This is a genomic window from Candidatus Binatus sp., from assembly GCF_036567905.1.
GTDB lineage: Bacteria > Desulfobacterota > Binatia > Binatales > Binataceae > Binatus.
Map to the genome: position 1 here is coordinate 57,451 of NZ_DATCTO010000063.1, position 57,671 is coordinate 115,121.

The window sequence follows — 57,671 nt, forward strand, 5'->3', positions numbered from 1 at the left end:
GCTCTTCGATGAGCGCGATTGGGGGACCCTGAAGCGCCTTCAGGTCAGTGGCGCTCCGGTTACCGGCCTTCTGCTCGGAAAATTATTCGCGCGTTTCATTGTCGGGATCGTGCAAATGGTGTTGCTGTTCGCAGTCGGATGGGCGCTGTTCGGAATCACGCTTGGACGCAATCCTCTCGCGTTGCTCATACCGACGGTCGGAATCTCTTTCGCGGCCGCTGCGCTGGGACTGGTGGTCGCGTCGATTTCGCGCGCTCACGATTCCGTGATGCCGCTGGGCGTGACGGTCAGCATGGCGATGGCGGCGATCGGCGGATGCTGGTGGCCGCTGGACTTTGAGCCGGGATGGATGCGCGAACTGGCCCGCTGGATGCCGACGACATGGACCATGCAGGCGTTCAACGATTTGATGATTCGCAACCAACCGCCGTCCGCGGCGTTGTGGCCATTAGCGGCAACCGTGGGCATAGGGACGATTTTCCTCGGCGCCGGAATCATCCGTTTCGTGAGTCTCAACGACTAGAAGGCATTTTCGATGCGGCTCGATTCGATCGCTTCAAGGTGCAGGCACGGCGGGTTGCGAAGCCCATCTCAGGAGCGCCTGTTTCTCATCATCGGTCAGGCGTGCCGAGTGATCGAGCATCGTGTAATCCCCGGGCGGCATCGAACCAGCGCTAACGGAGTGATTGATGCTCTTCAGCTCTGCGGATCTCTTCTCCGCATCGTAAGTCTGCCAGTCGGAAAAATTCAGCACGCCGCGCGCGGAGTTGGCGGCGAGATGGGTCGGCGAAATAGCCGCATACCACGGAGCGCTTCCCCCGGTCGAATGGCATTGATAACAGGAGCTCTCGAGGATCGCGTTCACTTGCCGGTCGGTGCTGACCGCGTTCGCAGAACTCGAGGCAGTCGCCGCTGGAGTGGCTGTCTCCTGCGAGCTTGAACAGCCCACGATCAGCACAGCGAGACCAACAAGGGATGCTATCGGGAATAAAGTCTTAAACATCATCGTTCATGCATTATAACACGATACGAAACAAATCTTCGAAGTGAGAAGGTGACCACCCTCATGGCAGATGCGAAAACTTCTTCGGTACAGCAGCCACTGTACGCAAAATATGTAAATCCGCAGTGGGTCCGGCTGCTCGACGTCTTGGGAATGAACGTTCGCTACGCGAGCTGTCTCGGTTCCGAGCTTTTCACTGAGGATGGCCGGCGGATTCTGGATTTTAATTCCGGCTACTGCGTTCATAACGTGGGACACAACCATCCTGGGGTAGTACGCGCCGTTAAGGCGGAACTCGACCGCAACGGACCCGCGATGCTGCAAGGTCACGTGCCGGAATTGGCCGGCGAGCTGGCTCAGCGTCTGTGTGGGCAGGCGGGCGGGAGGTTATCCAAGGTCTTCTTTTGCAGTTCCGGAAGCGAAGGCGTCGAAGCGGTCATCAAGTTTGCCCGCGCTCACACCAGGCGCCCCGGGATCCTGTATGCAAGTGGCGGCTTTCATGGACTCACCTGCGGCGCGCTGTCCCTGATGGACAATCCATTCTGGACCGCCGAGTTCGGGCCGCTGCTTCCGGAAACGCAGCCGGTGCCATTCGGCGATATAGGGCAGTTGGAAAAGCACTTGTCGTCCAGGAAATTTGCGGCGTTCGTTGTCGAACCGATTCAGGCCGAAGCCGGAGTTTTGATTCCACCGCCAAATTATCTGGAACAAGCGCAGTCGCTATGTCGGTGCCATGGCACGCTGTTCGTGCTCGACGAGGTGCAGACCGGCATGTATCGCACGGGCCCGTTTCTCGCGGCGCACCACTTCAGGGTTGAGCCCGACATGGTGGTCCTCGCCAAGGCGATTAGCGGCGGCCTGGTTCCGTCAGGGGCGGTGCTGATGTCGGATGCGGTCTATAATTCCGTCTATAGCTCGTTCAAGCGTTCGATCATTCACACATCGACCTATAGCGAGAACAGCCTTTCGATGCGCGCCGGCCTTGCCACGATGGATGTACTCGCGGACGGCAACTTGGGCGAACGCGGCGAGCGATTGGGACGACAGCTTCGCGAGAAGTTGACCTCGCGGCTGTCGCGCTACGATATGATAAAAGAGATCCGGGGACTTGGAATGATGTCCGGCATCGAGTTCCGTCCTCCAAAAAAGTTTCGCCTCAGAATTCTGTTCGAAGCATTCTCGAGAATTCATCCAGCGATGTTCGGACAGGTGCTGGTGATGCGTCTTTTCCGCGACAAGGCGATATACAGTCAAATCTGTGGGAACAACTTTATGGTGCTCAAAGTCGCTCCTGCGCTGGTGATAAACGAATCGCAGTTGGATGAGTTCGTCGACGCGATGGAGGCAATCGTCGATTTGATGCATGCCTCGACCGGCTTCTGGACTGAAGCTTTGGGCATGGCACGCCGCGTCATAAATGTCATTTAGTATTCGCGCGTTCGTATTCGCGCTCGCGATGGCGGCCTTTGTGCATCAGGCTGCGGCGGCGCAATTGCGTTCCGGAACGCTGGAGCTCGACCCGTCAAAAACACTGATTGAGTTTCACTTGCCGGGCGCGCTCCATACTACGCACGGAACATTTAAGCTTGAGCATGGAATCATCAAAGCCGATCCAGCCACCGGCGAAGCCGGCGGCTCGATCATTGTCGATGCCAAAAGCGGCGACAGTGGCTTGAGTTCGCGTGATAACCGGATGAAGGACAGCGTTCTCGAAGTTCAGAAGTATCCGCAAATCACTTTCGCCCCTGGGCACGTCACCGGGCAGCTGGGGACAGACGGTCAGTTTCAGGCAAAGCTGCAAGGAGTTCTGACACTTCACGGGGCAGGACACCAAATCGTTATGGAGGTTAGGGGTCGGCTAGTCGGAAACAGCTTGATTGCCAAGTCCCATTTTTCAGTGCCGTACGTCGATTGGGGTCTGAAAGACCCGAGCATTCTATTGCTCACCGTCGCGAAGCAAGTCGATATCGACATCGCCACCGCAGGACATGTCGTCTGGACCAGAGACCAGGCCCGAGGTTCTAACAAGTAAGGCAGCATGGCCTGCACTGCAGCCCGAAAACTCTGCCAATTTGCGGCAGAGTCCCGCGATCCGCTGACCCGCCCCGGAACAGTGTGCGAACAAGGGAGGGCCGCTTTCACGGTTCTCCCATGGCGGCTCTACACTCCTTGGGCGCCGGGGCGGGAGCATCGTGTCCCGTTTTCTCCCGGCTCAAGAGACAGGGAGGAGGAGTGGTGCGGGCGGAGGGAGTCGAACCCTCACGAGCCGTTAAGCTCAACGGATTTTCATACCATCTACGGCTTTCGCCGCCCGGACGCTGCGTTCTGAAGCGCACGCGTCAGGTTTGCGGTCTGGACTATCCCTTCACCGTCTCCCGGAAGATCCGGGGCTTAGGTGCTGCCCGTCTAGTCTCTACACCTTCCCGGCTGAAATGTTCCTGCCGGGCTTGGCTCGGGATTGCCATTTCAGGTTTCCCCGAATTTGGGCAGTTCTGCATCGCCGGTTTCCCAGGCGAGCACTCAAGTTTCCTTAAGTCCGTAGCGTCTGCCATTCCGCCACGCCCGCATGGCTGGTCATTTGGAGCTATCTATCACACGGGGCAGCGGGATGTAACGTCAGTTTGGTGGTAACCGTACGAGACTTTTAAGTCATCTGCGTATGCCATTTCGCCACCCCGGCGAATAAGCGAGCAAGATCGTTAAATCATAAAGACGCCCGCGCGCGAAGATGGCGCATTGGACTGCCCGCGCGCGCCTTTGCGCCAATTCGAAGCGGCCCCGCAATTGTTCTTTCGATCTGGTGCGCGATGGATATATGCTCGATGCTGCGGCGCGCCGTGGATGCTGACGGTCGCCGACTGCATCGACGAGAAGGCGGACTCCTTGCCGCAAAGGCTGTTCATTGTCGCGGTTCTATTGGCGCTGATCGTACCGGGTTGCTCCATATACCGTCACTACGAAGCCTCGCGGCCTGAGGCCGTCCAAAAAACCGAAGCGACGCTCTCCGACGCGGGCTTCACCACAATCAAAATCGACACTGACGACAAAGTCGGGCTCGTGGAAGATCTCCCGCCGTACGAGATTCGCAGCTATGCGGCCCAATCCGGCACGGTCTACTGGTACTACGACCCTGACGTCTGCTCATGCGTGTATGAAGGACACCAGAACGAATTCGACCGCTACCAGATGGCGCTGAGGCAGCAAAATGACACTGCGCAGTATGCCGAGGAATCGGAGGACCAGGAAGTTGCCTCATTGAACGCTTTGAACGGTACGTTTTTCCCTCCTCCGCTTATCTGGATTGGCGGATTCAACCCCGGACCTTTTATTGGCGGACGTGGCGGGGGCTTTTTTCACGGAGGCCGTGGCGGAGGTCGTGGCGGAGGCCGTGGCGGCGGTCGTGGCGGCGGAGGTGGCGGCGGCCGACACTAGTTGGCCGCATAATTGCTCCACCTGAGACGGGCGCGGAGGTTTGCAGCATGCAAGCGACTAAGCCCGTCGATGATCACTTATGCCATCACGATCTTCACCGGCGCGTTATAGTTCTTGCGCGCAGTGTAATGCGAGCAGTTCGAGCGCCGTTGAAACCTCCGCCCATGCGCTGCGTCTATAGATGCGAGGCGGGTATGGACTTGCGGCGCACCACAGATTGAAATGAGACTCTGAAATATCATTCGCGATGTTTATGAAGAATAGAACCGCGCCCGGGATGAATCGAAGCCTTGCCATCGGACTCCGAGTCGGCGCAATCGCGGCGGCAATCGCAATTTCCGGATGCGCCGTCGCGCCGCCGCCAATTGCGCATACCCCCAACGTCGTGGCGACTCCGCAACCCGGCCAGTTGGCGGTGAGTGTCGCGGCCGCGCCTACCGTCGGCGAGGTAACCCCTGTTTACGTGTCGGTTGCCAACGGCACCGACGCGGCGCGCGCGGTCGTGCCAAGCCAGGTGTTCGCGCTCAACGGCGCCGGCGAACGAGTCGCTCCTCTCCCACCGGGTGAGGCGGCCCGACAGGCCGGCAGTGCCAAGGAGCTGCAAGGAGCGATACAAAGCGCCGCCGTCAGCGGTGTCGGGGGCGCCGCCGTGGGCGCAGCCGCGGGAGCCGTCGCCGGCGCTGCCGGTAGAGCTGGCGGCTGGGGCTTCGGAACTCCGGGCGCGGGCGCGCTAATCGGCAGCGCGTTCGGCGGTGGAATGGGCATTGTCCGCGGCGCCGAAAAAGGCCAATCGAAAGCCGACCGGCAGGCCAATCAGCAGATCGAGGCGGTCTCACTCAAACCCGGGGAAGTGCGCAAGAACTTCACGGTGAGCGGCTACGTTTTCTTTCCCAAGGGGCAATACAACCAGGTCGAGATGCTACTGGTCGATCGCGAGACCGGCGACACTGAAGTCGTCCGCGAACCCTGGCACTGATAGGATAGTCCGCGCCCCTACAGCAGCGACGAGATGATCACGATTGCGCCCTGTCCTCGGCCCTTCTCGGCAGGATCGCAAATCACCGCCTTGTGACCGATGAACTTCATGTCGGTCGGATCCACCAGACCCGCGGCGAACGGCCGAGCGATCCCTTTCTCCACTCGATAGACGCTGCCGTCGCGCTCGTTGTTGTTCTCGGAAGCAAATTTGCCGGTGTCCGCGATCATCAACTCGTCACCGTATGACCCGAAGCTTGACGGCGCCCACGCGAAGCCCGACGGACGGATGAATCCGACCAGGTAAACTTCATCTTTCATCTTGCCGTCGGCGCCGACCATGCTGATACGGCCGACCTTCGACACTCCAGCCCCCTTCGCGCGCATCCCGACCAGCATCGTGTTGGCCGCCTTGGAATCCGAAGCGGGTGGAAAGGTTATCGTGGTCAGCTCGAATACGACCGGTTTGTTGTAGGTGCCGAATGCGCTCGCCTTGCCCGACGAGTCGATCGAATAAATTGTCGCGTTGCCGCTGGTCGCCGCGTAGAGCTTGCCTGCGAATGGTGTCCCGGCCGCGCCAAATTCCAGATCGCGGCATTCGGTCGCAGCCGCGCCCGCGTCGGGCAGTTTGGCGAACGTGCTGAGCGCGCCCGACTTGTCGATTCGTTCGACCTCGCACGGCGCCTTGATATCGCCGGCCGTGGCGAGCACGAAAACATTGCCCTCGTACGAGCCGAATCCCGCCGGACCGACCGCGACTCCGGCCGGGTTCTTGATCTTCGACCTGCTCGCGAGTTGCGTCGCCTTGCCGCCGAACGTGACCGAGAAGACTCCCCCCGCCTGGTCCGACACCACCAGGACGCCGTGGTTATCCTGCAGGAAGTAGGGTGCGACCAGGCCGGGCGCCTTCAGCGCATTGATCTCGAACGGTACTTCCACGTCCAGGCCCTTGCCCGCCGCGCTCGCGATCGAGTTGGTCATGCTCGGCAGCGCGGCGATCGTCAGGGCGGCGACACTGAACGCGGTAGCGAACACCGAAAAAACTGAAAAACTACTTTTTCTTTTCAAGAAGTTCATCAAGTGCCTCGTTGACAACGTATTTTTCGTTCAGATCCCGGTCATCCAGCTCGGCCTTGCGGCGCGAGACCCACTCCGCCATCCCGATCGTCGCGGCCTCCTCGGGATTCGAAATCCCCATCGCCTGCGCGACCCGCATGAGTTGCCCAAAGAGCTCGTCGGGCAGGTCGATCTGAATTCTCTTGCTCAAGCCGCTTGCCCGATCCGTTTTCCGGCGATTGCCTGCTCTTCCATATAGTCTTACGTCGCGGGGGTCGTCAAAATGAATTTTGACGTGTCATCGCCAATCAAATACGCCGGCACTATCGTCGAGTACCTCGATCAGGGCCGGCTCAAAGCCGCCCTCGTCATTCGGGAACAGGAACGCCATCTCGCCGTGATCGATTCGGCGGGACACGAGCGGCTGGTTCCGCGCGATCTGGTCCTGATGCGCCATCCGGATCGACGCGCCGATCGCGAAGACGTCGCCGACGCCCTCGCCGACCTGGAGCACGAGCGCGCCGAACTGGCCGTCGAACTCGATCTCCAGCTGCTGTGGGAAGTCACCCAGGAGCAGGGCCGCAGCTTTTCCGCCGCAGAACTTGCCGAGTTGTTCTTCGGCCGGCGATCGAATGCCGCCGCCTCCGTGATGCTCGAGGCGCTGCTGGGCGATCGCACCTACTTCGTCCGCCGCCACATGGATTTTGTGCCGCGCACGCCCGATCAGGTCGAACGGCTGCGGATGCAGAACGATCGGATTCGGGCGCGCAGCGACGACTATCGTAAAATCCAGAAGCATCTGCGCGATATTCTCAACGGCGCCGAGATGCCGCCCGCCGGCGAAGCAGCCGCGCTCATCGAAGAGCTGTCGCGCTATCTCAAGAACCCGTTCACGCGCAGCCGCGATATGACCCAGATGCTCGCGCAGGCGGCGCCCGACGTCGATCCCGCCGAAGCGGCTTTCGAAATCTTGGAGCGGCTCGGGGCGCGGCCGCGCGTGCCGCGCTTCGCGTTTATCGCCGGGCTCAAGGACGAATTCAGCGACGCCGTCATGAAGGAGGCGGCCGAGGCGGTGCCTGGCCCACGCGCGATTTCCGACGGCGGATACGCCGTCACCGTGGATGACGACGACACCGTCGAGGTTGACGATGCTCTCAGTTGCGAGCCGCTCGCCGGCGGCGGCATGCGTGTGCGCGTGCATATAGCGCTGGTTGCCGATTTCGTCATCAAGGGCGGCGCGATGGACCAGGAGGCGGCCGCACGCGCAACCACGGTTTATCTGCCTGAAACAACCATCAGGATGCTTCCCGATCCGATTTCATGCCGCGCCGCGAGTTTGATCGCCGGCGAAGATCGCCCCGTGCTGACCACCGACGTGCGGTTGTCGGCCGACGGCGCGCTGGTCGAAGCCTCGATCTATCCCGCGCGAATTCCAATCATGCGCCGACTCGACTACGACCAGGTCGATCGCATTCTCGAGTCAGGGATCTGCGCCGACGACGCCGGCGCTACCGTCTCCCGCCTGCATGCCGCCGCTATCCACCTTCGTCAGCGGCGCCGCACCGCCGGCGCAGTCCTCGTGCAGCGGCGCGAGGCGAAGGTCCGCGTGCGCGGCGACGAGGTGGAAATCAGCGTGCTCGATAACGCGTCGCCGGGTCGCACGCTGGTGGCGGAGTTCATGGTGCTGAGCAATTTCGTCGCCGCTCGCTACGCCGCCGAGAACCGGATTCCGATCATTTACCGGGTGCAGCCGCAACTTGGCGGCGATCTGGCGTCGCAGCGCCCGCGTCTGTCGCTGCACCCGGAATACCACGCCGGAATCGGGCTGGACTTTTACGCGCAGTTGAGCTCACCGATCCGCCGCTACGCCGATTTGGTGCTGCAGCGGCAACTGTTGGGCGCGCTTAAGAATCGCGACAACCAACCCCCGATTTACACCGTCGATGAATTGCTTACCGTGCTCGCCGGCGCCGAGAATGCGGAGGCTTCCGGTCGCGAGCTAGAACGGCGCGCCAAGCGTTACTGGATTCTCCGCTACCTCGAACGTCACGCCCTTGACGGGCCAATCCTTGCCTACGTCGCCCGCGAAGGCCAAAGCGCGGAACTAGCTGATTTCGCCGTGCGCGGAACCTTGCACAGCGCGCCCACCTTGCCCAATCAGATGCCGATAATGGTGCAGGTGAGCCGCGTGGATCCGCTGCGCGGATGGCTCGCGTTCGATTTCGTCGGTCCCGCCGATGAGGCTTCGACCGGCGCGATCAGAACCGTCTGATCAGTTGCCGCCCTCAGCCCCGCGTGAGTGCCGCGCGGACCGGCGCTGTGCCCAGCGCTGTGCCCATCATTCATCGCGACGTACCAAGGCGCGCGTTCGTGGACGCGACCAGCGGTCGCTGGATGTGCGACTTTGGCCCTGGCGTGAGCGCCGAGCGCCGACTGGATCGCCAACGCCACGCCCATGATCACTCCGGCTACAATAGTCAAACGCATATTTGTTCCTGTCGAACTTGTCTCTGGTCGGTTGGCCTTCGCGGCGACGGCCGTAATTAGCCACGCCGGGCGTCCTTTCGGACGCCCCTATGCGTGACTCCCCTCTTTCCCCCTGACTCCCGCCTTTGCCCGCTACGCGCGCCGGCAGGCCTACACCCCTTTGAACGTATCCTGCTCCAGACGCCAGCGATCGATCGATTCGATATTGAAGCGCCAGTCGCTGCCGACCTTGAACGCCGGAAGCCGTCCGCGCTTGAGCTGCCGATATATCGTCGACGGATGAACCTTCAGATACTCCGAGAGTTCCTTAACCGTCAGTACGTGACTGCTGTCGTTTTTCAACATTCTGTTAACTCCCCTTTTCAGATCCGCTTGATTGATTCGTGCGATTACCCATGCCCCTCTGGAAGAGGGTTAACGCAACATGCGTGCCGCAGTGATACAGACGGAAATGTCAGCCAAATAAAGCGACCTGCGGCCAAGATTAACCGCCGCAGGCGATAGGATTTTGGCGCTTCGGCAGAAAAATGCCGGTCCCGCAGTGAACCCGACCTATCAATGCCCGCCGTCGCGCTCTTGAGACACCCGTCGTCCTATTTTGACCACGTCGAATCTCTGCTAACTGCGAGTCGATGCCACAGCTCTTACCGATCTAGACCGTGCCGATCAGGTCGCGCTCCGCCCCGCGAACGCCTTCGAGTAGCGCCGCTTCGTTCGCGCCGCGCTGCAGCAGGATCAGCCGGCTCACGCCCAGGTCGGCGTAGCGCTTGGCGGTGTCGCGATCGACCTTCACTCGCGCATTCGGCGTAATGCTTATCTCGAGCTCTTCGAACCGACGGCCCGCCGCCTTGCATGCCGCCCGGATTCCCTCGACGCACTTCGCCGTCGCCTCCAGGTCCAGCGCAAACCCGTACCATCCCTTGGCCAGCCGCGCCGCCCGGCTGAACGCCTCCTTGGTATGCCCTCCGAAGACAATCTCGGGATGCGGCTTCTGCACCGGCCGTGGCATCGCATTGACGCCCTTGAACTTGATCCACTTGCCGCTGAACTGGGGCTTGGGCATCGACCACAGCGCGATCATCGCCGCAAGGAATTCCTCCGCACGCGCACCCTTGTGATCGAACGGCGCGCCAATCGCCTCGAATTCGGGCTGCAGATAGCCAACGCCGATCCCGAAGATCAGCCGGCCGTTTGACAGCACGTCCGTCGAGGCAAGCTCTTTGGCGAGCACCACGGGATTTCGCTGCGGCAATATGATGATGCCGGTTCCCAAGCGAAGCTTCGTCGTATGTGCCGCGATGAAGGCCAGCGCGACCGCAGGGTCGAGCATCGGGTAATCCGGCGCCACCGGCGAGGGCGGCGCCTGCGGGTCGGGCAGGATTACATGCTCGCCCGTCCACACGCTTTCAAAACCCGCGTCCTCGGCCGCGCGCGCGACGGCGGCGGCACACTTGGGCGTCGCACAAGCTCCGTTGTTGATTCCGAACAGTCCAAATTTCATGAATTTAACCCCCGGAGATTGCCGGCTGGCGATAGTTGAGCGGCAGTGTACGAGCGGTCCAATGCGAAGGCAAACAACACTGCGCCGGCGGGAGGCGAGTGTGGCCTATTTTGTGGCAGGGGGCTGCATGAGCGTTGGCGGGAGAACCAGTTGGCCGGTCGCCAGCTCATGTTCGACTTGACGCGCGCGCTTCAGTGCGGCCGCGGAAATGCGCGATTCGAGCTTCGGGTTGAACACGACGCGCACCATCCCATCGTGCATTCCAAATTCCAGCATCCCCGGATGAAAGCGCTTGTCTTTGACCTCGGTTGCGATTTTCAGGAAAGCCAGCGGAGTCGAAGTCACCGCGCTGGCCAGGACGACGTCGGGGGCGACGCCGTTTTGGTTGTTAAATACGCCGAAGGCGAAGACGTGCGCTCGTGCGGCCGCAAGGAAGACGCCGAGGCCGGCTGCGTCAGCGTTGTGAATCAGCACGTCCGCACCCTGGCTGATTTGCGCCAGCGCCGCTTCCTTGGCCGCACCGACGTCGTCGAAATTGCCGGTATAGCTGATCAGAATGCGACCTTTGGGCTGTACTGAAAGAAAGCCCCGCTTGAAGCCCTCGAAGAACAATCGTATCGATGGCAGTTCTATACCGCCGACGGCGCCTACAACTCCGGTTTTCGAGACACCGGCTGCCAGCACGCCTTCCACGTAGGTTGCCTGATCGACATTGAAGGTTATCGACGCGACATTTGCGGACGACTCACTTCCCGAGCTGACCACAAAGCAGGTATTTGGAAAGCTTCGCGCTACCTCGATGGCGGAATCGGTGTACTCGAAACCGTGAGCGAAGATGAGGTCGAATCCGCGCGAGGCAAAATCGCGGAAAGCGTCCTCGAAGTCGGCGGGCGACTTGGTCTGCACCAGGGCGGTGTCGGCGCCGAGCCTGGTCTTGATGAGCTCGAGTCCTTCATACGCAGCCGCATTCCAGCCCGCGTCGCTAACCGGTCCGGGCGTGAGTAGCGCGACTCGAAATGCGGAATCGGAGGGATGCTTTGTACCAAGCGCGGGATGAGAGGTGCAGGCTCCAAGGACACCTATCTGTAGGAGTGCGAGAGCTATCGCCGGAAATTTCCGTTTCAGATAAGTGCGAGGGTCTGCTGAATCCATCCCTAAGACACCATTAGCCGAGGTAAACTGTGCGATCCGCTACGCCTGCGCTGCGAAAGGCAAGCTGACGCTCGCGGCATTTGTTGCATTGCCCGCAGTGCTGAGCGCCCTTTCTTGGCGCCATGCAGGTCAAGGTCAACTCGAGCGGCAGGTCCTTGAACATCCTGATCAGGTCGTCCTTATGCAGACCTCTCATCGGCGCCTCGACGATCACATTGTGCCCCAGTCCCATGCTTAGGGCGTGGGCGAAGCTATCGAAGAACTCAGGGGTGGCATCGGGAAAAGGGTTGCCGCCCAGCGATCCGATCGCGATGCGTGAGACGCCGTGCGTGCTGCCCCAAACCGCCGCCAACGCAATCAGTATGATGTTCCGCCCCGGCAGGTATGTGTTCTCGTCGGGCTCGTCGGCGCCGGGAACGCTCGCCCCCGACACGCTCCAGTGGTCGCCGTACAAGACGTCGGTGGGGGCGGAGAGCACCGTTATCGGCATCACGTTCGGGTTGTCGAGCGCGTCGAGGAAGGATTGAAGGCCGTTGAGCTCCATCTCTTCCCACGCAAAACCGCATCGCACGTAGATCGGGTAAACTTCGGCGGCGGTTGCCAATTTCGCGATCAAAACCGAGCTGTCCAGGCCACCGCTCGCCAGTACTGAAACCTTGTCCAAGCTGACCCTCTCTCTTCTCGTACTCTCTGGCACCCCAAGGATGCTCAGAGATATTCGCCAATCCGGCAAGCCCCTGTCCAGCCATACGACAGCAGCGCCGTTTCGACCGCCTCTCATCTTCACGTCATGTCACCCGGCCAAACTCTTGCAGACGCGTTTTCGAACGTATGCACTTTTTCTCCAAATTTTGAGTAATCGGTTGTATTCTGCGGAATTTCTAGGTATTCTTCCGCACGTGTCAAACATTGTCCGTAGGACGACGGAAGGCTCCCGCGAACCGGCAGCAGATAGGTTGATGACTGTTCGCCAACTCGCCGCCTACCTGAACCTCAACGAGCGAACGGTGCTCAAGTTGGTCTCAGAGGGGGAGTTGCCCGGAGTCAAAATCGGAAATCAATGGCGCTTCCGCAAGGCGATGCTCGACGCTTGGCTCGACGATCAAATGCTGGGAGTCACGCCACGGAGCGTTGACGTTTCCAGAGCCGCGCCCGCGGCGCGCAGAATGCTGGACCTCGCGAGTTGCTTTCAGCCAAGCCATATAATTCCCGACCTGGAGGCCAACACCAAGACCGGAGTCATCGAGGAGCTGGCGAATCTGGCCAGCCGGCTGAACTTGGTGAGAGACAAGACCTGGTTCGTCGGCGCTCTTATCGAGCGCGAGAATATCATGCCGAGCGCGACCGGTAACGGACTCGCTTTCCTGCACACGCTCAATCGCCATCCCGACCACATAGTCAAACCGTTCATGATCTTGGGCCGATCGCGCGGCGGCGTCGATTTCGACGCTCTCGACGGCAAGCCCACTCATCTGTTCTTCGTCCTCGGCCTTAAGTATCACGAACTGCACCTGCCATGGCTGGCAAAGCTGCCGCAGATGTGTTCGCGGCCCGAAACGCTGCGAACTTTGATGGCCGCCGTCACCGCCGACTCAATCTTCGCGGCCCTCGCTGACGCCGAGCGTGATTTGGTCACCTCGGCGGCAATTGAGGCCCCGGGGAAACTGCCGTGACCAACCGCAGTCAGCTTGCTGCGTCCTCCACCAGAAACCGCGGACTTCTTCGGCTGGGTTTGCGGGGAGCCCTCAGGGCCGGATTGGAGCAGAACCGGCCAGCCGGGTGCCCCTCATACGATTCGTATTTCAGAAATTTCCGCGCTTGGCTGAAAATCATTGATGATTGATGTAAGAACTGAGGTGGAGGGAAGGCTACCAAATGGAAGTTCATAGGATCTGCGAACTTAGTCCAGGTACTCCTGTCTGGGTCTGGATCGTCCGCGTAGGCAAAGGCAGGTGGTGGCCCGGTTCCGTGCTCTCCATCGCTGCCCGAAAGCCCTTTCCGGTAATCAATACCCGCTTCGAGTGTCGCTCGGTCGGAAAAAACGGAATCGACGGACCTGTCTTCGTTGGCATCAGCACCACCCGAATGCGTTATCTTGAACTCCGCGACACCCAGCTCAAAGGTGACGATCGGCCCAATTTTGCTCCGAGCGCGGTCTTCGCCAAACCTGAGCCAACAGACGCCGGACCCAACGACACACAGCCTGCGAACATAATGGCTTCAGATGCTCAAGTGTCAGTGGCAACCGGCGTTAAGAAGTCTCGATCGAGAAAAAAGACCTAAGCCGCAAATCCAACCAAGGATCAGGCTGCCGTCGCGATTGAATCATGAAGCGAACGGCAAGCAACAAGCTTGCTTGATATTGTTGCGCTGAGCACAAAGATTGCGCGACAAGCCGAATGAACGCGCGTCCCGCAGCATCAATCGGAATCATCCCAATCCCGGAGTGACGCGGTCGGATACACAATGAGACGCGGCGGCTGATCGCATGATCCGCCGCCGGCGAATCGGACTTACTCCGGAAAATCCTGTCGGCGCTGCTAATTCCGTCATCGCCAGACTCTCATCGAAGCGGTGGCACGCAATTGGCTATGACCGTGAACACGGCGGCGCGCCCGATCACGAAGGAGTCATCGCCGGGAACGGCTGAACGAGGATGTGCAAGAGAATCCGGTGAGACACTATCAACCCCCAATCCGCGCGCCGCGCTTCGGTTGTTTATCCAGGCGAAGCACCGGAACGCAAAGTGCGCAATGGTCACATACTCCACCCTTGACAATGACCGACGCATCAGTCATTATAATCCAATGCCGCTGATTTCAGCCTTGAATCGGGAAAGCCACTCGGAGAGTCGGCGTGAGCAACTGGCCCACGCGGCGCTCGAGGTCTTCGCCCGAAAGGGTATTGACGAAGCCACCGTCAGCGATATTACGTCTGAGGCCGGGCTGGGAAAGGGTACCTTTTATCTCTACTTCGAGAACAAGGACGCCATCATCGACGAATTAGTGCAGCGGTTCACCCTGCTGCCCGACGAGAGGAGGCTCTTGGAACAGTTCGCCGGAGCCCCGCTGCGCGACATTCTCGCTCGGGCGGTGTCGGGGATGTTGGACGCATTCAGGGTGAAGGCCGCACGGACGCCGAACATTCTATGGCAGTTGGCTCTCCGTAGCTCGAATGGCCGCACTTTGATGGAGCACGTCTTGATCGAGGGTAACGAGCTTCTCGCGGGCCAATTGCGTGACAGGGTCAAGGCCGGTGAATTGCGCCCGATCGACGAGTTCGTCGCGGCGCGTTGCCTAATCGGGATGGTTTTGATCTTCATCCTGACCGAGGAGGTGATGGGCGGCAGTCAGGCGCATCCGCTCGCGGAAGAAACGATCATTTCCGGAATTGCGGATCTGTTTCTGCGCGGCGTGCTTGCGCCTCAGCCGAGCCCCGGGCGGTCGGGCACAACGGGCGGATCCTTTCCGCGCGGCGCCGATTAGGCGACCGGTAGTATGGGTAGTGCTTGTGACTCGCTGTGCTGCATGATCGGGTGCCGCCCCTACCCCTTCGGAAACGTCAGCAAGCGGGCGAATTCAAATGGCACGCAAGGTGCGTTTACGTATGCGGCCACAGCGGGGCAGATTGCCGTGAATCGATTGGGAGGGGATCGCTATGCCTGATGCAACTTACGACGCCATCATAATCGGTGCGGGTCACAACGGGATGGCGCTCGCCGGCTACCTGGCGAAAGCCGGATGGAGCGTTGGCGTTTTCGAGAAGCGCACTGAGGAAGGCGGCGCCCTCTGCACCGAGGAACTGACGCAGCCGGGCTTCCTGCACAACGTTCACGCGAATTATCACACCCTGGTCGGCATCTGCCCCGTTTACGACGACCTCGAGCTGGTCAGCCGCCATGGGCTTCGTTACGTGCAGCCACCGGTGCAAATGGCAAGCGTGTTTCAGGACGGTACGGCGCTGGTGGTGCATACCGATCTGGACAAGACCTGCGAATCGGTCGCGCGTTTTTCGCGCAAGGACGCTGACACTTTTCGCGCGGTCTACGAGGAAGCGCGCGGCTACCGCGACCTGATTTTGCGCACGCTGATGTATTCGCCGCCGACTTCGATGAAGGAGATCACCAAGGCGCTGGTGGCCTGGGGCGTCGAGGAAAAGAGCAAGTATCTGAGCGTTCATTTGCGCCATCAGACGATCAACGAATTCCTCGACCACCATTTCGAGAACGATCGAGTCAAGGCTCATCTCTCATTTCACGCGTCGCTGGCGGGCTACGCGACCGATCGCCGGGGGCTGGCAGTTTCGTTCCCGCTGCTGCTGAGCAAGATCGACAACTGGCACATCTGCATTGGCGGTTCGCACGCGCTGGCCCATTCACTGTGGGAAGCGCTCGCGCAAGCCGGTGGGCGCGTTTTCCTGAATCATGGCGTCGAGAAGATTATCGTCGAGAACGGAAAAGCAGTCGGCGTCCGCCTCGAAGATGGCAGCGAAGTGCGCGCGAGGCGTCTGGTGGCGAGTTCCATCAGCCTCGAGCAGACTTTCTTCCAGATGATCGGGCGCGAGAACCTGCCCGCTCCGCTGGCCGCCGAAATCGAGCACTTCCCGCATATGGATTCGACCTTCTTCAGCGTCCATCTTGCGATGTCGAAGCTTCCCGAGTATCGCGCGGCGTCATTTGATCCCGATGTCAACCGGGCCTGGGTGGTCAACCTCGGCTACGAAAATCAGAAGCAGTTCAATGACGATTGGCGCGACGTGCGCGCCGGCAAACTTCTCAATCCGCGGCCCAACGCCGCGGTCAACTCGCTCTACGATCCGACCGACGCGCCCCCCGGATGCTACACCGGCCTGCTGCGCCAGATGGCGGCCTACAACCTCGCCAAGGGTGGTCCGCAGGAATGGGACAAGGTGGCGCGCGAGTACGGCCAGCGCTGCATCGAGGTCTGGAAGGCCGCCGCGCCCAACCTGACCGATGATTCCTTCATCGAGTGGGCGACCTATACGCCGCTGGACATCACGCGGCGGATGCCGAATATGGTTCAGGCCGACTGGATCGGCGGGCTGATCGATCTCGACAACATGCTGGACCATCGCCCCGGCCCGATTCTTTCAGAGTATCGGACTCCGATCGGGAATCTGTACATGTGCGGCGCCACGCAGCATCCCCACGGGTTCGTGACCTTCGCGCCGGCCTACAACGCACTGGAGATTATCGCGCAGGATCAGCACGTCGAACGCTGGTGGAAATGACCGCTATCGCAGATATCCCGGTGCGACTCGATGACGACGCGACCAGCGGGCTCGCCTCGATCGTGCAGCAGTTCCTCGAGCAGCAACTCGCCGATTCGACGCGGCGGCGAGTACGCGCGTCGCGATTGCATGGCCGCCTCGGACTGACCGCGACTGATTACGATGCTTCGGTGACGGTGGATTTTCGGGGCGATGAGATCGCGATTAGCGACGGCCGCGCGGGGCCGTTCGACGCCACCATCGCGGGTTCGTACCAGTCGCTGACCAAGCTGCTGCAGGGCCGCAGCAATCCGCTGATCGAGCATCTTCGAGGCCGCCTGAAAGTCACCTCGCGAATCGGCAATCTTTTTTTTCCACTGCGGGTTCATCGGCTGATGAAGCTCGCCCCTGAGGGCAACCATTAGGAGGGCCGCATGCCAGACGCATCTTATGACGCGGTAATTATCGGAGCGGGCCACAACGGTCTGTGCCTCGGCGCCTATCTAGCGCGCGCAGGCTTGAAAGTCGGGATATTCGAGCGGCGCCACGACGAAGGCGGCGGCGCACACACCGATGAGGCGACCGTTCCCGGCTTCTGGCACAACCTCCATGCCCAGTACATGGAGTTCATCGAGATGATGCCCTTCTATCGCGACTTCGACCTGCCCAGCTTCGGGGCCCGGGTGATCAAGCCGGATGCGCAGGTCGGAATTACCTTTGCCGATGGCAGGCCGCCGCTAGTCATCTACCGGCCCGAACTCGCGGAAAAGACTCATGCGAGTATCGCCCATTACTCGCGCCGCGACGCCGATACTTTCGCTGCGATCCGCGGCAAGGTGCTGGCGGCCAACGATTACATCTCGGCGATGCTCTACAGCCCGCCCTCGTCCGAGCTGCAGCTCGAGGGGGGGCGCGGCGAAGCGATCATGGGCCGGCTGCTGCAGCTTTGGGTTGACCTCGGGTTCCAGCCGCAAGAGATGAACAAGTGCCCGAAAGTGCTGATCGATGAGGTTTTCGAGTCGACCGAGCTGCGCGCGACCCTGTATCGCCAGTGCGTGGAATGGGGCGCGAACCTGCACACCGCCGACGGCTTTGGATTCGTGATGTGCGTGATCTGGCTGTGCGCGAATCACTACATGTCGATCGGCGGGACGCATACGCTGGCGCATGCGATGGCGAGCGCGGCGCTTGCGGCGGGCGCGGACCTTCGGTACAACAGCCCGGTCGTCGAGATTCTGAATTCAGGCGGACGCGCAACCGGCGTGCGGCTCAAGGACGGGCGCACCGTCGAGGCGCGCAAACTGGTCGCCTCCAACGCCGATCCGAAAACCACCTTCGTCGACCTCATCGGCTGGGACAAGCTCAGCGATTTCCGAAAAGAGCGGATGGCGAACTGGCGGTTTGGACCTGAGCACGTGCTCGGCACGCCGTCGTTCGCGTTGCGCACGGCGCCCGACTACAAATCCGCGCGCCATAATCCCGACATCAACAAGTGCTTCTACACCATCGTCGGATTCGAAAATGCCCAACAGGTTTCCGACTATATCCTGCAGGCCTACGGCGGCCAGATTCCCGACCGGCCCGGCGCCGGCACCTGGGTCAATTCGCTGTGGGACCCCAGCCAGGCGCCGGCGGGGATGCAGACGATGAACGGCTGGTTCTTTTTCCCGAAAGCTTCGTGCCTCAGCGCGCAGGAATGGGACAATGTCCGGCGCGACTACAACGGAAAATTCCTGGAGCTCTGGAGCACTTACGCTCCCAACATGACGCGCGCCAATGTAATCGCCGACAAGCTTTACGTGTCGCTCGACATGGAGCGCCGGATGGCGATGCCCGAGGGCGATTTCTCGCACGGCCGGCTCAGCATTATGAATCCCGGGATGCCGCGGGCGCACATCTATCGCAGCGAGATTGAAGGACTCTACATGTGCGGCGCGTCCGCGGGCGGCGGCGGAATCAGCGCGGCCGGCGGCTACAACGCATACAAGGTCATTGCAAACGACTATGGCCTGCCCAAGCAGTGGCAGCGGGAAAATCGGCTCTATTAAGAGAACCGGACCGGCCGGAGAGGATTATCATGCCTGCGATTTACACAACCGAATGGTACGAGGCGATCAAAAAACTCCTCAACGAAAATCCGAAAGTCGATAAAAATTCCCCGCGTGGCACCTTCCACGTGCTGGCGAAGATTGTCGGCGACGCGCGCTCGCTCTATCTCCCGGCCGGCGAGCTGCGCAACTTCGTGGTGTTGTTCACCGACGGCAAATGTCTCGAGTATCGGCAAGCCGACGCGCCACCGCCGCGCAAGGATTTCGAGTTCATCTTCGAACTCCCCGCATCGGTATTCGAAGAGGTCGCGGCTGGACAGATCGATCTCATCGACGCGGGGCTGAAGGGCAGGATCAAAATCACCGGGGACATGCGAATCCTGATCAGGCATGCCGAGTTGGTAAACGAGATCTACGGCGCGTTCGCGCGCGAAGTCGAAACGCTTTGGCCCAAGGGCAAACCCGGCTCCGCAGGCGCGGTTCCTGGGCCGGCCGGCCGCTAGATTCAGGCATCTGCGACTGGAAACCGCGGCATACCTCTGCCGCGGTTTTCGCAATCGCGCCAGAGAACGACCGCGAGCCTTCAAAGTACGCGGATTGATTTCCCGGCGCGCGGCGCTGCGCCGATGACGTCAGGCACTCGGCTTTATCTCCCGCGCTTGATTGGCAGGCGATTTGGCGCCGCCCGCGGCGTAGCCTAACGTTTGTTAGGTTCATGGCGCACGCCGGTTGTTATCGGTCGCACGTTTGACACCCGAGTTGCACCTTTGACACCCAACCCGTCTCTGCTCTCCTAGCCTAACGAGTGTTAGGGACCGATGAGAGCGGCTCCGAACCCCGACTCGCATTCGCCGGGTTCCGCTCCGACGTGTGCGCTGCGCCCGCCGCACGAACCGGTGCTTCAGAAAAAAAATGGCGCGGATGGCACCATAGCGGCTGTAGCCATACGCGCCACAAGCAACCAAGAAATTGAATTCGGCAGCCACCCGCGCCGACGCCGTATGGCACGAGCAGTGCATACGTAAAACACGTCCGGATTCTTGGGATTCCTAATGACCGGTGAGGTGAAATGCTCAAGCCGAATACCAGCTGAGACGCCTGCTTGAGGGGCGTCACGCTCGGGCGCGCTCACGCGCCTTGGCGCGACGGGATGCGTTCGAATTGAAGGCCAGCGCCTTCAAACGAGGGACCGGGGCTTCATTTACGTCAGCATGAAAAATTAGAGAGGCAGTGCCATGAGCAAAAGACAACTCGCGATGGTGATCAACCTCGATAAATGTATCGGGTGTCAGACTTGCACCGTCGCCTGCAGCACTCACCGTCTTAACCATCCCGGCACCGAGATGCTCCGCTACATATGGTGCGAAACCAAGCCCGGCGAGGGGTGGCCCAAGGGATGGATGGAACTGGGCCGCAAGGTTCCGGACCGGGTGCGGGACTACGGCGGAACGTGGAACTTCAACTGGGAGGAGGTCTATACGAATCCGGTCGGCGCCAAGTACCTGCATCCGGTGACCAAGGAAACCGGAGAGCCGCCGAAGTGGGGACCTATCTGGGAAGAAGACCAGGGCGCCGGCCAGTGGCCAAACGGGTACTTTTTCTATATGCCCCGGCTTTGCAATCACTGCACCGATGCTCCTTGCATCGCCGTCTGCCAGGATCACTTCGCCAAAGGCGGCGGCATGCCGTCGAGCCAGGGGAACGGGCACAGGAACTCGTTGCACAAGCGCGAGGAGGACGGGATCGTGTTGATCGATCCGAGTTCGTGCGACGAATGCGGCCTGTGTGCAGCGGAATGTCCCTACAAGATTCCGATGGAAAACATCGTGGCAGGCACCTACGAGATGTGCGACTTCTGCGCCGGCCGGGTGGACAACCAGTACGCTCCGGTATGCGCGAAGAGCTGCCCCGCGCGCGGGATGTACTTCGGTTACCTCGACGACAAGGATGGCTTCGTCGCCAAGCTCGTCAACGAATACAAAGTCGCCCTGCCACTGCGTCCCGACTTCAACACCGGTCCCAATGTTTACTACGTACCGCCGTTCATCCGGCCAACCACTTTCGCTGCCGGGAACAAGCCGACCGGTCAAGCCGATATTCCGGCCGATCTTCTTCGCAAGTACTTCGGACCCGGTCTTGACCAGGCGATGACTACGCTCAAGGAGCATCGCGCACGCGCCGAGCGCGGTGAAAAATCCGAATTGATGGATCTGCTCATCATCTACAAATGGTCGGAGGCCTTCACCCCGTTCAAGGTCGAAGCTCCGGTCGAACCGATCGAGCAGGGCTCGCAGACCGGGAAGGGGCGTTAGTCATGGCCAAGCGCAAGGGCGAAGAAAATTCCGCGGCCAACCAAACGGCCGCCGAAGCCACTCGGGACTACTGGCAATGGGATCGGTGCCGATGGGGAACCCATCGCGTCAACTGCTATCCCGGCAGTTGCCCGTTCCGCGTCTATGCCAAGGACGGCAAGGTGATTCGCGAGGAAATCTCGTGCACCTATCCCGAGTTCGACGACCCCGACTACAAGGTGCCCGACTACAATCCGCGTGGATGTCAGAAAGGCTACCAGCACTCGCAAGCGATGTACGGCCCCGACCGGCTGTTATACCCGATGAAGCGTGCGGGCGAGCGCGGCAGCGGCAAGTGGGAACGGATTAGCTGGGAGCAGGCCTACGATGAAATCGCCAGCAAGCTCGTCGACATTATCCAGAAATACGGGCCGCAGGCGATCTCCGACGACCATGGAACCAATGGCGCCGGCGTGTTGCGCGGCGGCGGCGAGGGTGCCTCGACCGGCTTCGTGTCGCGCCTGGGCGGGGTCAGCTACGATCTCAACTTTCTCATCGGTGATTTCAACCCCGGCCAATACCTGACCTTCGGGCAATTCCAGCACGCTCCGGGAATCGAGACTTGGTTCCTCGCCGATACGGTCATCGCTCTTTCGAATCCGGCATACGGTAACATTCCCGACATCCATTATATTCTCGAGGCGCGCTATCGCGGCGCCAAAGTGGTCGCGATCGCGCCCGACAAGAATGCCACTTCCCAGTTCGCTGACATGTGGCTGCCGGTCAACTGGTCGGCCGACCCGGCGCTGTGGCTCGGCGTCTGCAAAATCCTGATCGATAATGGATGGGTCGACCTCGAGTTCATGAAGGAGCAGACCGATCTCCCGGTGCTGGTCCGCATGGACGACCAACGGTTCCTGCGCGCCTCCGACCTAACCGAGGGCGCAGACATGGAGCAGTTCTTCGCCATCGACACCGCCACCGGCAAACCCGAACCGGTGCCCAAAGGCACGCTGGCGATGCCGTTCGACTACGCGCTCGAGGGCAAATGGAAAGTTACCCTCAAGGACAAGAAGCAGATCGAGGTCACAACCGTCTACGAGCTGCTCAAGCGGCGAATCGCTGAATACACGCCGGAAAAGGTGCACGAGATATCGGGTATCCATCCCGATCAGCTCGCCCAGTTGGCCGAACTCGTCAAGCCGCCGCGCAAGGTGTTCGTCTTCGTCAACTGGAACGCCGGCAAGCTCTACCATGGCGATCTGCTCGAGCGCTCCTACTGCTACATGCTCGCGCTCACCGGAAACGTCGGCAAGGCCGGCACGGGCTCGCGGGGATGGTCGGCCGGAGCCGAGTATATCGGCGGCGCCGCCGTCGTCGGCGGGATGCCCAACGAGGTGCTCGAGACCGGCGATCCTTTGCTTCACGCGATGAATATGTCGCAGAAGATACAGGAGGACTATCGGACATATTTCAAAATGGACCCGACGATACCTCCGGCCGAGGCTGCTTTGGGTGCGCTCCGTGAAGGCCTAAGGATGGGCAACACACTCTCGCCGCCGGTTTGGCTCTGGTACCACCACGCCGGGTACAAGGAGGTTTGGGACAAGTTCCTCGACGACCCGAACGCGCCCAAGAAAATCAGCCAGTACGCCGAGGAATCGCTCGCCAACGGCTGGTGGAAGGGGTTCGTACACCCCGACAAGGAAATCACTCCAAAGGGAATGCTGGTATCCGGATCGAATCCGCTCCGCCGGCACCGCGGCGGTATGAACACCTACCTGAATACCTTGTGGCCGAAGCTCGAGCTAATCGTGGTCTTGGATCCGCGCTGGAGCACCACGGGACTCTACGCTGACTACGTGCTGCCGGCCGCATCGTTCTATGAGTACGCCGACGCCAAGTACTCGACGCCGGCGACCCGCTTCAGCACCTTCACCGACCAGACCGTGCCGATGCTCGGCGAGTCCAGGTCCGACCGCCAGATCACGCTCGCCCTGCTCAAACGCATTCAGGAGCATCTATTGAAGCGAGGCGTGGAAAAGTACAAGTCCGGTGACCGGGAGATCGTCGTCAAGGAGCTCTACTGGCGGGGCACCTTCGGAGGACGCTACGGCGAAACCAACGAAGACGAGGAACGTCTGGTAAACGACACCTATAACGCGCTCGGAAAGATGGGATGGTTCGAAAGTCTCGACGGTGAAGAGCTCACGCTCGCCAACCTGCGCAAGAACGGCAAAGCGTGGCTGAGCGGCCGCCCCGCCTGGCACGCGACCGTGGTCCAGAACGCGGACATGGTTTCGGGCCAGATATTCTGGCCCTTCCGCGATCAGATCGAACAAAAGGTGCCGTACGCGACCACTACCCGGCGAATGGAGCTGTACCTCGACCATCCGTGGTTCATCGAGGCCGACGAGCACCTCGTCCGTTACAAGCAGCCACCCAACATCGGCGGCGCACAACCCCTGCGGCTTACCAGCGGGCACCTCAGATGGAGTGTTCACTCGAACTGGGTAGTCTCGTACGAGATGCTGAAGCTGCATCGCGGTGAGCCCTTTGCTTTCATCAACGAAACCGTCGCGAAGGAAAAGGGCATCGCGGATCATGATTATATCCGCGTATACAATGACTACGGCTCTTTCATAACCCGGGCGAAGCTCAGTTCCTGTACGCGGCCCGATCAGCTCGTGATCTACCACGCATGGGAGCCTTATCAGTATCCAAACTGGATGCCGTACGATGGCTTGCTGCCGGGCCCGCCCAAGGGCCTGCACTTCGCAGGCGGCTACCGCCACTACGAATACACCCTGTGGAACTGGGCTCCTTCGCAATCGGACCGGCAGACCAACATTGACTTCGAAAAAGCGAAACTCCCGGCGTAGTCGCAGAGGCTAAAAAAATGGCAAACGAATCGGATAAGCCCCAGGGCTCCGGGTCGAGACGGGATTCCGTGCAGGAGCAGCGCCAATATTTTGAATGGGATAGCTGCAAGTGGGGTACCCATCGCGTCAACTGCTACCCCGGCAGTTGCCCGTTCCGCGTCTATGCCAAGGACGGCAAGGTGATTCGCGAGGAAATCTCCTGCACCTATCCGGAGTTCGACGACCCCGAATCGAGGGTGCCCGACTACAATCCGCGCGGATGCCAGAAGGGTTACCAACATTCGCGCGCGATGTACGGACCCGACCGAGTGTTGCACCCGATGAAGCGGGCGGGCGAGCGCGGCAGCGGAAAATGGGAAAAGATTTCCTGGGATCAGGCCTTCGAGGAAATCGGCGACAAGATCGCTGGTGTCATCCAGAAGTACGGCCCCAAGGCGCTGATCGACGATCACGCCGCCAACGGCATCGGAGTGTTTCGCGGTGCTGCCGAGGGCTCGACCACCGGCATGACTTCGTTACTCGGTGGAGTGAGCTTCGATCTCGACTTCGTGACCGGCGACTTCAAGGTCGGCCAGTGGCTGACCTTTGGCGAGATGCATCACGCACCCGGGATCGAGAATTGGTTCCTGCCCGACACCATCATCCTGATGTCCAACCCGGTGTACGCGAACATTCCCGACATGCACTACATCCTGGAAGCCCGCTATCGCGGCGCCAAGATAATCGCCGTCGCACCGGACAAGAATCCTTCATGCCAGTTCGCCGACATCTGGGTGCCTATCGACTGGTCGGCGGATCCCGCGCTGTGGCTCGGGGTGGCAAAGATTCTGATCGACAAGGGATGGATCGACGAGCACTTCGTCAAGGAACAGACCGATCTGCCAATCCTGGTTCGATCAGATGATGGCCGGTTCCTGACAGAATCCCACCTGCGCGAGGGCGGAGACCCTGAACAGTTCTATGCAATCGACTCCGCGACCGGACAGCCCGTGCAGATGCCCAAGGGTACGCTTGAAATGGCCGCCGACTATGCCCTCGACACGCGCACCAGCGTGCGCCTGAAAGACGGCACCAAGCTCGACGTCAGATCGGTTTTCAGCCTGCTCAAGGAACGCCTTAACGACTATACGCCGGAGAAGGTCCACGAGATGTCGGGTGTTCACCCAGACATGCTCCAGCAGATCGCCGAGCTCTGCCGGCCGCCCCGCAAGATTTTCGGCTATATCAACTTCATTACCGGCAAGCTCTATCATGGCGATCTGCTCGAGCGCTCGTATTGCTACATCCTTGCGCTGACCGGCAGCATCGGCAAACCGGGCACCGGCACCCAGGGATGGTCGCCGGGAACGGAGATCTCGGCCTCGATGGCGGCTGTCTCCGGAATGCCGAAGCAGGTGATCGAATCGGAGAACCCGATCGCCGCGGCCGCGACCGTGACCCAGATGATGATGGAGGATTACAAGACGCGCCTTAAGATGGACCCCACGATGCCGCCGGTCGAGGCCGCCAACGGCACGGCGCATGAGGGTCTGAAAATGTCAGGCACGCTCACGCCCGGGGTTTTTCTCTGGTATCGCCACGCCGGATACAAGGAAGTCTGGGACAAGCATCTGCACGATCCTTATACCGACAAGAAGATCAGTGACTACGCCGAAGACGCAGTCGCCAAGGGCTGGTGGGACGGATTCGACCAGAAAGTCACACCGCGCGCCATGTTCGTATCAGGATCGAATCCGCTCCGCCGTCATCGCGGCGGCATGAATACCTATATAAAGACCCTATGGCCGAAGCTCGAAACGATCGTCGTTTTCGATCCGCGCTGGAGCACGACCGGTCTTTATGCAGACTATGTATTGCCATCCGCCTCTTACTATGAGTACGCGGATGTAAAGTACTCGACGCCCGACACGCGACTGCTGTGCTTCACCGATCAGTCGGTGCCGATGCAGGGAGAGTCCCGATCGGACCGTCAGATTGCGCTTGGCGTGTTGCGCAGCATCGCGAAGCACCTCAAGGCCCGCGGCATCGAAAAGTACAAGGCCGGCGAAAACCGTGAGGTCATCGTTGACGACCTGTACTGGCGAGCGACCTACGGCAACCGCTATGGCGAGACCAACGCCGACGAAGAGCGCATGGTCGATGACTGCCTCCATGCCCTCGGCGAGCTGGGATGGCTCACCAGCCTTGACGGTGAAGACGTTAACCTCGCCAACATGCGCAAGAACGGCAAGGCATGGCTGAGCGGGCGTCCGCCCTGGCACGGGATGGTATGCCAGAGCACGGATATGGTCCCGCGCCAGGTTCATGTGCCGATGAGAGACCAGGTGGAACTGAAGGTCCCATACGCGACCACCACCCGGCGCATCGCGTTCTACATCGATCACCCGTACTTCATCGAAGCGGACGAGGCCCTCGTTTGCTGTAAGCGGCCTCCAGACATCGGCGGTCACCAGCCGCTGAGAATCACCGGCGGCCACGTCCGCTGGAGCATCCACGCCAATTGGCATACTTCGCTCGAAATGATGAAGCTGCATCGCGGCGAGCCGTTCGCCTTCATCAATAATACTGCCGCGCGCGAAAGGGGCATCAAGGACCACGACTTCATTCGCGTGTACAACGACTATGGCGAATTTCTGGTGAGAGCGAAGCCGTCCGCCTGCGTGCGACCGGATCAGTTGGTCATCTACCATGCCTGGGAGCCGTATCAGCATCCCAATGGCATGCCCGCAGACGGCCTGATGCCTGGCCCACCCAAAGGGCTCCACTTTGCCGGCGGCTATCGGCATTTTGAGTACACGCTGTTTAGCTGGGCGCCATCACAGAACGACAGGCAGACCAATATTGAGTACGAGAAGGCGACCTTTCAGGCATAATCATGTCCAAAGTCGGCGGTGCGTTGCCATCTTGGTATTGGCCTGCAGGCATCCCGCGTCGAGTTCCGGTAGCACAGCAGCCGCTCGGCCGTCTGTTCCGGCAGCGATTCGCGACGATGAAAGACCGAATCGCGGTCGCGGACAAAAATGTCCGCATCACTTACGGTGAACTACTCGAGCAAAGCCTGAGTCTGGCCGGCGGTATCCAAACCGCCGGCCTCACCGGCACCATCGCGATCTCCGATCCTGATCCGCTCGAGAGTCTGCGCCTGTGCCTTGCCGGTTTGTTCGCCGGACGCCGCATCTTGCTCGCCGATCCCGCAGACTCCCCCGAGCTGCTCGCGGCCCGGCTTGCCGAGGGCAAGGCTTCCGCCCTCATCACCTCAGATGGCGCCGGGCCTGCGCAGGCCGCAGGCGTCGCAATGGTCGCCAGGAGCGATCTGCAGGGGACATTCAGCGAAGCGGGAACAGCGATACGCGCGACGGAGCCTGCGATACTGCTTCCGAGCGGCCGTGGGCTGGTCGCGCATTCACATTTCTCTGTATCGGCGATGGCCGCCTCGATGGCGGCATTCATTCCCCGGCTGCGCGAGATCCCGTTTGTATGCACCGAACCTGCGATCGGCTCTTGGGAGATGCTGACAGGTATTTTGCTGGCCATTTCACAGGGTAAGCCTGTTGTATTTGCCAGCCTCGAAGAGTTCGACGCCGGCGAGTTGACCGACTTCGTGACTGACAACTACATGATCATTCAACGAAGCCAGGCCGACGCAATGTTGGCGGGCGGCCGTATACCGCCGATGATGAGTCAGTCTGCCTATGTCTTTGTGTCGACTGGATCTTTCGACCCGCGATGGCGCCGGCACATGGAAGCGCTATGTGGCCGCCCGATCTTTCCGCTCTGGGGACTCCCCGAGGTCGGCCCTCTGGTTGCCGCTCATCCGACCTGGATTCCGCCGCATGGACACGGATTTCCACTGGTCAATGTCTCTCTGATTCCGATCGATCCGGACAGCGGCAAGGTTTCGATCGTGCCGTGGGAGATGCTCGATCAGGCGGAGGTTGGCGTCGAGGCGCTATCCGCGATGGTCGGCTACGTCGAGCCGGCGCGCAACGTCGGGGTCAAATCCGGCACCGCGGTCAGGACGCGCCAGGTCGCCACGATGGATCATGTTGGCGTAGTTGTCCTGCAGGGCGCCCCGTTCGACGGCCTGGGAGCCGCCGGTGCCAACTGAAAACCCATATCTGTCGTTCGACGTTCCCGGCGGCCGACTTGCCTTCGGCGACGGAGACCTCGACATCTGGGCGGAGCATCTCGCCTGGTGTTACCGGATGATGGGCATCCCGGACGGCGCAACGATCGCGGTTCAGGACTTCGGCAGCAGCCCCATTTCCTTTCTCGGCTCGAGTCTGCTGATGCCGGGCCTTCATCGCGGTGTCGCCGAACGTATCGATGGCCGCTTCATTTGCCTCGACGCTTCCGCTGAGCGCGTCACCCTCACGCCCGCTCTGCTGGCGCAACTGGCCGTCGATGCGCTCGTGATCAGGGAAGACGTGCTCGTGCTGCTTTCCGCGGAGCTGCACAAAAAGGGATTTGCGGAGCTCGCACAGCGCGCGATGAAAACAATCGTGGTGTTCGGCGACCAGCCTTCCGCCCTCAATCCGGCCCGCCGGCCGCCGTCGCGCCATCTTATGCACGTCGAAAACGCCCTTCTGCTCGCACCCCAGTGCGTCAAGTGCGAGTGCTTCCACCTCCGCGATGGGTTCTACCAGGTTGACGGACGCATGATTCGCAACCTCCGGATGGCCGCGCCGGCCTACGACCTGCCGCGCGGCGAACTGTTCCCGCCTTCGCACTGTGCCGCGGGCATCCGCGACTGGTGCATCGGATGGTCACCTCGCGGACGAGGTATTTGATCGGCGATGTGTGACCCTGCTTCGAGCTGCGCGCCAAACGATGTCATCGAGACCCTTTCGGGCGCCCAATTGACTGCCTGGCAGACCGACCGTCTGCGCCAGGTCGCCAGCCACGCTTACCGCGAGGTTCCATTCTACCGCGAACTGTGGAACCGGGCTGGCGTCGAACCGGGGATGCTTCGTTCGCTCGAAGATTTCGCGCGCTTCCCTACGATTTCAAAGCATGACCTTGTACAAGCGGGCGACGGTTGGACCAATCCGCATCAGGGCGCCGTCGCATTCAGTACCCGCGGCACTTCCGGCGCTCCGCTGCTCGTATGGCTGAGCGCGGAGGAAGAGGAAGCATACATTCAGCCGACGATGCGCGGCTTTCGTTGGGCGGGATTCCAGTCCGGGATGACCGCCCTGTTGATGAGCCCGGTATGGCACCGTCTGGCCGCCTGCGAGGCCCACGCGATCGCACGTCTGGGCGGGCGCTGCGCGTTTTTCTGGGGAAGCATGGGCTCCGAGTACACCGACTCCTTCCTTTATACGCTGTCCTCGCAGCGGCCCGAATTCATCACGACCACCGCGCCCTTCCTGCTCTCCCTGATTCGACGCAGCCACGGCGCCGCGAGTCGGCCGCACCAGCTTTTCAAGGGAGTACGCTCGGTCGTCGTCGTCGGTTTGCCGCTCACGCCGCGCATGCGCGAGTTCCTGCGCGACCGCCTCGAAGTCGAGGATGTCTTCGAACGCGGTGGAACGCAGGAAGGAGCCGCAATTGACGAATGCCGATGGCATACCGCTCCCCACGTGCACGAGGACGTCTGCTACCTCGAAGTCATCGACGAGGCCGGCGTTCACCTCGCGCCCGGCTTGCGCGGTCGTTTGATCGTTACCAAGCTCACCACTGCCGGCAGCATCTTCGTGCGCTACGACACTGGTGACATTGCCGCATTCGCGCCCGGGCAATGCGCCTGCGGTTGTGGTTTTCGCAGACTGAAAATTTACGGACGTCCCGAGAGCAGCGTGCTCGTCGGCGACCGGCTAATCACCGCCTACGACGTCCGGATGTGCATCGAGGAAGACCCCGCTCTGGTGGGCCGCAACGTGTTGCTGATTCGCGAGGCCAACGCGCAGGCCGGCGTCCTGACCGTCGCCGTCGAAGGTGAGGCGCACGACCCGGCCAACCTGCAAGCGCGCCTGCGCCAGCAACTCGGGGTCGCCAGCGCCGACATCGCCTGGCTCGGCGACCTCAGGGTCAACTGGGGTTTCCGCCAGGTGCTCGAAAGTCACGAGCTACGACTCCCCAGGAACTGATGGAGGCGCCGATGAAACTGATGCTCCCGACCAATTGGGATCCCGAACTCATCGCGCAAATTGCGCCGTTCAAGCCCGATTACATTTACGGAAGCCTGCCCAGCGAGGCTACGCTTCGCTCCTCACAGATGCTGTCCGCCGCGAGCGAGGACGATATAGCGCTCCATGTTGCACAAGCCTCGCAGCACGGCATTCGTCTCGTTTACGTCATGAATGCCACCTGTCTGGGAAACAAGGAATACTCCGAAGAAGGCCGTGGTCAGTTGTTGCAGCGTCTCCAGTGGCTGGTCGATATCGGCGCGGCGGCGGTCGTCACCGCCAATCCGTTCGTGATGGAGCTGATGCGCGAGAATTTTCCCGCCCTTGAGCTGCACATTTCGGTGCTCGCATCGGTCAATGACGCCCGCAAGGCGAAATTCTTCGACGACTTGGGCGCCACCGTGATTCATCTCGATCCCCAGGTTAATCGCGACTTCCGCCGTCTCGAAGCCATCCGCAAGGCCGTCGGCTGCCGTCTCTCGCTGGTGGTCAACGAGGGCTGCCTGCTGAGCTGTCCGATCCGCCAGTATCACTCCAATATGATTTCCCATTCGGGGGAAAGCATCACCAGCCGATACTACGTGGACTACTGCTACTACCGCTGCTCGCTGCTCAAGCTCAACGACCCCGCCGAGCATCTTCGCTCGCCATGGGTCAGGCCCGAGGATCTGGCCGTGTACGAAAAGTTGGGGATCGACCTGTTCAAGATCGCCGGCCGTGAAAAGATGGAAGAGGGACCAAGCTCGCACACCGATTGGATCGCCATGGTCGCCAATGCGTACCATTCGAGGCACTGCGAGGACATCGGCCGCCTCCTCGTCGGCATCCAGCCCCCTCACAAGCTCTTCGGCGAGGCGCCTGAGCCGTTGACCGTCCGAATCGACAGCGCGGAGCTGGATGGCTTCCTGCGCTTCTTCCAGGACGACCATTGTCTGCTCGATTGCAACCAGTGTGACTATTGCGGGAATTGGGCGCAGCGCGCCGTCCACGTCAGCGGCAGGCCGACGGAATGCGCGCAGGCGCTCGCAGACGACGTGCAAACCATTCGAGTCGGAAGTTATCGGAGTGGCAGGTGAATCAAGCAGCTAATTCTGTCGACCTACAAATTCTGGCCGCGTTTCATATGCTTTTTGCGGCCGTGTTTGTTGGCTCCAATGTGTTTCTCGATTTCCTTTTGACCCCGCGTCTCGATCTCATTCCGCCCGGCCAGGCCGCGCGGCTCGGTGACAAGCTCGGCACCGACTTCGCCTGGCTGAACTGGATCGCCCTGATGGGTTCCGCGCTGAGTGGACCCCTGCTGCTGTGGCGATTGGGCAATTTTTCGTCGCTGTTCGACCCGGGTTTCTACATCACCGGTTACGGCGCCGCCCTGGGGACGATGATGACGATCTGGCTCACCCTGATCATCACCGCCGCAATCCTGACCTTCTACCTGCGCCCGCGCGTCGTCGTGAAGCTTCCCTACGATGCCACCCGTCAGCAGGTCGAGGGCTCTCGTACCGACGCCATGAACTATGCGGCCTGGATGAAGACTCTGGCGCGCTACAACGTATACGCGTCGTGCCTCGCGATCGTCGTTGGCGGCTTTCTGCGCTTCGGAGGTTTTCCTTTCTGAGATGCTGCCGGATAACCAAAGCGCAACCGTCCGAGCTCAGCCGCCGCAGCTGCGCGACCGTTTCGGCCGCACCATGAAGAAACTGCGCATCTCGCTGACCGATCGCTGCAATTTCCGTTGCGTTTATTGCATGCCGGAGTGTCCGGTCTGGGGTCCCAGGGAAGTGGTCCTCAGCCTCGAAGAGCTCCATCATCTGGCCGGCGTTTTCGTTAGTCGCTTCGGACTCGAGCAGATACGCCTGACCGGTGGCGAGCCTCTCCTGCGCAGCGGCGCGCCCCGATTCGTGTCCATGCTCCAGAGTCTCCGAGCCGCCGGACTTCGGCGCGTCTCGCTCTCGACCAACGGCGCCCTGCTGGCGCGCTACGCGCGCGAACTCGCGGACTCAGGCCTCGACGGCGCCAACGTCAGCCTCGACTCGCTGTCTCCCGCCCGCTTTCAGCAAATCACCGGCGGCGGCAACCTGCGCGAGGTTTTGCGTGGGATCGACAGTGCGCGTGAGGCCGGACTTCCGGTGAAACTCAACGCCGTGGTGATGCGCGGGACCAATGACACCGAAATTCCAGCGCTCGCTGCCTGGGCATATCGCGCCGGCATCCCTCTGCGCTTTATCGAGTTCATGCCGCTGGACAGTCGCGGTCTTTGGAGTCCCGACAAGGTCTTCACCGAGCGCGAGATCGTCGCGCTCCTGGCGCGGGATTTCGAGGTCAAGCCGCTAGCGCGCACCGAGGAACCGGCGAGCTACTATCTCTTGAACGGACACTTCCGCCTCGGTGTAATTTCGACAATCTCCAATCCGTTCTGCGCGCGCTGCGATCGCATCCGGCTCACTGCCGATGGAAGGCTGTTCGCTTGCTTGTTCTCGCCCGCGGGCGTCGATCTCAAGAGCGCGCTGCGCCCCACGGTCAATCCGGATTTGCTTGAATCGCGGATCGAAGCGGCGATCCTGAATAAGTCCCCCGGCTTCGTTGACCGTTCCGCGTCAATGGATCGCGGCAATGTAGGAATGCACGTGCTCGGGGGCTGAATACAGTGCACAGCCGCTACCCTATGAACACAATGATCAAACCCAATGACGCGCCGCCCACGCTCGTTCGACTGATTGCGATCGCGCTGGTGGCTCTCTTGACCCAGCTCACCGCGCCGCAATCTGCCGCGGCCCAGGTGCGGCCCGGAGACATCATCACCGCCGCCAGCGCGGACAAAGCAAGGGAGCTGGTGTCGCCCGGAGTCTATCTCAGGATAACCCGCGGCATGAGCATGCAGATCGTGCCGACCGAACGCATCGAATGGCCGCCGCCGTATCGCGAGGCCACCGAGAAATATTCCTCGCAGGTCCGGCTTTCCAATGACCGTCGGAGCCTGGTGGGATACGTGGCGGGCTTGCCCTTCCCGTTCATCGATCCGAACGATCCCAGTGCCGGGACCAAGCTGATGTGGAACGACACGTTTCGCCCCACTTCCACCGACGACTATGATGTGCGCGACTTCAGTTGCATCAGCGAGTACGCGGGGTTGAATCGGCCGTACGTTCCAATCAACTACTACGAGTTCGGCCATCTGGCCAGTTACAACCTCGTCGGCCGCACCGAGGTCGAGCCGATGCCCACCGACCCCGATTTCCTGACCAGCGGGCGGCTTTTGCTGATCGGCTTCTATCCATTTATGGCGCCGCAAGAGGACCGTGGCCGCGGCTTCGTCCGCTATCGATATGCCGATCCTCTCAAGGGCGACGACACTTGGAGCTGGAACCCCGGGGCTCGACGAGTCAGGCGGCTTGGCGAGGCGTTCCTGGGATCCTCGGCCGGTGCGATTACATGGTCGCTCGACAATTTTCAGGGCTTCGCCGCCAAGAATGAAAACTACGACTGGCGCCTCCTGGGCGAGAAACCCATGCTGGCTCCCATCGCCGTCGCTCACGTGCCGGAAGTGACCTGCCCGACCGACGGCGGCGCCAGCGCATGTCCCGAGCGTTGGCAAATGCGCCGGATCTACATCATCGAGGGGCGCGCGCGGATGGACCGGGTTCCCGGCGAGCTGTTCGGCCGCCATGTCATGTACCTGGATGCCGAGGCCCAATGCATTATGTACCAGGACCTCTACAATCGCGCCGGCGAACTCTGGAAGAACTATCTGACCTGGATGGCGTACCGCGATCGCGCCGTACCGGACGCGCGCGTCGCGATTTACCCGTTCAAACGCGTCTTCCAGGTCGGCGCGAGCATCGATGATCTGACCGCCGGCTTCGCCACCATGTGTTACCTCCCCGCACAGGACACCACCGAGCGCGAGTCCTGGTACATCAACATGGGTGCGGTGGACAAGAGTTTCTTCACCGTCAAGGCAATGACCGCGGCTGCGCCGTAACCTGCGCGAGAGGAGCCCGATGTTCAGGCGCTTCGACTTCGAAAAGGAACTGTACGAGACGCTCGAGTTTATGCCGCTGTCGGTACGGCGCAAACTCGACTTGGCTGGTGTGAAGCTCCATTTGAGGGAATGGCAGGCGCTCTCGCGGACCGAGCGCCTGGTGGTCTGCCACTTCCCGGTCGCATCCCCGGAGGAACGCGACGTTCTGGCGGCCTTTCTGCGCGACGCGGTTAAGACCCGCGCGGGAACCGAGCTCGCGGCCATGAAGCCCGGATCGCACGACGCTGCGCCCGACGACGGCCAGGTGCCGCCGGATGTTGCGCGGCTGATCGCCGAGCTTAAGCTGCCGGAGAAGCGCTGGTCGCTGCTCGATCCCGATGAACGCTTCGCGCTGGCAAAGATGGCGCGCGGCGGAGCCGATAAGTTTATGAGCGCGTGGTCCGAGTTCGCGGACCAGCGGCGACAATAGATATTCCTGGCTGGCGCGCAACGATAAACAGGAGAACCTGCGATGATTCAATCAACTCACGAAGATGCTTCCTTCAAGCTGCTCGATCGCGCCATTGCCGGACATCGGCTCAGCGCCGGCGAGATACGCCGCCTCTACGACTTGCCCGCAAACGATCTCGCGGCGGCGGCTCACGAAGTACGCCTGCGCCGCAGCAACCCGGAGCTGGCGACTTATTCCATCGGCGGGAATATCGATTACACCAACATCTGCGTCGTCGCGTGCAAATTTTGCGCGTTCTATCGTGCCCGGCACCAGGAGGGCGCCTTCACCCTCACGCTCGATGAAATCGCCGACCAGATGGACGAACTCAGGCGCATCGGGGGGCGCGATGCCCTGCTTGAGGGCGGCATCAATCCCGACCTGCCATTTCAGTGGCATTTGAATCTGCTGCGCTTTCTCAAATCGCGCTATCCGGAAATCCACATTGACGCATTCAGCCCCGAAGAGATTCTCGGTCTGGAGAAGCTGACCGGCCGCGATGCGTGGGATATTCTCTGCGAGCTGAAGGATGCCGGACTCGATGGCGTGCCCGGCGCCGCCGCCGAGATCCTGGTTGACGAAGTGCGCGAACGCACCGCGCCGACGCGGATGAAGACCGGAGACTGGTTCCGAATCATCGACGCGGCCATGAAGGCCGGCCTCCACAACCCGTGGGTAGGGATGGTCATCGGATTCGGCGAGACGCTGGAACAACGCGTTCAGCATCTGATCGCGCTGCGCGATCAACAGGATCGCGGATTGGAGCGTTACGGTTGCGGCTTTTCGGCGTACAAGGTATGGCCCGCACGCCTCGAGCATACTCGCCTGAACGGGACCACTCCCCCTGCCGATAATGATGCGGTCGTCAATGAGTACTTGCGCGACGTGGCGGTCGCGCGACTTGCGCTCGACAACATCGAAAATCACCGCGCAGTCTGGCGCACGATGGGCTTCGAGGTCGCCAGCCGGGCACTGCGCTCAGGAGCAAACGATCTCTGCGGCACCGGGTCGATCAACGCGATTAACGCCTGCATCACGGCGGCCGGCAAGGATTTGCCCGACCCGACCGAGGCGCTGCTCCGCGACGTGGTGAAATGCATCGAAGCCGCCGGCTTCACTGCTGCGCTGCGCGATCCTTATTACAATATTCTCAAGCGCCACGGATCGATGAAGTTGGAGCTGCCCGAATCAGCAGTGGCTGCGGGAAAGTAGATCCACCTGCTTCGCTGGCCAGCGAAGCAGCCGCTGGTGAACCTGGTGGTCGTTTGATAGAGCTTGCCCGCTACTAAAATGGTCGAGGGCGAGATCGCGTGCCCGCAAAAATCTGGATCGGTGTCGATATCGGTGGCACAAAGACGGCGATCGTCGTCTCGCAGCGGCCGCCGGATATTAGCGAGCGTCACCAGTTCGCTACCCTGCCCTCCAAGGGCCCCCACCGCGCGCTCGACCTGATCGGTAAGGGAATCGGCGCCATTCTGAAGAGGCGCGGGCTTCCGATCTCGGCAATCCGCGGTATGGGCATAAGCTGCGGCGGCCCGCTTGATCGATTGCGCGGAATTATCCATTCGCCGCCCAATCTTGCCACGTGGGTGGATGTTCCGATCAAGGGAATCCTCGAGCGGCAATTCGGCGCTCGATGCAACGTCGAGAATGACGCAAACGCCGGCGCCGTCGCCGAGCATCGCTACGGCGCGGGGCATGGTTTCGACAACATGGTCTTCCTCACGATGGGCACGGGACTTGGCGCGGGAATCATCGTCGATGGGCGACTTTACCACGGCACTGACGATCTCGCCGGCGAGATCGGGCATGTGCGGCTCACTCGCGGCGGCCCTGTCGGACATAACAAGCGCGGTTCAGCCGAGGGATGGGCAAGCGGCGGCGGGATGGAGCAGGTAGCGATGCGAGCCGTCGGAGACGCGCGAAAGCGCGGGTGCAGCACGATTCTGACCGCCCATCGCCGGACGCTCACGGCTCGCGACGTTTGCGCGGCTGCGAAGCGCGGCGATGCGGTCGCGATGCGAATCGTTCGTTCCACGGGCGAGCGGCTCGGCCAGGTTCTGGCGATTGTGGTTGACATCCTCAATCCGGAGCGGATTGTGATCGGCGGGCTGGCGATGCGCACGGGCGAGATGATACTCGGACCCGCTCGCGAGGTGATGGCGCGCGAGGCCTTGCCCGCGGCAGCGGGGTCTTGCCAGGTGGCGCCGGCTGCATTGGGCGAGCGTATCGGTGATGTTGCGGCGCTATGCGTCGCGATGGGACTCTAATCGGCGAGGCGCGCTTCATGGAGCATCTTTATTTCGTTGTTCACACTCACTGGGATCGCGAGTGGTATCAGCCGTTTCAGCGGATGCGTGCGCGGCTGCTCACGATGACCGACAAGATGCTTGGGCTTCTCGAAAGCGGAGCCCTCCCATGCTTTCACTTCGACGGCCAGACGATCGTGCTCGAGGATTACCTCGAAGTACGGCCCGATAGTGCGCGCCGAATTGCGAAGCTGGTGAAAGCCGGCAAGCTCCAAATCGGTCCATGGTACCTGCTCGCGGACAGCTTTCTTGCCAGCGGCGAGGCGCTGATTCGCAATCTTGAGATCGGCAGCCGTATCGCGCGGCGATTCGGCAAGTCCGCACAGACCGGCTATTTGCCCGATCAATTCGGTCACGCCGCACAGCTTCCGCAGATTCTCTCGGGGTTCGGGCTCACGGCGGCGGTCGTTTTCCGCGGCGTGGGACGCGAAGTGAATTGCAATCGATTCATCTGGGAAGCGCTCGACGGCAGCGCGCTGTTCACGATCTTTCTGCCGTTCGGCTATTCCAACGGCGCCAGCCTGCCGACCGACTCGGCGGATGCAATGATCGCGCGAGTGAACGAAATCGCCGCGCGCGGACGCGAGTTCTCGGCCGACGCTCCGATCCTGGTGATGAACGGCAACGATCACGCGGAACCCGATCCGATCGTCTTCGAGCGCCTGAAGCAAGCAGCCGGACGCGCGCCATTCACGGCTGAGGTCGGCACGCTCGACGATTACGCGAAGCGGCTTTCCGAGCTGCCCCGGAACGGCACGCCTCGCGTCCGCGGCGAACTGCGATCTCCCGCCCGGGCGAATATCACGCCGGGCGTCAGCTCGACGCGAGCCTGGATAAAGCAGCGTGACTTCCAGAACGCATACCTGCTCGAGCGGATTGCCGATCCGCTTGCCGCGCTCGCCTTTCCTTTGAACCAGGCTGACGACCTGACCGCGCTGCTCGAGGTTGCCTGGCGCATGCAGATTCAGAACCATCCGCACGACTCGATCTGCGGATGCTCGATCGACCAGGTTCATCAGGACATGCGCTACCGCTTCGATCAGGCCGCAATGATCGGCGAGATCGTGGCGCGCCGCGCCTCGGAGGCCCTGCTTTCAGCGCCAAACGGCGGCGAAGCCGCGATCGCGGTGTTCAATCCCACGTTCGCTCGCCGCGCGCTCATCACGGGTGAAACCGAAGTCGGCGATCCTCATGCAAGCTACGTCGCGCTGGATAGCGACGGACGCCGGATTCCCGTCGCGATCGACGTCGCGCGGCCGGCGCGGCCGTTGGAAATCGAGGTGAAGGCGGCCGACCTCAAAGGCTTGATCACCGGCGCTCAGGTGATGGACCAGTATGTGAACCGGTTCGAACTCGAACCCGTTGGAGACAACCGATTCGATCTCCGCGTGTTCGTCAGCCGCAGTCCGGCGGGCGACCTGGATTCGGAGAGCTTTCGCCGGCGAATTCTTGAGCTGGCTGACGATGCGATCCTTCGGATCCGGGCTACGGAGGCCGCGCGGGCGCAGATCACTTTCGTTGACGACGCACTCGTGCAGGCCGGCTTCAGCCTTTATCGGCTCGTTCGCTCGGACGAACTCGCTGCTGATACGCCGGCCAATGCGGCCGGGATCGAATCGATCGAGAACGAATACTTCAGGCTCAGTCCGTCGCCGCGTGGGCTGAAAATCGACGACCTGAAAAACAACAAGACCCTTGAAATTTATTTCGAAGATGACGGCGACCGAGGCGACGAATACAGCTTCGACCCGGTGGCCGATTCGGCGCCGATCTCGAGGCCTGCATCGATCCCCGCCAGCGTGATCGAGCGCGCAACGGTCAGAAGCCGCATCGCCCTCTCATTGGTTTACCGTCTCCCGTGCGCGCTCACGGAGGATCGCACGGCGCGCGCGCCACAGACCGTCGAGGTTCCGGTGCAACTGACCGCCACCATCTACGCGGGACTGGAGCGCGTGGATTTCGAGGCGGCGATAGATAATCGCGCGCGCGACCATCGCATCCGCGTCGCTCTATCCACGCCGATTGCGGCTACGCAGTCGCTCTCCGACACGAATTTCGGAATCGTCCGCCGCCCGCTCGATCCAACCGAGCCGGCCGGCGCCACGGAAGATGTCTATCCGACCGCGCCCCATCGGACCTTCACCGCGGTGCAGTCCGCGGAGTTTTCGGCGGCCATGATGAGCCGTGGAATCTACGAGACCGAGGCCAGGCGAGACGGCGGCGGTACGACAATCCTGTTGACGCTGTTGCGATGCGTAGGATGGCTTTCGCGCGGAGACCTGAAGATGCGCCGTGGTGATGCGGGTCCGGAGCTCGAGACGCCCGACGCCCAGGAAATCGGCCAGCATCGTTTTCAATTTGCCATCACGGCCTGGCGCGGTTCGTATGCAGGCGCCGGCGTCGTTCAGCTAAGCCAGGCGTATGCGTATCCGCCGCGCGTGTTCCAGGCTCGCTCCGCTTTGGATGTTTCTGAGAATCGACTTTGCGCCTGCGACAATCCGCAAGTAGTGTTTTCCACCGCGCGCGCGACGCAGCGCGTCGGGGCCTACATCGTACGCGCCTTCAGCGCTTCCGAGTCGCCGGAGATCGCGCGATTCAACTTCGGCCGCGGCCGGAGATCTCGATTGATCGATCTCGCTGGCCGGCCTTTGAAAGGTGCCAAGCTTAAGCGGCGCCGCGACGGTTCCGTCGAGTTGGATCTGCGCCCCTTTCAGATCGTGACGTTTGAAGTTCGCTGGCCTATGGCTGATTCGCGCCGCGAAACTAGTACCGCCGGTAGTTGATCCGCCTGATCCGCGATCCGCCGCGCGAGTGCGAACTGCGGCGCGGCCATTTGGGCGGCGCAAGCCAGAAGGTCGCCGCCACCAGGATTGTGAAGGTGGCGTAAAGCGCGGTGAACATCCACGGTGGCGCGTTGTAGAAGATCAGGCGGTGCGTCCAGTAAGCGACAAAGTCGCCTGGGTAGCGCGCCTGTCCTGCTCTGGCACGCAACGAGTCCTCGAGCGTGGTCAACGGACACATCACACCCAAAATCGCTTCCAGGCAAACTAACGCGATCGCCACAAGGTGCGAGAGGCGAAAACCGAATCCCCGCACCCATTCCCACTCAAACACAACACCGATGAGGATTGCGGCGAAGCCGAAAACAACAAACACGACATAAGCCGCATGGATCATCACAACCGCGTCGGCAAGCACGCGCCATCTCACCATGATTTCATCATCGCACCGCCGCGAGCGTCGGCAAACGGTAGCGGATAGGTCAGCCTCGCCGATGCGGGCCGAGGCCTGTCTGCAATCGGGCGCCTCGCTCGATCACGGGCACGCGCCGCAATCTATTCAATCCAGCTTGCGCTTACCGTAATAGGGCAGCGTAGTCTCACCCCCGGGATCGGGCTTCGGTTTTTCCTGCGTGAGTCCAGCAAGGCCGGCGCTGTACATCGCAAGCGTGCCCGGCTCGATCACGTCGCGGTCCGTGACGATGTTGATGCAAGCGGGCCGTCCCGAAGCGAGCGCCCGCTTGAGCGCCGGCGCGATATCCGCCGCGCGCTCGACCAGTTCGCCCTGGGCGCCGAGACCCTCGGCGGCGCGTTCGTAATGAACCATGCCGAGTTCGGTAGCCATGGTGCGGCCTTTCCCCCACATCAGCTCCTGCCCGTGCTTGGACATCCCCCATTGCTGGTCATTGTTGATTACGACGGCGATAGGCAGGTTGTTCTTCGCCGCGGTATGGAATTCCGAGAAATTAAGCCCCGCCGATCCGTCACCGACGATGCAGAAAACCTGCTTGTCCGGGTGCGCCGCCTTGCATGCGAGCGCGAACGGAAGGCCGGTCCCCAGGCAACCGAGATAACCATGCGTCAGGAATCGTCCCGGATGGCGCGCCGTCCACGCATTTGACATCCAGGCGGCGGTCTCGCCACCGTCGGCGACCACGATCGCGTCGGTGCTCAGGGTCTTGGCGATCTCGTGCGCCATCCGCGCCGGATGAATCGGGCCGGGCCCGTCTTTGAGCGCATCGTCGAAGCGATGGCGCATTGCATTGCGGATCGCGCTCAACCGCTCCAGCCATTCCGCGTGCGGGTCGAATTTTTCGTCCTTCGCCGCTGCGCAGGCCTGGCGTAGGAATTCGCCGCAATCGGAAACAATGCCGAGCTCGATATTCCGGTTGCGCCCGATCTCCTCGGGCTCGATATCGACCTGGATCACGCGTGCATCGCCCGGAATCACCGAGTTGCGCCCGCCGGTAAACAACCCAATCCGCGTACCAAGCAGGATTACGAGGTCGGCGCTGCCGCCGCCGCTCGCATGGATCGCGGGATGAATCGGGCCGAAGCCTCCGAAGCATAGCGGATGCTCCTCGGAGATCGAGCCGCGCGCTTTGGCGTTGGTCATCACCGGGGTGTTGGTAAGCTCGGCAAAGCGCGTCAGCTCGGCCGCGGCCTGCGCGAACCATACTCCGCCGCCGGCAAGGATCGCCGGGCGCTTCGCCTCGGCAAGCCAGTTGAGCGCCTGCGCGAGCGCGGCTCTGCCCGGACCGGCGGGCTCTTTGGACCGATAATCTTTGGGAAACTCGACTCGCTCCTCATCAACGCGGGTGAACAGCACGTCGATCGGCAGCTCCAGGAACACCGGCCCGGGGCGGCCTGAAGTCGCATGGCGGAAAGCCGCCGCCAGGTATTCTGGAATCCGCTCGGTATGCGTGACGCTGCGCGCCCACTTGGTGATAGGCCGCAGGATGCCCATCTGATCGACCGCTTGCAGCGACAGCTTGTCATCCTCGATGAGCGGGCTTCGCCCTCCGATCAAAATCATCGGGATCGAGTCCATGAAAGCGTTGGCGACTCCAGTGACCGCGTCTGTGACTCCTGGCCCCGCGGTCACGATCGCGACGCCCGGACGCCCCGTCGTGCGCGCCCATCCGTCAGCCATATGCGCCGCTGCCTGCTCGTGACGAGTATCGATTACGCGAAAGCCGTGCGCGCGGCAGGCCGCGTAAATCGCGTCGAGATGGCCGCCGTGGAGCGTGAAAATCTCGCGTACGCCCTCTTGCTCGAGCGTCCTTACCAGCATCTCGCCGCCGTCAATCTTTGCCATTGGTGAATCTCCCTCTGCGCAGCGGGGTGTAGGCGCGCCCTCGATCGTCGTGCGATTTGAAGCGCGGCCTGCGTCTTCACAGTTCCTTTCATCTTGCTTATAGACCAGCGATGCGTATTCGCCTAGACGCGCCACGCCACTCGAGTTGCCCCGAAAAGAATCATTGCGGCGATTGGATACATCCCACGACTGAAAACTCTTCACTAAACGATCGTTCATTCCGGGCACAACCTATGCTACCCATTCCATTTAGTACGACCGTCGAGGAGCAAGGAATGGACACCTACCGCGAGCTGAACGTCGAATCCCCTAAAGATATCGAGTCGGTCAAAGAAAGCGTTCATCGCTTCGCCAAGGATGTCCTTCGCCCGGCTGCGGTGAAGCTCGACCGCATGACCGATCCGCGCGACGTGATCGCGCTCGATTCGCCGCTGCGAAGCGTTTTGAAGCAGGCATACCAGCTGGGATACCACGTCGCCGGCCTTCCCACGGAAATGGGCGGCATGGGACTGCGTGGGCTCGGAATGCATGTGCTGATCGAGGAGCTGGCCTGGGGCGCGGGTGATCTGGCCATAAGCCTTCTGGCCACGAGTTTCCCGTTTTCCGCCGCCGCCGCGAGCGGCAATCCGGAGCTTTTCGAAAAGTTCGTTAAGCCCTATATCGCCGATCGCGACGGTAGTCTCATCGGATGCTGGGCGATCACTGAGCCTCAGCACGGCTCCGATGAACTGGTGCCGGGTACGCCCGAGTTCCACAATCCCCGCGTGACCGGTCAGGTCGTCGCGCGCGCCGATGGCGACTCATACGTGATCAATGGACAGAAGGCGGCGTGGGTCTCGAACGGGACGATCGCAACCCATGCGGCGCTTTACCTGACGACCGAGCCCAAGGCCGGCATGGCCGGCGGCGGTGTCGCGTTCGTCCCGCTCAACCTGCCGGGCGTGTCAAAGGGTAAGCCGCTCAACAAGCTCGGCCAGCGCGCGCTCAATCAGGGTGAAATTTATTTCGACAATGTGAGGATTCCGCGCAAATGGATGCTGACAAAGAGCGAGGGCTACGAGCTCGAAGTCGAACGGACTCTCACATTTGCCAACTCTGCGATGGCGGCTGCGTTCACCGGCGTCGCACGCGCCGCCTACGAGGAAGCGCTCGACTACTCCAGGCAGCGCGTCCAGGGCGGGCAGCCGATCTGCGAGCATCAACTCGTCCAGAAGCATCTGTTCGAGATGTTCACCAAGGTTGAGGCATGCCGGGCGCTGTCACGGGCCGTGATGATCTACAACCAGACCTCGACGACTCCGTCACTGGAGCACGCGATCGCGGCCAAGACGTTCTGCACTCAGGCATCGTTCGAAGTCGCGAGCGACGCACTCCAGGTATTCGGCGGCAATGGCCTCAGCAAGGAGTACGGAATCGAAAAAATCTTCCGCGACGCACGCGCCTCTTTGATTGAGGACGGCACCAACGATGTCCTGAGCCTCGCAGGTGCGCGCCACATTCTCAGTCGCGCCGGCGTGACGGGACCCGCGATGGCACGGTAGCGCCGCGTCGGGATCGCAGGGGAATCAACATGGCGCATCTTCAGGGACCGATCGATCGAGAGAAAGCGGGAATCGACATTGCCCGCGCCTGACAGGGAGGAATCAGCATGCCAAACAGAGAACGTGTGACAGTAGCCGGCGTCGGGATGACGCGCTTCGGCAAGTATTCGGATCGCGGCGTCCGCTCGCTGGCCGAAGAAGCGGTGGGCGATGCGCTCAAGGACGCCGGCGTCGCGCCGAAGGATGTCGAGGCGGTTTTCTTTTCCAATGCGATTGCCGGATTGATCACCGGCCAGGAAATGATCCGCGGACAAGTCGCGCTCCGGAACACCGGAATCCTTGGCGTCCCGCTGTTCAACGTCGAAAACGCGTGTGCGTCCGCTTCGTCCGCGTTCCACTTGGCGTGGATGGCGATTCAATCGGGACTCTACGACGTCACGCTCGCCGTCGGCGCGGAGAAGATGACCCATCCCGATAAAGGTCTCACCTTCAGGGCGATCGGCACCGCCGTGGATCTGGATCAACTTCGCGAACTCAAGGCTCGGATGAGCTCCGGCGACAAGAAACCGGAAATCGAGGGCGGAGGCGAGAAGAAATCGTTCTTCATGGACATCTACGCGGCCTCCACCCGCGAATACATGAAGATCAGCGGGGCGACCGCGAACACCTTTGCCGATATCGCGGTGAAGAGCCACGCCTTCGGCGCGCTGAATCCCAAGGCGCAGTTCCACGATCGGGTCACGCGCGAGCAGGTCCTGGCCGCGCGCGAGGTCTCGCCGCCGTTGACCGTAATGATGTGTTCGCCGATCGGAGACGGTGCAGCCGCGGCAGTGCTCATGTCGGAGAAGTATGCGCGCCGACTGGGTATCGCGACGCCGGTCGAGGTGCGCGCGTCAGTAATCTTTTCAGGGCGCGATCGCGCGGCTGACGAACCCACCGCGCTCGAGCGCGTGACCAAGCGCGCTTACGAAGTCGCCGGCGTGGGACCATCGGACATCAACGTGCTCGAGGTTCACGACGCCGCCGCGCCGGCGGAACTCATCTCATGTGAGGAACTCGGACTCTGCGCCCGCGGCGACGGTCCCAAATTCCTCGCGAGCGGGGCCATGGATCTCGGTGGAGCCCATGTCGTCAATCCCAGCGGCGGACTGCTCTCGAAGGGCCATCCGATTGGCGCCACTGGAATCGCGCAGATCGTGGAAATCGTCGATCAACTACGCGGGCGATGCGGCGCGCGGCAGGTGAACGGCGCGCGCATAGGACTCACCGAAAACGGTGGCGGCTTTCTCGGACGCGATGCCGCGGCAATGTCGGTTCACATTTTCTCGAGGTAGCAGAGGCACGATGGAGCACCAGGCGTCGGTAGGTTCACGGCGGTCGATCCTTCGAGCCCAAGCGACCCGTGGAGCAGGACTAGTTTTCCGGAATAGAGGATGATGACTGAGCAGACGATTGAAGGGTACGAGTCGGTCAGGACCTGGCGGCGCGATCTAAGCGATCAGTGGGGCGGCGACCCGATTGCCGAAGAGCCCGAGAAGCTGCAAGCGCTCGCGCGATTCTGCCAATTCGTGGGCGAGAATCCCGATGCGATCATCGGGCGATGCTTTCGGGTCCGGAAGTCAGACGGTGAGCGGGTAATCAGCACCAAATGGCGCGCCCATTACGCCAATAAGATTCGTGAGTTCCGCGAACACAACCCGGACCATGAGTCACAACGCCTTGGCGCCAATGTGCTGAGTTTTTTAATCCACAACGGCGTACTGATCCAGGTCTAGGAGCATCGGAAAGAGCGGCCCGCAAGCCAACCTGCTCGCTCGCCCTCAGTTCCTCAGCCAGGTGACGATTCTCTGGTGAATCCCGATCGGATCCGCCAGCTGAAATGCATGTCCCGCGCCCGCAATCATGTACAACTCGGCCTGCGGGATTCTGCTCTTGATCAGGTTGGCGTTCTCCGGCAGCACGAGCACGTCCTTGTCGCCGTGCACGATCAGCACCGGGCACTTGATCTGCGCCAGCCGATCGTACGCGTTGAACTGCAAGATGCCCGCCAGCGCGCGGTCCGCGGTCTGCGCCGGCGTAGGTGGCATCATCTTCGCGCCCGCGATCAGCATCGCTTTGATCTCGGGATGCTCGGCGGCGAATTCCACCGGCATGAGCGCCGGCAGCAGGATGTCGAAGCCCTTCTCCGGATCGGTCGCCATGATCTTGCTCGCCGTCATCAGCCTTTCCAGGATTTCCGGCGCCGCCATCTTCGTGGTTGGACCTCCCGCCATCGTGCATCCAAGCACGACCTTGGCGACCTGCTCGGGATGCCTGAGCGTGAGCTCCTGCGCGATCATCCCGCCCATCGACACTCCGAACACTTTTGCTTTTGCGATTCCGAGCGCCCGGAGCAGGTTGCTCGCGTCGTCGGCCATGCCCTCGACGGTGTAGATATCCTCGGGCTTGTCGCTGAGTCCGGTTCCGCGATTGTCAAAATAAATGCACTTGAAGCCGCTGAAGAACGGCAGCGACGGGATCCACGCGGCGCCCGACATCCCAAATCCCATGATCAGCAGCAACGGCTCGCCGTCGCCGTAAGTTTCGTAGCTGAGGTTGATGTTACCGGCTTTGATTATTGCCATCGCAAAAAATCTACTCCCAGTGGAAATATAAAAACGGATGCGGCTCTTTACCGAGCTGCATCCGCCGCGCGTAATTCTAAGTCTCTGTCAAGTGATCTTCAAGATGCTGTCGGGATACTGCTCATTCGGATCGACGCCTGGTTCCATCGTGTACACGACCGACTTATCGACCACCAGCTGTCCGTCGTCACCAACGTAAATCTTGAATCGATCCATCGGACGTGGCGCCGGCCCTTCGAAGTTGAGTCCGTTGATGTAATAGCCCGAGCCGTGGCACGGACATTTGAACTTCTGCTCGGTCTTCAACCATCGCGGCGTGCATCCCAGATGGGTGCATTTGGCGAAGATCGCGTAGAAACCCGCCTTGGTGCGAATGATCCAGGTGCGGAAATCCTGCTTGTACTTCTCGCTCACTTCGCCAACCACGTAATCGTCCGGAAGGCCGGCCTTGAATTTCGATGGCGGCAGAAAGAGCACGCGCGGAAACGCCGAGCGAATCGCCGCGAGCAGACCGATCAGCGAGAATGCGCCGAACCCCGCCCATCCGAGCACACCCAGGAAATCGCGCCGACACCACAAGCTGCCGAGCTCGGACTTTTCCTTGTCCCGCTTCGCCCGTTCTTTCGCCTGCTCGTCCTCGCGCCACTTCTTGAGTTCGGCGGGATCGGTCGGAGCTTTCTCTTTGAGTGCAACCGCCATCTAACTGACGCTACTTCCCCGCTTGGAACAAGCCTGTGATTAGCTCATCCACACCAGATTCGACGCATCCGATTGACAAAAAATTCTATTTCCAAAGGATATGCAACATTCAACGACGGAAACAACTGCCGAACGCTTCGCAAGATTGCGTCAATGACGATGGTTCATAGCGGGACGCGAAATTTCAGTGAAGCACCGGCTGACCGCTCGAGGGCGCCGCGGATGACGTCGAGGGCGCCACGAATGACGGTGCTTCCTGCTTAATCACCGTTGCATTCGTCGTGACTGGCCCCCTGGTTGGAGACCAATCCTGCGGTGTCGTGGATGCCGACGCCGACTCCGACTCCATCGTGTTGTCCGGAATAATCGGAACCGGCGGCGCTGGCGTGCCGTCATTGCCGTCCACCGGCCGGAAAATCGGCGCTACCGGACTGTCGGTGACCAGGTAATGCATCGGACGCGCCACGAGCCATTCGGCCGCGAAACCAACGGGATAGAGCAGGTCGGCGACAATCGCGAGCGGCTGCGAATCCTCGTCGTGATATTCCTTGGGATTCTGTAGATCGGTGTCGTTGTACTGCGCGTGCGAAATTGTGGGCAGCGCGATCCAAAGCGCGGCGCAGAAAATAATTGCGATTCGGCGCATGTCATCAACTTTGCGCGATTGGGCGGCGTCGTGTCAACCCGTCGCGATCACTCGCCGCCGCGCCCGGCTGCAAGGTGGTTTCCCGCGCAGGATCGTTCTTGCCTTGGCACCCCTGCCGGCGCAATTCTAAACACGATGACGCCATCAGTGATGCGCTCTCTCCGTGCATGCTTGCGAAATCCCGCAGCCGCGGCCGTCCTGTTTCAATTCGCCCTCGCAACCATTGCCCATGGCGCGCCGCCGCCCGGCGCGATCACCTTCGTAGGCACTGATTCCAACATCTACTACTGCGATGCCAAATGTTCGGAGCCGAAATGCATCACGTGCAAGGCAGCCGCGATTCATGTCCGGCGCTTCGACGCGATCGTGCCGGTCGCCGACTCTGCCCCCGACGCGGCCCCCGCCAGCACTACCGCCTACGGATTGCCGACGTTCTCGCCCGACGGCAAGCGCCTGGCATATTCGTCCCGGACTCACAAGCAAGCTGACAATTCGTTCGCGGTATGGGTTTACGATCTCGCGCGCAGCCAGCCCACCCAAATCTTTGAGAGCCGCGCCGAGCCCATCGTGTACCTGGCCTGGCTGCCCGACGGGCAGCATCTTTCATTTCTGCTCGGTGAGCCGCGCGGACTCAGCCTGGTGTTGGCCCAGGTCAACGAGTCGAGGCCGGTCAGAATCGTCACCACCGGGATGCCTCTGTACTTCGATTGGGGCGCGCGGCCCGGCGAGGTTGCCTTGCATACGCTCGCCCTCGACTCGGATCGCACCGAACAGGTTTCGCTGATGAGTCTGACGCCCACCAGCCAGAACATCGTCAAGGTGCTCTCGAGCGGCCGCACGCCGTTCAAGACTCCCGCCTGGTCGCCTGACGGCAAGCATCTCGCCTACATCGCCAACTACCACGCCGAATCGAACATCGTGGTGGCCGACGCCGACGCCGGCCGTCCGCGCTCCATCGTGAGTTTGCCGGTCGGCGAGAACAGTTTCGTGTGGGCGCCCGACTCGGCGCATCTGGCCTACTCGACGGCGATCATGCCGCGCAATCCCACCTATCACGGAATCAAGCTGGTTGACGTCGCCAGCGCGAATTCGAAATGGTTGACCCACAACGACGTCGCCGCATTTTTCTTCGCGCCCGACTCGCGGCATCTCGCCTACATCGGCGTCCCCGCAGACAAACCCTACTACAGCTGGTCTGTGGTGGACGTTAAGACTGGCGCCGAAAAAGCGCTCGGCAACTTTCTCGCGACGCCCGAAGAATCGACCGCGTACCGTTACTTCGACCAACTCGCCGTATCGCACACCATCTGGTCGCCCGATTCATCGTCATTCATTTACGCCGGCGTGCGCTTGGCGGGATCGCCAAAGCGGGCGCTGGGATTTGCGCCGCCGCCGATGGCGTATATTGTGCCCATCGACGGCAGCGAGCCCCACGGGATCTCAAACGCGGTTCTCGCCTTCTTTTCCCCGGCCAGGTAGCGCGTCTATTCCTTGCGGCACACGTAGATTGCCGCCGGCTTGCCGAGCACCGACACGCGGATAATCCTGCTCGGTGCGATCTTGCCGACGCGCTCGAGCTCGCGCATCAGCCGCCACTCCGCCGTCAGCATCACCATCACGCCGCCGCTCTTGAGCACGCGCGCGAACTCCCTGAACCACAGCGGATAGAGTTTTCGATTCTCGCCGTGCGATCCATAGCGCAATCCCCACGGCAGGTTGGTGACGATTTTATTTACGCTCGCGTCGCCGAGCGGGATTGCGCCCGCGTCCCAGTTCTCGAGCTGGATTGGCTTGTAACGCGCGCCGACATTGATCCGCGCCGCCGCGAGCGCCGCATGATCGCGATCGCCGCCCAGCAGCATCGCGTAGCGCCCCAGATGCGCCCGCTCGATCAGAATGGTTCCCGCGCCGCAAAATGGATCGAGCACCACGTCGTCCTCGCACGGCTCCGACAGCCATCCCAGCGCCGCCGCACTCGACGCGCGCAGCGAGGCGGGGCGATGCGCCGCCTTGTACTCGCGATGCCGCATGCGGTCGTCGCTGAGCCTCACCGTCAGAAAAAACTCCGCGTCGATCATGCTCGCCCAGAACTCGACGTCGGCGTCCTCTTCTTCCAACCGCCAGGTGTGGTCGCCCCGCTCGAGAATCCCGCGCTCGACCGCGCGTTGAAAATCCACGCGCCGAAATTCGTGCTCGCCCGCCATCCTGGCGATCACGCGGAACTTGAGCCTGCGGCCCGCGCGCGTCCCCGGCGAGACCTTGACCCGCGCCGCCAGCGCGGCCTCGACCAGCGGCGCTTCGCGCGCCGCGGCGCGAATCTTGTCCAGCGCCACGCTCTCCGGTCCAACCCCGGCTCGGTAGCCGGCCAGCCCGAACAGGTCCTCGGCGGTCCGGATCGCGCCCAGTTTCTCGGCGGCCGGCGCGAAAAAAATCGTCATCCCGGCGCGATCGGGCACCACTCGCCGCGCGATCTCACGGGCGCGTCGGATTCGTCCTGCTATTTCCAAAGCCGCGATCCCCTCGAATCCGGGCTGCGTATGCGCGACGTAGAGGTTCGGCCCGAAGCGTATCGGATGCGGCTGCGCGCGCTCGGGCGCAGCCTTGCGATTCAGCGCAGCCTTGCGATTGCGCCCGGCATGTCGTTCCGTCTGGCGCGCGCTAATCAACTTCGGCTCGCGTGCGCGCTACTTCGAGCGTGACAGGTACTCGCCGGTTTCGGTGTTGATCGTGATCGTGTCGCCCTCGACGACGAAATGCGGCACCTGGATCGTCCTTCCGGTCTCCAGCGTCGCCGGCTTGAGCGTGTTGGTCACCGCCGCCGTTTTCACTCCCGGATCGGTCCGGGCCACCTTGAGCGCCACCGTTTTCGGCAGCCGGACGTTGAGCGGCGTCGTTTCATAGAACTCGACTTCGACTTCGAGGTTCGGCGTCAGAAATCCCACCACGTCCTCGATCAGCTCCTTGGGAATCGTGATCTGCTCGTAGTTCTCGGTGTTCATGAAATGGAAATCGTCGCCGTCCTGATAGAGGAACTGCATCTTGCTCTGGTTCAGGATGACCCGCTCGACGCGATCTTCCGACCGAAACCGGTTCTCGGTTTGCGATCCCGTCTTCACGTTGCGCAGCTTGGTCTGCACCATCCCGCGCCAGTTGCCGGGCGTGATGTGCGTGATCGTCATGATCCGGTACAGCTCTTTGTTGTATTCGACAATCATACCCGGGCGCAGTTGCGTCGCTTGAATCAGCATTGTGTGGACACTCTCGATAAAGAACGAAGGTTAAGAGGGCAATTCTACGCAAGCCCGCAGCGCGCGGCAAGTTTTTTGCGCCAATCTTCGAGCGTGCCCCGCCCGCTAAAACACTAAATCACCAGGGATTCGGATCGATCGCGCGGCTTGACCCGTGCGGCTACGGCGATTGCCGGTAGCGTTCTGCCGTTTGCTTTATCTGACGTGAGAGCTTCAGGAATATATCGCCCTCGTCGTAGATAAAGAGCGCGAGAGCGCCGCCGGCGCCGACAATCAAACCCAGGATAAATGCGCCCATAGTTTTGCTCCTTCGGATATCCCGGATTATATTCAAATCCGCCCTCTGAAACCTAATACTTTTTGTGTCATCCCGACCGAAGCCGAGGGCCCCCGCCAGAGGTGACCCCTGGCCGTGGCGACGGCAGCGCAGCATTAAGCCGTTGGCAGGGGCGAGCCCGCCATCGGCGGGCGGCCTTAATACTGGGTGCAGGGGTCACCCCTGCCATCGCGTAGTCGCGAAAAGATGCGCCGCGCAGATTTTCGCGTCTTCTCACTGCGGGTGCAGGGGCCGCAGCCCCTGGCCGTTGGCACGGCTGGCCAGTATTACGCCGAGAGAAAAAGACGCGCCGCGCGGATTTTTCGATTCGTTACCGGGTGCAGGGCTCAGCCCTGCCGCGGAAGGGTGAAACCCGCGCAGGGTTTCACATTCAATCACGGTGAATTCCGAATTCAACAAAGTGATTTCCCCTTCCTGCATGCCGCTGGCGTTACGCAACGCCGCCACTTTCTAGTATCTTGATACTGTCGTGGCACATCTCGAAACAACCGATCATCCGACCGCGCCCGCAATCGCCGACGCGGCCTTCGACGCCGCTTACGACGCGGTGGTACACGCGGCGGGCGTGCACGTGCTCGACGGCCGAATCGTCGTGCGCGTGGTCGGCGACGATCGCGCTTCGTTCATCCACGGGATGTGCACCGCCGACGTAAAGGGCGCCCGCCCCGGTTCCATCCTGCCCGCGCTGTTTCTGACCGAGCACGCGCACGTGATCGCCGACGCATTCATCTGGGTCACCGGCGATGCGCTCGTGCTCGATATCGACTCCGATGCGTGGACGCGCACGCGGGCGCATCTTGAGCGCCTGCTGGTCGCCGACGATGTCGAATTCGAAGACGCCAGCCGGCTTGCCCTGATCGACGTCGAGGGACCTGCCGCGCTCGACGCGGCCTGCCCTGCTGAAGTGGCTGCGTCCCTGCCCCCTTGGCGCTTCATCGAAGCCGGCAAGTCGCTGATCGGCAACCTGCCTCGTTACGGCGGACCCGCTGTATCCGTAATCGCTTCGCGCGATTCGGTCGATTCGACCATCGCCGGCATACTTGCGAGGGCGCCGCATTCGCGCCGCGTCGATTCGAGCCCGCTCGAAACCATCCGCGTCGAAAACGGCGTTGCACTCGTCGGTGTGGATACCGCTGACAAGACGATCGCACTCGAGGCGCGGCTCGATCGCGCAATCTCGTTCTCCAAAGGATGCTACCTCGGGCAGGAAACTATCGAGCGGGCGACCGCGCGCGGCGGTTTGAAAAAACGGATGTTTGGACTTAAGTTCAGTGATGCGCAGGTGCCTCCGGTCGGCGCGGTCGTCAGTCTGGCCGGGACGGAAGTCGGCCGTGTGACCAGTGCCGTGCGCTCGCCGCGATTGGGCGCGATCGGGCTTGCGATTTTGCACCACAGCGCATGGACGCCCGGGGTTGAGTTGAAGATTGGCGGGGACGGCGCCGCGATCGTGACTGATTTGCCGTTCGCGCAGAGTTAAAGAGTTGAAGCGATACTTTAAGTTTAACCTGCGGGCCCGCACGGCCCCGGTTCAAGGAGTGAATTGCGATGGCTAACGTGCTCGGTAAGCGTTACATATGCGAAAAGTGCGGCACCGAGGTGCTCTGCAACAAGGCTGGCGCCGGCGGCGTCGAGTGTTGCGATGCTCAGATGAAGATCAAGGAAGCCAAGCCGCTTCCAAGTTCCGACTAGAGCGTCCATACGCCGCCGCGCTCGGTCGCAGGCGACGAAGGCATGCGTTCCGAAGTGGTAGTCCCGCCCGCGAAAGCCGACTTGGTTCTTCACGAGGGTCTGGTCCTCGGCCACCCCGGCAGCGACTCGGTTGCCATCTCCAGGGGCTTGATCGCCGCGCACGGTCCGTTTGCGGAACTGAAGCCGCTGGTCGGTCCGCGAACTCATCTGATCAAGCTCGCGGGCCGCGCTGTCGCTCCCGGTTTCATCGATTCGCACCTCCATTTCCTGCAAGCTGCCGCCGCTGCCACCGGAGTCTCGGTTCAGCGATGCCGCACGGTTGGCGATCTGCTGGCCGATCTGCGGCTTGCCGCCGGCAAAACTCCGCCCGGCAACTGGCTGCGCGCGTTCGGATGCGACGAAGCGATGATGCTGGAAAAGCGCGGGCCCACGCGCGCCGAGCTCGATCAGTCGCTGCCCAAGAACCCGCTGCGCTTGCGCCATCAGACGTTGCACGCGACCTGGCTCAACTCGCGCGCCATCGCGTTGCTCGGCCTTGAGGCTCCCGGCTTCACCCCGCCGCTGGGCGCCAACATGATTCGCGACGCCGCTGGCAAGCTCACCGGCCTCGTGGTCGGGATGGAAACGTGGCTGTCGAATCATCTCCCGCTCGTGACCGCCGCGGAATCGGAATCACGCGCGCGCATCATGAGCCGCGAACTGGCCGCCGCGGGAGTGACCACGTTCACCGACGCAACCGCGCGCAACGGCCCCGTCGAAGTCGAACTGTTCGCCAAGCTGGCGGCTTCGGGCGCGATATGCCAACGCGTCGGCGCGATGATCGGCGCGCAGCATCTCGACGCCGTCGATCGATGCGAACAACTTGCCCGCGCCGCTGGAATCGGGTTGTCCGCCGTCAAGTTCATGCCCGGCTATCAGTACGACCGTGCCGGGCTCGCGCGCACCGTGCTCCACGCGCTCGACCGCGGACTCGATTGCGCCTTTCATGCGACCGAAATCGAAGAATTGGAAGAGGCGCTCGCCGCGATCGAAGCCGCCAAGGCGGGTTTCGCCGGCGAACGCGCCATCCCGCGGTTTCGCATCGAGCACGGCGGGCTGATTACGCCCAACTACATAGACCGGCTCATGGCGCTCGGCGTGTGGGTCGTCACCAACCCCGGCTTCATCCACTTCCGCGGTCCCAAGTACGCCGCGGAGCCCGGCCTCGTCGCGCATCTCTACCGCGCGCGAAGTCTCAAGGCCGCTGGTGTTCATCTGGCCGGCGCCACCGACGCCCCGGTCACACCCGCCAAGCCGCTCGCGGCGATTGCGGCCGCGGTTTCCCGCACCACCATCGACGGCGTCGAGCTCGCACCCGCCGAAGCGCTCCCCGTCCACGAGGCCTTCGCGCTTTTCACGATCGACGCTGCGCGCCTCGCCCGGCTCGAGGCCGGCGCCGTCGAGCCCGACCGGCTTGCCGATCTCATCGTGTTGCCGCGCGACCCGTTCTCGCTCAAGCCCGCCGATCTGATGAACCTCGCCGTCGATATAACAATCGTCGGCGGCCGCGTGGTTTACGAGCGCGGCCGTCCCGCCATCGCCAGCAGCGACAGCGCCGACCTGCGCTCCGGATGATGTCATCGAGCGGCTCGAGCGCGGTTCTCTACAGCAAGCGCGGCCCCGTCGCGTGGGTCACGCTCAATCGTCCCGATCAATTCAACGCTTACAACATGGCGATGCGCGACGATCTGTTTCAGGTCCTCGCCGCCATCCACGACGATCGCGAGGTTCGCGCGATGGTCTTGCGGGGCGCCGGTCCGGCCTTCTCCACCGGCGGCGATCTTGCCGAGTTCGGGATGGCGCCGTCGCCGATCGTCGCGCGATGGGCCCGCTTTCGCCGCGACGTGTGGGGGATGCTCCGCGCGCTGCCCGTCCCGACCATCGCGGCCGTCCACGGCTTCACGGTCGGCGGCGGACTCGAGATGGCGCTGCTGTGCGACCTCGCCATCGCCGCCGACGACACCCGCCTTTGCCTGCCCGAGACTGGCGCCGGCATGATTCCCGGCGTCGCTGGCACCCAAACCGCCGCGCGCCGGCTCGGCCTGGGTCGCGCACTTGACCTTTGCCTCACCGGCCGTTGGATTGACGCCCAAAACGCGTTATTTGTAGGTTTGGTCGCCGAAGTAGTTCCCGTGGCGGATTTGGATCGTCGCGCTCTGTGGCTCGCCCGCGCCTTTGGACGGGTCGCCCGCGAGCGGTCCGCGATGCTAAAGCTGGCGGTCTGGGGAGGGCTCGATTTGCCGCTTCGACAGGGACTCGAACTCGAACGCCGGCTTTGGAAACGGCTCGCGCTGATCGAAAACAACCGCGGACCCGCGCCTGTCCGCGGCGGAAAAAATGCCAATATTTGATTTGCATATACCCCGGAGGAATCGCGCGCTGTGAACACGGTTAACTTCGTCACGATCCCATCGTCGATCGTGCCCGACCAGGAAATCCTGGTCTTCGGCGCGCGACGCCTTACTTACGCGGATCTGAACGACCGGGTCGCGCGCCTGTGCGCGGTCTTCAAACAATTCGGTCTGGCGCATGGCGACGTCGTTGCCCTGCTCGACACCAATTCCGACCTCTACATCGAATGCTACTACGCTGCCGCCAAGGCCGGGCTCATATTCCTGCCGCTTAACTACCGCGCCAAGGATGCCGAGCTCGAATACATGATCAACACCGCACAGGCGAAGGCCTTGCTCGTCGGCGATCGCTACCTCGAACTGATAAACAAAATTCAGTCCCGGCTCAGCGCGAGCAGGATTGTCGCGATCGGAGACGCTGCCGGCGGATTGCCGCGGCTCGCCGATCTGATCGCCAAGGCTGCGCCCGATGAATCCGAAGCTGAAGTCGAAGACGAGGATATTTCGATCCTGATGTACACCAGCGGCACCACCTCGCTGCCCAAGGGTGTGCAGTTGCGCTTTCGCGATTTCACCGCCTACGTGACCGCCAACGTCGAGATGGCCGACGGCACCGATCGCGGGGTCTCGCTGGTGTGCGTGCCCTTTTATCACATCGCCGGAACCACCGCGTACATGACCAACATGTGGACCGGCCGCAAGATGATCGTGATGCCGCAATTCGACGCCCGCGCGTGGCTCGATCTCGTCCAGCGCGAGCGCGTCACCCATGCCTTCGTCGTGCCCACGATGATGAAGCAGATCATCGACGAGCCGTCATTTGCGGGCTCCGATCTCTCCAGCCTGACCAACCTCGCCTACGGCGGCGCGGCGATGCCGGTGCAGGTAATTCGCCGCGCGATTGAAGTCTTCCCCAAACAAGTCGGCTTCGTGAACGCGTACGGACAGACTGAAACGACTTCATCGCTGACCGTGCTCGGCCCCGACGATCATAGAATCGAGGGCACGCCCGAGCAGATCGAGCTCAAACTCAAACGCCTCAATTCGGTAGGCTTGCCGCTCCCCGATGTCGAGATTCGCGTCCGCGACGAGGACGGCAACTTCCTCCCCGCCGGCCAGGTCGGCGAAATAATCATCCGCACCCCGCGAATCATGAAGGGCTACGCCGGCCGCGACGACAACGCGCGATTGCTCGACGGATGGCGCGCCACGGGCGATCTCGGATGGCTCGACAGCGACGGCTACGTCTTCTTCGCCGGCCGCAAGGACGACATGATCATCCGCGGCGGCGAAAATATTGCTCCCGCGGAAATCGAAACCGTCCTCATGAGCCATCCGGCCGTCGATGAATGCGCCGTTATCGGCGTGCCCTCGGTCGAGTGGGGGCAGATTGTCAAGGCCTTCGTCGTCGTGCGCAAGGGAAAGACCGTGACCGAGCAAGAGCTCGCCGACTTCTGCCGCTCGCGCCTTGCCAGCTTCAAGCGTCCCGAGCGTATCGAGTTCATTCACGCGCTGCCCAAAAATCCGCTCGGCAAAGTCCTGCGCAAAGATCTGCGCGCGCCCGCTGGAGACATCTGACGCCGCGCCCCGCCAAAAGAACCCGAACCCGCGCCGGGCGCCACGGTGGCGCCGGCGCAGTCGAGGTTGCATTCGCCAGCGGATGCGTCAGCGCGACGCTTCGCTACGCCAGTGGGCGCGCCCGGCTCACGCCCGCGATGGCGGTGCGGATGCTCGAGCTGATCGAGCAGGTCGAGGATGACGACGCCGCCCGCATGCTCGCTGTCACCGGTGCCGGCTCCGTGTTCTGCACCGGTTTCGACGACGGCGTGGATCCGCGCCTGGTCGAATCGCTCGCGGTGCTCTCCAAGCCCACCGTGGCGATCATCAACGGCGACGCATTCGATGAAGGATTGGAACTTGCCATGGCCGCCGACATTCGGGCCGCCATTTCGTCGGCTCGATTCGCGATCACGCAGATGAAACGCGGCGCGATGCCCCACTTCGGCGCGACCCAGCGGCTCCCGCGGCTGGTCGGCGCCGCCAACGCTCTGCGCCTGATGCTCACTGGAACGGCTCTGGGAGCCGGCGAGGCGATGCGCATCGGACTGGTCACATATCTCGCCGACAGCCGGATCGAGCTCGCCGCATTAAGCGGTCGCGTCGCCGAGGCGATCCTGAGCCGTGCTCCGCTCGCCGCGCGGCTGGTCAAGGACGCCGTGCTCAAGGGTTACGACATGACATTGGAGCAGGGCATAAGGCTTGAGGAGGATCTATACGCCCTGCTACAAACGACTGCCGACCGCGCCGAAGGCGTGCGCGCCTTTCTCGAGCAGCGCAAACCGCTGTTCCGAGGCGCGTGAATGTTCAGCGCAAAGTTTTAGGAAAAAATCGTCAACAAGGATCAGGATCCACGAATGGCAAATCAGCTCGGCAAAGTT

The 57,671-nt window shown here is 61.8% G+C and carries 53 protein-coding genes (2 of these 53 only partly in view); 37 read left to right on the forward strand and 16 right to left on the reverse strand.

Features of this window, described 5'->3' with window-relative positions:
* Positions 1–523 carry the 3' portion of an ABC transporter permease gene (locus VIO10_RS09680; RefSeq protein ID WP_331962987.1) on the forward strand. 644 nt of this gene lie to the left of the window's left edge, so 523 of the gene's 1,167 nt are visible here — the last part of the coding sequence; the start codon falls outside the window, past its left edge; it ends in the stop codon at positions 521–523.
* 33 nt (positions 524–556) lie between these two features.
* Here VIO10_RS09680 and VIO10_RS09685 read toward each other — a convergent pair whose 3' ends face one another.
* Positions 557–1,006 (reverse strand): heme-binding domain-containing protein, encoded by a 450-nt coding sequence (locus VIO10_RS09685; RefSeq protein ID WP_331962990.1) that lies wholly within the window; start codon positions 1,004–1,006, stop codon positions 557–559.
* Between the two features lie 60 nt (positions 1,007–1,066).
* Between VIO10_RS09685 and VIO10_RS09690 the strand changes: the two genes are divergently transcribed.
* The 4 genes from VIO10_RS09690 to VIO10_RS09705 all read left to right on the forward strand — a co-directional run bounded on the left by VIO10_RS09690 (position 1,067) and on the right by VIO10_RS09705 (position 5,411).
* Complete coding sequence (locus VIO10_RS09690; RefSeq protein WP_331962991.1) at positions 1,067–2,431, forward strand: aspartate aminotransferase family protein; 1,365 nt, start codon at positions 1,067–1,069, stop codon at positions 2,429–2,431.
* 28 nt (positions 2,432–2,459) lie between these two features.
* Entirely contained in the window at positions 2,460–3,035 is a 576-nt protein-coding gene (locus VIO10_RS09695; protein WP_331962993.1) for a YceI family protein, read from the forward strand.
* Between the two features lie 809 nt (positions 3,036–3,844).
* Positions 3,845–4,435 carry a hypothetical protein gene (locus VIO10_RS09700; protein ID WP_331962995.1) on the forward strand — a complete coding sequence of 197 codons (591 nt, stop codon included), beginning with the start codon at positions 3,845–3,847 and terminating at the stop codon, positions 4,433–4,435.
* Positions 4,436–4,688: 253 nt separating this feature from the next.
* A complete protein-coding gene (locus VIO10_RS09705) occupies positions 4,689–5,411 on the forward strand; it encodes a hypothetical protein (RefSeq protein WP_331962997.1) in 723 nt (240 codons plus the stop codon).
* Positions 5,412–5,428: 17 nt separating this feature from the next.
* Here VIO10_RS09705 and VIO10_RS09710 read toward each other — a convergent pair whose 3' ends face one another.
* Together VIO10_RS09710 and VIO10_RS09715 are read right to left on the reverse strand one after the other, a co-directional pair.
* Positions 5,429–6,487 (reverse strand): hypothetical protein, encoded by a 1,059-nt coding sequence (locus VIO10_RS09710; protein WP_331962999.1) that lies wholly within the window; start codon positions 6,485–6,487, stop codon positions 5,429–5,431.
* Positions 6,462–6,677 carry a hypothetical protein gene (locus VIO10_RS09715; RefSeq protein ID WP_331963001.1) on the reverse strand — a complete coding sequence of 72 codons (216 nt, stop codon included), beginning with the start codon at positions 6,675–6,677 and terminating at the stop codon, positions 6,462–6,464. Before VIO10_RS09715 ends, VIO10_RS09710 begins: the two co-directional genes overlap by 26 nt.
* A 72-nt stretch (positions 6,678–6,749) precedes the next feature.
* Here VIO10_RS09715 and VIO10_RS09720 point away from each other — a divergent pair, with 72 nt between their 5' ends.
* Positions 6,750–8,738 (forward strand): ribonuclease catalytic domain-containing protein, encoded by a 1,989-nt coding sequence (locus tag VIO10_RS09720; RefSeq protein ID WP_331963003.1) that lies wholly within the window; start codon positions 6,750–6,752, stop codon positions 8,736–8,738.
* Positions 8,739–9,103: 365 nt separating this feature from the next.
* Here VIO10_RS09720 and VIO10_RS09725 read toward each other — a convergent pair whose 3' ends face one another.
* From VIO10_RS09725 to VIO10_RS09740, 4 genes are all read right to left on the reverse strand, one after another.
* Positions 9,104–9,298 carry a helix-turn-helix domain-containing protein gene (locus VIO10_RS09725; RefSeq protein ID WP_331963005.1) on the reverse strand — a complete coding sequence of 65 codons (195 nt, stop codon included), beginning with the start codon at positions 9,296–9,298 and terminating at the stop codon, positions 9,104–9,106.
* 307 nt (positions 9,299–9,605) lie between these two features.
* Positions 9,606–10,454: an LLM class F420-dependent oxidoreductase gene (locus VIO10_RS09730; protein WP_331963007.1), complete on the reverse strand. Its 849-nt coding sequence runs from the start codon at positions 10,452–10,454 to the stop codon at positions 9,606–9,608.
* A gap of 105 nt (positions 10,455–10,559) precedes the next feature.
* Entirely contained in the window at positions 10,560–11,606 is a 1,047-nt protein-coding gene (locus VIO10_RS09735) for a BMP family protein (protein ID WP_331963010.1), read from the reverse strand.
* Between the two features lie 13 nt (positions 11,607–11,619).
* Positions 11,620–12,270: a 7-cyano-7-deazaguanine synthase gene (locus VIO10_RS09740; protein WP_331963013.1), complete on the reverse strand. Its 651-nt coding sequence runs from the start codon at positions 12,268–12,270 to the stop codon at positions 11,620–11,622.
* 295 nt (positions 12,271–12,565) lie between these two features.
* Between VIO10_RS09740 and VIO10_RS09745 the strand changes: the two genes are divergently transcribed.
* From VIO10_RS09745 to VIO10_RS09840, 20 genes are all read left to right on the forward strand, one after another.
* Positions 12,566–13,279, forward strand: a complete 714-nt coding sequence (locus VIO10_RS09745; protein WP_331963016.1) for a PTS sugar transporter subunit IIA — start codon at positions 12,566–12,568, stop codon at positions 13,277–13,279.
* A gap of 1,134 nt (positions 13,280–14,413) precedes the next feature.
* Positions 14,414–15,091 carry a TetR/AcrR family transcriptional regulator gene (locus VIO10_RS09750; protein WP_331963019.1) on the forward strand — a complete coding sequence of 226 codons (678 nt, stop codon included), beginning with the start codon at positions 14,414–14,416 and terminating at the stop codon, positions 15,089–15,091.
* 172 nt (positions 15,092–15,263) lie between these two features.
* Entirely contained in the window at positions 15,264–16,856 is a 1,593-nt protein-coding gene (locus VIO10_RS09755) for an NAD(P)/FAD-dependent oxidoreductase (protein WP_331963021.1), read from the forward strand.
* Entirely contained in the window at positions 16,853–17,260 is a 408-nt protein-coding gene (locus VIO10_RS09760; protein WP_331963135.1) for an SCP2 sterol-binding domain-containing protein, read from the forward strand. The genes VIO10_RS09755 and VIO10_RS09760 overlap by 4 nt, the downstream gene beginning before the upstream one ends.
* A 9-nt stretch (positions 17,261–17,269) precedes the next feature.
* Positions 17,270–18,883, forward strand: a complete 1,614-nt coding sequence (locus VIO10_RS09765) for an NAD(P)/FAD-dependent oxidoreductase (RefSeq protein WP_331963023.1) — start codon at positions 17,270–17,272, stop codon at positions 18,881–18,883.
* 29 nt (positions 18,884–18,912) lie between these two features.
* Positions 18,913–19,386: an SCP2 sterol-binding domain-containing protein gene (locus tag VIO10_RS09770; protein ID WP_331963025.1), complete on the forward strand. Its 474-nt coding sequence runs from the start codon at positions 18,913–18,915 to the stop codon at positions 19,384–19,386.
* 732 nt (positions 19,387–20,118) lie between these two features.
* Positions 20,119–21,195, forward strand: a complete 1,077-nt coding sequence (locus VIO10_RS09775; protein WP_331963027.1) for a 4Fe-4S dicluster domain-containing protein — start codon at positions 20,119–20,121, stop codon at positions 21,193–21,195.
* Positions 21,196–21,197: 2 nt separating this feature from the next.
* Complete coding sequence (locus VIO10_RS09780; protein ID WP_331963029.1) at positions 21,198–24,056, forward strand: molybdopterin-dependent oxidoreductase; 2,859 nt, start codon at positions 21,198–21,200, stop codon at positions 24,054–24,056.
* A 17-nt stretch (positions 24,057–24,073) separates the two neighbouring features.
* The gene (locus VIO10_RS09785) at positions 24,074–26,929 is read left to right on the forward strand and encodes a molybdopterin-dependent oxidoreductase (RefSeq protein WP_331963031.1); all 2,856 of its coding nucleotides are present in this window, start codon (positions 24,074–24,076) and stop codon (positions 26,927–26,929) included.
* Positions 26,930–26,931: 2 nt separating this feature from the next.
* Positions 26,932–28,164, forward strand: a complete 1,233-nt coding sequence (locus VIO10_RS09790) for an AMP-binding protein (RefSeq protein WP_331963033.1) — start codon at positions 26,932–26,934, stop codon at positions 28,162–28,164.
* Complete coding sequence (locus tag VIO10_RS09795) at positions 28,154–28,846, forward strand: hypothetical protein (RefSeq protein ID WP_331963035.1); 693 nt, start codon at positions 28,154–28,156, stop codon at positions 28,844–28,846. Before VIO10_RS09790 ends, VIO10_RS09795 begins: the two co-directional genes overlap by 11 nt.
* Before the next feature lie 6 nt (positions 28,847–28,852).
* Complete coding sequence (locus VIO10_RS09800; protein ID WP_331963037.1) at positions 28,853–30,145, forward strand: hypothetical protein; 1,293 nt, start codon at positions 28,853–28,855, stop codon at positions 30,143–30,145.
* Positions 30,146–30,156: 11 nt separating this feature from the next.
* Positions 30,157–31,260, forward strand: a complete 1,104-nt coding sequence (locus VIO10_RS09805; protein WP_331963039.1) for a peptidase U32 family protein — start codon at positions 30,157–30,159, stop codon at positions 31,258–31,260.
* Positions 31,257–31,799: a hypothetical protein gene (locus VIO10_RS09810; RefSeq protein WP_331963041.1), complete on the forward strand. Its 543-nt coding sequence runs from the start codon at positions 31,257–31,259 to the stop codon at positions 31,797–31,799. Before VIO10_RS09805 ends, VIO10_RS09810 begins: the two co-directional genes overlap by 4 nt.
* A gap of 1 nt (position 31,800) precedes the next feature.
* On the forward strand, positions 31,801–32,823 hold the full coding sequence (gene moaA, locus VIO10_RS09815) for a GTP 3',8-cyclase MoaA (protein WP_331963043.1): 1,023 nt from the start codon (positions 31,801–31,803) through the stop codon (positions 32,821–32,823).
* Positions 32,824–32,855: 32 nt separating this feature from the next.
* A complete protein-coding gene (locus VIO10_RS09820) occupies positions 32,856–34,163 on the forward strand; it encodes a DUF1329 domain-containing protein (RefSeq protein WP_331963045.1) in 1,308 nt (435 codons plus the stop codon).
* A gap of 19 nt (positions 34,164–34,182) precedes the next feature.
* Positions 34,183–34,632, forward strand: coding sequence for a nitrate reductase associated protein (locus VIO10_RS09825; protein ID WP_331963048.1), 450 nt, complete (start codon positions 34,183–34,185; stop codon positions 34,630–34,632).
* 42 nt (positions 34,633–34,674) lie between these two features.
* Entirely contained in the window at positions 34,675–35,865 is a 1,191-nt protein-coding gene (locus VIO10_RS09830) for a radical SAM protein (RefSeq protein WP_331963050.1), read from the forward strand.
* A 98-nt stretch (positions 35,866–35,963) separates the two neighbouring features.
* Positions 35,964–36,923 carry an ROK family protein gene (locus tag VIO10_RS09835; RefSeq protein ID WP_331963053.1) on the forward strand — a complete coding sequence of 320 codons (960 nt, stop codon included), beginning with the start codon at positions 35,964–35,966 and terminating at the stop codon, positions 36,921–36,923.
* Positions 36,902–39,745 (forward strand): glycoside hydrolase family 38 C-terminal domain-containing protein, encoded by a 2,844-nt coding sequence (locus tag VIO10_RS09840; protein WP_331963055.1) that lies wholly within the window; start codon positions 36,902–36,904, stop codon positions 39,743–39,745. Before VIO10_RS09835 ends, VIO10_RS09840 begins: the two co-directional genes overlap by 22 nt.
* On the opposite strand, the gene VIO10_RS09845 is transcribed toward VIO10_RS09840, so the two are convergent.
* The gene (locus VIO10_RS09845; RefSeq protein WP_331963057.1) at positions 39,726–40,160 is read right to left on the reverse strand and encodes a DUF2784 domain-containing protein; all 435 of its coding nucleotides are present in this window, start codon (positions 40,158–40,160) and stop codon (positions 39,726–39,728) included. The two genes, VIO10_RS09840 and VIO10_RS09845, sit on opposite strands and share 20 nt — an antisense overlap.
* Positions 40,161–40,301: 141 nt before the next feature.
* The gene (locus VIO10_RS09850) at positions 40,302–42,059 is read right to left on the reverse strand and encodes a thiamine pyrophosphate-binding protein (RefSeq protein ID WP_331963060.1); all 1,758 of its coding nucleotides are present in this window, start codon (positions 42,057–42,059) and stop codon (positions 40,302–40,304) included.
* Between the two features lie 275 nt (positions 42,060–42,334).
* Between VIO10_RS09850 and VIO10_RS09855 the strand changes: the two genes are divergently transcribed.
* The 3 genes from VIO10_RS09855 to VIO10_RS09865 all read left to right on the forward strand — a co-directional run bounded on the left by VIO10_RS09855 (position 42,335) and on the right by VIO10_RS09865 (position 45,375).
* Positions 42,335–43,600: an acyl-CoA dehydrogenase family protein gene (locus VIO10_RS09855; RefSeq protein WP_331963062.1), complete on the forward strand. Its 1,266-nt coding sequence runs from the start codon at positions 42,335–42,337 to the stop codon at positions 43,598–43,600.
* 107 nt (positions 43,601–43,707) lie between these two features.
* Positions 43,708–44,934, forward strand: coding sequence for a thiolase family protein (locus tag VIO10_RS09860; RefSeq protein ID WP_331963065.1), 1,227 nt, complete (start codon positions 43,708–43,710; stop codon positions 44,932–44,934).
* A gap of 102 nt (positions 44,935–45,036) precedes the next feature.
* Positions 45,037–45,375, forward strand: a complete 339-nt coding sequence (locus VIO10_RS09865) for a hypothetical protein (protein ID WP_331963068.1) — start codon at positions 45,037–45,039, stop codon at positions 45,373–45,375.
* A gap of 45 nt (positions 45,376–45,420) precedes the next feature.
* On the opposite strand, the gene VIO10_RS09870 is transcribed toward VIO10_RS09865, so the two are convergent.
* The 3 genes from VIO10_RS09870 to VIO10_RS09880 all read right to left on the reverse strand — a co-directional run bounded on the left by VIO10_RS09870 (position 45,421) and on the right by VIO10_RS09880 (position 47,569).
* Entirely contained in the window at positions 45,421–46,224 is an 804-nt protein-coding gene (locus tag VIO10_RS09870) for an alpha/beta hydrolase (protein WP_331963071.1), read from the reverse strand.
* Positions 46,225–46,311: 87 nt separating this feature from the next.
* A complete protein-coding gene (locus VIO10_RS09875) occupies positions 46,312–46,923 on the reverse strand; it encodes a ubiquinol-cytochrome c reductase iron-sulfur subunit (RefSeq protein WP_331963073.1) in 612 nt (203 codons plus the stop codon).
* 184 nt (positions 46,924–47,107) lie between these two features.
* Positions 47,108–47,569: a hypothetical protein gene (locus VIO10_RS09880; RefSeq protein WP_331963075.1), complete on the reverse strand. Its 462-nt coding sequence runs from the start codon at positions 47,567–47,569 to the stop codon at positions 47,108–47,110.
* 135 nt (positions 47,570–47,704) lie between these two features.
* Here VIO10_RS09880 and VIO10_RS09885 point away from each other — a divergent pair, with 135 nt between their 5' ends.
* On the forward strand, positions 47,705–49,048 hold the full coding sequence (locus VIO10_RS09885) for a hypothetical protein (protein WP_331963077.1): 1,344 nt from the start codon (positions 47,705–47,707) through the stop codon (positions 49,046–49,048).
* Between the two features lie 5 nt (positions 49,049–49,053).
* Here VIO10_RS09885 and VIO10_RS09890 read toward each other — a convergent pair whose 3' ends face one another.
* The 4 genes from VIO10_RS09890 to VIO10_RS09905 form a co-directional block, all read right to left on the reverse strand.
* Positions 49,054–50,235, reverse strand: a complete 1,182-nt coding sequence (locus VIO10_RS09890; RefSeq protein WP_331963079.1) for a methyltransferase domain-containing protein — start codon at positions 50,233–50,235, stop codon at positions 49,054–49,056.
* An 18-nt stretch (positions 50,236–50,253) separates the two neighbouring features.
* Positions 50,254–50,817 carry an elongation factor P gene (gene efp, locus VIO10_RS09895; protein ID WP_331963081.1) on the reverse strand — a complete coding sequence of 188 codons (564 nt, stop codon included), beginning with the start codon at positions 50,815–50,817 and terminating at the stop codon, positions 50,254–50,256.
* Positions 50,818–50,977: 160 nt separating this feature from the next.
* The gene (locus VIO10_RS09900) at positions 50,978–51,115 is read right to left on the reverse strand and encodes a hypothetical protein (RefSeq protein WP_331963083.1); all 138 of its coding nucleotides are present in this window, start codon (positions 51,113–51,115) and stop codon (positions 50,978–50,980) included.
* 252 nt (positions 51,116–51,367) lie between these two features.
* Positions 51,368–51,601, reverse strand: coding sequence for a hypothetical protein (locus tag VIO10_RS09905; protein WP_331963085.1), 234 nt, complete (start codon positions 51,599–51,601; stop codon positions 51,368–51,370).
* 22 nt (positions 51,602–51,623) lie between these two features.
* Here VIO10_RS09905 and VIO10_RS09910 point away from each other — a divergent pair, with 22 nt between their 5' ends.
* The 7 genes from VIO10_RS09910 to VIO10_RS09940 all read left to right on the forward strand — a co-directional run.
* Entirely contained in the window at positions 51,624–52,631 is a 1,008-nt protein-coding gene (locus tag VIO10_RS09910) for a YgfZ/GcvT domain-containing protein (protein WP_331963087.1), read from the forward strand.
* A gap of 68 nt (positions 52,632–52,699) precedes the next feature.
* Positions 52,700–52,843: a hypothetical protein gene (locus tag VIO10_RS09915; RefSeq protein ID WP_331963089.1), complete on the forward strand. Its 144-nt coding sequence runs from the start codon at positions 52,700–52,702 to the stop codon at positions 52,841–52,843.
* 42 nt (positions 52,844–52,885) lie between these two features.
* The gene (locus VIO10_RS09920; protein ID WP_331963091.1) at positions 52,886–54,457 is read left to right on the forward strand and encodes an amidohydrolase; all 1,572 of its coding nucleotides are present in this window, start codon (positions 52,886–52,888) and stop codon (positions 54,455–54,457) included.
* Complete coding sequence (locus tag VIO10_RS09925) at positions 54,454–55,233, forward strand: enoyl-CoA hydratase/isomerase family protein (RefSeq protein WP_331963093.1); 780 nt, start codon at positions 54,454–54,456, stop codon at positions 55,231–55,233. Before VIO10_RS09920 ends, VIO10_RS09925 begins: the two co-directional genes overlap by 4 nt.
* A 30-nt stretch (positions 55,234–55,263) precedes the next feature.
* On the forward strand, positions 55,264–56,811 hold the full coding sequence (locus VIO10_RS09930) for a long-chain-fatty-acid--CoA ligase (RefSeq protein ID WP_331963096.1): 1,548 nt from the start codon (positions 55,264–55,266) through the stop codon (positions 56,809–56,811).
* 137 nt (positions 56,812–56,948) lie between these two features.
* Positions 56,949–57,593: an enoyl-CoA hydratase/isomerase family protein gene (locus VIO10_RS09935; RefSeq protein ID WP_331963098.1), complete on the forward strand. Its 645-nt coding sequence runs from the start codon at positions 56,949–56,951 to the stop codon at positions 57,591–57,593.
* A gap of 54 nt (positions 57,594–57,647) precedes the next feature.
* Positions 57,648–57,671 carry the start of a hypothetical protein gene (locus VIO10_RS09940; RefSeq protein ID WP_331963101.1) on the forward strand. It continues 96 nt past the right edge of the window, so the window shows 24 of its 120 coding nt (coding positions 1–24); its start codon is at positions 57,648–57,650; the stop codon falls past the right edge of the window.

Bases quoted from the DNA above. Each gene is read 5' to 3' on its own strand.
- VIO10_RS09710 (WP_331962999.1), bottom strand. From the start codon at position 6,487: ATGAACTTCTTGAAAAGAAAAAGTAGTTTTTCAGTTTTTTCGGTGTTC.
- VIO10_RS09760 (WP_331963135.1), top strand. From the start codon at position 16,853: ATGACCGCTATCGCAGATATCCCGGTGCGACTCGATGACGACGCGACC.
- VIO10_RS09900 (WP_331963083.1), bottom strand. From the start codon at position 51,115: ATGGGCGCATTTATCCTGGGTTTGATTGTCGGCGCCGGCGGCGCTCTC.
- VIO10_RS09800 (WP_331963037.1), top strand. From the start codon at position 28,853: ATGTGTGACCCTGCTTCGAGCTGCGCGCCAAACGATGTCATCGAGACC.
- VIO10_RS09690 (WP_331962991.1), top strand. From the start codon at position 1,067: ATGGCAGATGCGAAAACTTCTTCGGTACAGCAGCCACTGTACGCAAAA.
- moaA (WP_331963043.1), top strand. From the start codon at position 31,801: ATGCTGCCGGATAACCAAAGCGCAACCGTCCGAGCTCAGCCGCCGCAG.
- VIO10_RS09805 (WP_331963039.1), top strand. From the start codon at position 30,157: ATGAAACTGATGCTCCCGACCAATTGGGATCCCGAACTCATCGCGCAA.
- efp (WP_331963081.1), bottom strand. From the start codon at position 50,817: ATGCTGATTCAAGCGACGCAACTGCGCCCGGGTATGATTGTCGAATAC.
- VIO10_RS09875 (WP_331963073.1), bottom strand. From the start codon at position 46,923: ATGGCGGTTGCACTCAAAGAGAAAGCTCCGACCGATCCCGCCGAACTC.
- VIO10_RS09920 (WP_331963091.1), top strand. From the start codon at position 52,886: ATGCGTTCCGAAGTGGTAGTCCCGCCCGCGAAAGCCGACTTGGTTCTT.
- VIO10_RS09755 (WP_331963021.1), top strand. From the start codon at position 15,264: ATGCCTGATGCAACTTACGACGCCATCATAATCGGTGCGGGTCACAAC.
- VIO10_RS09725 (WP_331963005.1), bottom strand. From the start codon at position 9,298: ATGTTGAAAAACGACAGCAGTCACGTACTGACGGTTAAGGAACTCTCG.
- VIO10_RS09780 (WP_331963029.1), top strand. From the start codon at position 21,198: ATGGCCAAGCGCAAGGGCGAAGAAAATTCCGCGGCCAACCAAACGGCC.
- VIO10_RS09855 (WP_331963062.1), top strand. From the start codon at position 42,335: ATGGACACCTACCGCGAGCTGAACGTCGAATCCCCTAAAGATATCGAG.
- VIO10_RS09880 (WP_331963075.1), bottom strand. From the start codon at position 47,569: ATGCGCCGAATCGCAATTATTTTCTGCGCCGCGCTTTGGATCGCGCTG.
- VIO10_RS09830 (WP_331963050.1), top strand. From the start codon at position 34,675: ATGATTCAATCAACTCACGAAGATGCTTCCTTCAAGCTGCTCGATCGC.
- VIO10_RS09825 (WP_331963048.1), top strand. From the start codon at position 34,183: ATGTTCAGGCGCTTCGACTTCGAAAAGGAACTGTACGAGACGCTCGAG.
- VIO10_RS09745 (WP_331963016.1), top strand. From the start codon at position 12,566: ATGACTGTTCGCCAACTCGCCGCCTACCTGAACCTCAACGAGCGAACG.
- VIO10_RS09915 (WP_331963089.1), top strand. From the start codon at position 52,700: ATGGCTAACGTGCTCGGTAAGCGTTACATATGCGAAAAGTGCGGCACC.
- VIO10_RS09770 (WP_331963025.1), top strand. From the start codon at position 18,913: ATGCCTGCGATTTACACAACCGAATGGTACGAGGCGATCAAAAAACTC.
- VIO10_RS09925 (WP_331963093.1), top strand. From the start codon at position 54,454: ATGATGTCATCGAGCGGCTCGAGCGCGGTTCTCTACAGCAAGCGCGGC.
- VIO10_RS09735 (WP_331963010.1), bottom strand. From the start codon at position 11,606: ATGGATTCAGCAGACCCTCGCACTTATCTGAAACGGAAATTTCCGGCG.
- VIO10_RS09775 (WP_331963027.1), top strand. From the start codon at position 20,119: ATGAGCAAAAGACAACTCGCGATGGTGATCAACCTCGATAAATGTATC.
- VIO10_RS09685 (WP_331962990.1), bottom strand. From the start codon at position 1,006: ATGATGTTTAAGACTTTATTCCCGATAGCATCCCTTGTTGGTCTCGCT.
- VIO10_RS09865 (WP_331963068.1), top strand. From the start codon at position 45,037: ATGACTGAGCAGACGATTGAAGGGTACGAGTCGGTCAGGACCTGGCGG.
- VIO10_RS09705 (WP_331962997.1), top strand. From the start codon at position 4,689: ATGAAGAATAGAACCGCGCCCGGGATGAATCGAAGCCTTGCCATCGGA.
- VIO10_RS09935 (WP_331963098.1), top strand. From the start codon at position 56,949: ATGGCGGTGCGGATGCTCGAGCTGATCGAGCAGGTCGAGGATGACGAC.
- VIO10_RS09700 (WP_331962995.1), top strand. From the start codon at position 3,845: ATGCTGACGGTCGCCGACTGCATCGACGAGAAGGCGGACTCCTTGCCG.
- VIO10_RS09790 (WP_331963033.1), top strand. From the start codon at position 26,932: ATGTCCAAAGTCGGCGGTGCGTTGCCATCTTGGTATTGGCCTGCAGGC.
- VIO10_RS09785 (WP_331963031.1), top strand. From the start codon at position 24,074: ATGGCAAACGAATCGGATAAGCCCCAGGGCTCCGGGTCGAGACGGGAT.
- VIO10_RS09885 (WP_331963077.1), top strand. From the start codon at position 47,705: ATGACGCCATCAGTGATGCGCTCTCTCCGTGCATGCTTGCGAAATCCC.
- VIO10_RS09765 (WP_331963023.1), top strand. From the start codon at position 17,270: ATGCCAGACGCATCTTATGACGCGGTAATTATCGGAGCGGGCCACAAC.
- VIO10_RS09840 (WP_331963055.1), top strand. From the start codon at position 36,902: ATGCGTCGCGATGGGACTCTAATCGGCGAGGCGCGCTTCATGGAGCAT.
- VIO10_RS09730 (WP_331963007.1), bottom strand. From the start codon at position 10,454: ATGAAATTTGGACTGTTCGGAATCAACAACGGAGCTTGTGCGACGCCC.
- VIO10_RS09860 (WP_331963065.1), top strand. From the start codon at position 43,708: ATGCCAAACAGAGAACGTGTGACAGTAGCCGGCGTCGGGATGACGCGC.
- VIO10_RS09820 (WP_331963045.1), top strand. From the start codon at position 32,856: ATGATCAAACCCAATGACGCGCCGCCCACGCTCGTTCGACTGATTGCG.
- VIO10_RS09870 (WP_331963071.1), bottom strand. From the start codon at position 46,224: ATGGCAATAATCAAAGCCGGTAACATCAACCTCAGCTACGAAACTTAC.
- VIO10_RS09750 (WP_331963019.1), top strand. From the start codon at position 14,414: ATGCCGCTGATTTCAGCCTTGAATCGGGAAAGCCACTCGGAGAGTCGG.
- VIO10_RS09695 (WP_331962993.1), top strand. From the start codon at position 2,460: ATGGCGGCCTTTGTGCATCAGGCTGCGGCGGCGCAATTGCGTTCCGGA.
- VIO10_RS09720 (WP_331963003.1), top strand. From the start codon at position 6,750: ATGAATTTTGACGTGTCATCGCCAATCAAATACGCCGGCACTATCGTC.
- VIO10_RS09850 (WP_331963060.1), bottom strand. From the start codon at position 42,059: ATGGCAAAGATTGACGGCGGCGAGATGCTGGTAAGGACGCTCGAGCAA.